The sequence below is a fragment of the Leifsonia sp. TF02-11 genome (assembly GCF_017565305.1).
Lineage (GTDB): Bacteria > Actinomycetota > Actinomycetes > Actinomycetales > Microbacteriaceae > Leifsonia.
This window is the reverse complement of sequence record NZ_JAGEKP010000032.1, coordinates 1-57,671: the sequence shown is the minus strand read 5'-3', so window position 1 is coordinate 57,671 and position 57,671 is coordinate 1. Positions and strand designations below refer to the sequence as shown.

The following is a 57,671-nucleotide window of genomic DNA, read 5'->3' as shown; positions in this document are numbered from 1 at the left end:
GGGCCGAACTTCGGTACGAACAGGTTGGTCGAGAACTGTGCGGCGATCACCAGCATGACGATCATCGGCAGGAACGCGAGCCCGGTCTGGATGGGCGTGAACTTCAGCGTCGTCTCGAGGTAGTACGTGACGAACAGGAAGATGCCGAACATCCCGGAGCCGGCGATGAGGATGGAGCTGTAGGAGGCGCCGCGGTTGCGGTCCAGCACGATCGGCAGCGGCAGCAGCGGGTGGGTGGCCCGGCGCTGCCAGAGCACGAAGGCGATCAGGAGCACGCCGGATGCGGCGAGGAAGCCCCAGGTCAGCGGCGAGTCCCAGCCGTCGCTCTCGGCGTTGGAGAACCCGTAGACGAGCGAGAACAGGGCACCGGAGACCAGGATGGTGCCGGGGATGTCGAGCTTCGGGCGCGGCTCGGTGCGGTGGCCGGCCGTGACGAAGACCGTCGCGAGGATGATCGCGGCGATCGCGATGAAGACGTTGATGTAGAGGTTCCACCGCCAGTCGAACTGCTCGGTCAGCACGCCGCCGAGCAGGAGGCCGACGGCGCCGCCGGCACCGGCGATCGCGCCGAAGATGCCGAACGCGCGGGCGCGTTCCTTCGGGACGGTGAAGGTCGTCGTCAGTACGGCCAGGGCGGTGGGGGCGAGCAGCGCGCCGAACGCGCCCTGCAGGGCGCGGGCGCCCACGAGCATCCCGAACGTGCCGGCGGCGCCGCCCAGCGCGGAGGCGCCGGCGAAGCCGATCAGGCCGATGATGAAGGCGCGTTTGCGGCCGATGAGGTCGGAGATGCGACCGCCCAGCAGCAGGAGGCTGCCGAAGGCGAGCGAGTACGCGGTGACGATCCACTGGCGGTCGGCGTTGGAGAAGCCGAGGTCCTGCTGGGCCGAGGGGAGGGCGATGTTCACGACCGTCGAGTCGAGCACGACCATGAGCTGAGCCAGCGCGACGGTGACGAGCGTCCACCAGCGCCGCGAGTGCGGAACGGAGCCGCCTGCGGCCGCGGAGGCGACCGGGGAAACGGGAGAAGTCTGGGTCATGCGGGTCAGCATATACGAAACTCGGCAGTTTCGGATCTACTGAGTTCTAAAATTAACCTTAGAATGATCGAAGCGACATCACCAGAGCACATCACCGAACACAGAGGAACAGGGGGACAGCCGCAATGACGCAGCTCGACACCACCGGATCCGCTCCGAAACTCGGGCGCAAGCGCGACCACACGCGCGACGCCGACATCCTCGACGCCGCGCTCGAAGTCCTCGCCGAGACCGGCTACGACCGGATGACCATGGACATGGTCGCCGCGCGCGCCAAGGCGGGCAAGGCGACCGTGTACCGGCGCTGGGCATCCAAGGGCGAACTCGTCGTCGACGCCATCGCCTGCATGAAGAAGAACGACATCGACTTCGAGCACCTGCCCGACACCGGCACGCTGCGCGGCGACCTGGTCGCGATGATCAAACCGCACGCGATCGAAGACGGAGAACGCAAACTGCAGATCATGGCGGGCCTGACCTCCATGCTCGCCCGCGACCCCGACCTGGTCGACGCGGTGACGGCGGCGATCGTCGAGCCGCGCGCCTCCCTCAACCGGCTCTTCATGCGTCGGGCCATCGAGCGCGGCGAGATCCCGGCCGACACCGATGTCGAGACGCTCGCGATGCTCGTGCCGTCGATGACCGCCTACCGGGTGCTCATCCTCCAGCAGCCTGTCGACCGCGCGTACCTGCTGTCGCTCATCGACGGGGTGCTGCTGCCGGCCGTGGGGATCCGGCCGGGAGCCTGACCGGGCTCAGCGTCGGTCGAACCGCGCGCCCTCCGGCTTGGACGGCAGCAGGTAGAAGACCAGCACGATGATCCAGCCGACGACCGGAATGAAGCCGAGGAACCACATCGGGCCCGCCAGGTTGGCGTCGTGCAGCCGTCGCCAGCTGAGCGCCAGGCTGGGCACCAGGATCACCAGGTCCCAGACGATGTAGACAACGACCAGCACCCAGCCGAACGGGCCGAGGCCGCGACCGCCGTTGCCGATCGTGCCCAGCGTCTGCAGCAGGATGCCGTAGACCGCCCCGATAATGACGGCGAACAGGAACCACCACCAGAACTCGCTGCGGCTGGCCCGCCCGGTGAAGTCGGCGTACTTCTTGAAGAACCGGCGGATGGCGTCGCCGAACGTGGCGCCGTAGAGAGGCTGGTCGAGCGGCGCGGAGGCCGGGGACTGCGGAGCGGTCATGGCGTGGTCCTTTCGAGCGGTGCGGTGCGGTGCGTCGAGCGGGAACGGCCACAGTCAACTCCCCCTGCGATAGCCCCCACGAGCATTGTGACGCGGCGTGTCGCGCCGCGGAAGCCACGAGATTCGTGACGAATGTCGACATTCGTGGCACGAATCACGAGATTCGTGACGAATCGTCGCCCGTCATCGACTCCGCGTCAGGATCAGGTGCGCCACCATCGCCGTCCAGCCGGTCTGGTGGGAGGCGCCGAGGCCCTGGCCGGTGTCACCGTCGAAGTACTCGTAGAAGAAGATGTTGTCCTTCCAGCGCGGGTCGGCCGAGAGCAGCGGGTAGCGGGCGTCGGCCGGTCGCCGCCCGTCCGGGCCGGGGAGGAACAGCGAGATCAGCCTGCGGGAGAGGTCGTCCGCCGCCTCCCCGGGGGTCAGCGCGTTGCCCGAGCCGAGCGGGTCCTCGATGCGCACACCGGTCTCGCCGTGCGACTCGTAGTGCTGCAGCGCGGCGATCAGGAGGGCGTTGAGCGGGAACCAGACCGGCCCGCGCCAGTTCGAGTTGCCGCCGAACAGCGGGGAGGTCGACTCGGCCGGCTCGTAGTCGACCGACGCCTCGACGCCGCCGACCTCCACCGTGAACGGGTGCTCGCGGTGGTAGGCGGAGACGCCGCGGATCCCGTGGTCGCTGAGCAACCCCGCGGTGTCGAAGACCTGCTTCAGGATCCGCGTCAACCGCTCCGGCGAGACCATCGCCAGCAGGTAGACCTGCTGGTCGCCGAAGCGTCTGCGATGGAACGACGCCCCGAGCTCTGGATGCTTCGCCAGATACCGGTTCAGCACCTGCCGGAACTCCGGGATGGTCCGCACGCCCGGCTCGTCGTACGCGAGGGAGGCGACGACGGGCACGAGACCGACCAGCGAGCGCACCTTGAGCGGCACCTCCCTGCCGTCGGCCAGGTGGAGCAGGTCGTAGAAGTAGGCGTCCTCGTCGTCCCACATCCCCGAGCTGTTGGCCGAGCCCGCGATGCGCAGGAACTGCTCGCCGAACTTCACGGCGACGTCCTCGTAGACGTCGTTGCGGCGCGCCAGCCGCAGGGCGATCTCGAGGAGGTCGAGGGCGTAGTTCGCCATCCAGCCGGTCGAGTCGGCCTGCTCCAGCGTCCCGACCTCCGGCGGCAGCGTCGACCGGTTGAGCGGCGCGATGTTGTCGAGGCCCATGAAGCCGCCCTCGAACAGGTCGTCCTCGTCCTTGTCCTTGCTGTTCGTCCACCAGGTGTAGTTGATCAGCAGCTTGTGGAGGATGCGGGCGAGGAAGTCGTAGTCGGTGCCGCCGTCGATGAGGAACACCTGGATCGCCGCCCACGCGTGCGTCGGCGGGTTGACGTCGGAGAAGTTCCACTCGTACGCGGGCAGCTGCCCGTTGGGGTGCATGTACCACTCGCGCAAGAGCAGGATCAGCTGTGCTTTGGCGAACGCGGGGTCGATGTGCGCCATCGTCACGCAGTGGAAGGCGAGATCCCACGCGGCGAACCACGGGTATTCCCAGGGGTCTGGCATCAGGATCACGTCGTCGGCGTCGAAGTGCCGCCACTGCCCGTTGCGCACGCTGCCGCGTCCGGGAGGCGGGGGAGGACTCCCCGGGTCGCCGTCGAGCCACTTGTCCACGTTGAAGTGGAAGTACTGCTTCGACCAGAGCAGCCCGGCGAACGCCTGGCGCAGCACGCGGGCCTCGTCCGGGTCGGTCGGGGCGTTCGGGAGGGCCGCGTAGAACGCGTCGGCCTCCGCTGCGCGCTGCTGGACGACGGCGTCGAAGCCGGGCCCGAGCTCCTGCGCCTCGAGGCCCGCGGGCGCCGCTTCGGTGCCGGTCAGCCGCACTCGGATCACGCGCGTCTCGCCCGGACCGAGCTCGACCGTGTAGTGGAGGGCCGCCTTGGTGCCGGTGTGGTCGGGGTTCACGGTCGCCGCCCCGTCGATCACATGGTCGTTGATCCCGTCCTTCGGGAACGCGGGGGACTCGTCGGCGGTCGCGCCGAACAGCCGCGCGGTGTTCGTCTCGTTGTCGCAGAAGAGTGCCTCCGGCGCGCCCTCGCCGCGCAGGGCCAGCGTTCCCGACGGCCCGGATCCGACGATGCGCTCGCCGTCGAGGCGCAGCGACGGCTTCTCGACGTCGTAACCCCACGACCAGGTGTTGCGGAACCAGAGAGTCGGCAGCACGTGCAGCGTCGCGGGATCGGGTCCGGCGTTCTCGATCGTGATGCGCATCAGGAGGTCGTGCGGGCCGTCCTTGGCGTAGTCGACGGTCACCACCCAGTACCGGCCGTCGTCGAACACGCCGGTGTCGACGAGCTCGTACTCGGGCTCGAGCCTGCTGCGGGCCGCGTTCGTGGCGATCAGGTCGGCGTAGGGGTACTCGGCCTGGGGATAGTGGTACCGCCAGGTGTTCCAGGTATGGGTCGGCGTGCCGTCGAGGTACCACCAGTACTCCTTGACGTCCTCCCCGTGGTTCCCCTGCGGGCCCGCGAGGCCGAACATCCGCTCCTTGAGGATCGGGTCGCGCCCGTTCCACAGCGAGAGCCCGAGGCACCAGGTCTGCTTGAGGTCCGAGAAGGCGGCCATGCCGTCCTCGTTCCACCGGAAGGCGCGGCTCCTGGCGTGGTCGTGCGGGAAGAACTCCCACGCGTCGCCGTCGGCGCTGTAGTCCTCGCGGACGGTGCCCCAGGCGCGCTCGGCGACGTATGGCCCCCAGTCGCGCCAGCCGGCCGAGCCGTCCTCCGCTCGCGCAATGCGTTCGTTCTCGGCTCCGTCTGCGACGTCTGCGACCTGCGGCATGGATTCATTCTGGTGCCGGGTCGCCGCGGTGGAAGATCACCTGTGCGCCGAGTGTCGCGTTTCGCGATCGGAGACGCCACCTTTCGGCGCACATCTCGGGCTCCCATGCTGCTCTGACGTCATCCCTGCGGATGACGGGTTCGCATAGTTGGAGGGATGGATCGGCTTCCGGTATCCCACATTCTGAGGGAATGCATGACACCAGCGTGCGTCGATTCGCGAGCACCGGGGGCCGATGATGACGTGGACCTCCGAACTCGTCGTCGACGACGAAGCGATCCGCTCGAACGCCGCCTACTTCGCCGCCGCGACGGGAGGCCGCCTGATGGCGGTGCTCAAAGCCGACGCGTTCGGTCACGGCGCGATCGCGCAGTCCGTGCTGGCGGCGGGAGCCACCTCCATCGGGGTGACCTCCATCGACGAGGCGCTCGCGCTGCGGGCGGCGGGAGTCCGCGCGCCGATCCTGAGCTGGCTCAACCCGGTCGACGCCGACTTCGCGGCGGCGGTCGCAGGCGACATCGATCTCGCGGTCCAGAGCGTGCGGCTGTTGCACGCGGTCGGCCGCGCGGCGGCGCTGCTCGGACGGCGTGCGCGCGTCCACCTGCACATCGACGTCGGCATGGCGCGTGACGGCGCCCCCGCCTCCGAATGGTCGGCGCTCTGCGGCGTCGCGCGCGAGCTGGAGGCGCTCGGCAGTATCCGCGTCGTCGGGGTGATGGGCCACATGTCGTGCGCCGACCGGCCCGACCACCCGCAGAACCGGCGTGAGCGGCTGGTCTTCATCAACGCGATGCGGACGGCGCAGCGCCGCGGCCTGGCGCCCTCCGTCGCCCACCTGGCCGCGACGGCCGCGACCGTGACCGGCGTCGGCTCGGGGTTCGGGCTGCACCGCATCGGCGCCGGGCTGTTCGGGATCGACCCGTCCGGCACCTCCGACCGGCTGCGCCCTGCGCTCTCGCTGACGACGACCGTCGTCGGCTCCAGGGAGGTCGCGGCGGGGACAGGGATCGGTTACGGGCTGGAGCACGTCGCCGATCGGCGCACGAACCTCGCGCTGCTGCCCGTCGGCTACGGCGACGGCCTGCCGCGGGCGGCGTCGGAGCGTGCCGAGGTGCTGGTGCGCGGCCGCCGCCGGCCCGTCGTCGGCCGGTTCTCGATGGACATGCTGGTCGTGGACACCGGCGACGACCTCCTCGCGGCGGGGGAGTCGGTCACGGTGTTCGGCCCGGGCGACCACGGCGAGCCGACGGTCGCCGAATGGGCCGGCTGGTCGGGGACGATCGAGCACGAGATCGTCACGCGGATCGGCAGCCGCGTCGCGCGCATCCACCGGTCGACGGCGCCGGGTGCGTCGGCCTCGCCGGGTGCGTCGGCCGCGTCGGCAGCGACGATCGGCGAGGTGGCTCATGCGTGATTCGACCATCCGCCGTGTCGCGGTGATCGGCGGCGGCGCAAACGAGGAGCACGACGTGTCGCTCGCGTCGGCCGCCGCCGTCGTGCGCGCGGTCCGCGCCCTCGGGCTGACCGCCGTCGCGCTCACCGTCGACCGGCGAGGCGGCTGGCACCTCCACGACGGCCCGATCCATCCCGCTCAGGCGGTCTCCAGCCTGGTGTCGTGCGATGCGGCGTTCCCCGTGCTGCACGGCGTGGACGGCGAGGACGGCGCCGTCGCCGGACTGCTGACCCTGACCGGCGTGCCGTTCGTCGGCTCCCCGGTGCGCGCAGGCGCGCTGGGCATGGACAAGTGGGTCACGAAGCTCGTCGCGGAGTCGCTCGGCATCCGCACCGCTCCCGCCGTGCTCGTCGACGACCGGTTCGACGCCTCGCAGCTACCGCTGGAGCCGCCGTTCGTGGTGAAGCCGACGTTCGGCGGGTCGAGCAACGGGGTCACCGTGGTCAGGGAGTCCGAGGAGCTCGCCGCCGCGATCGGCACCGCGCGGGCGGCGGGCGGCTCGGCGCTGATCGAGGCGTTCGTCTCCGGACGCGAAGTGGACATCGCCCTGTTCCGCGACCGCGACGGCGTCGTGCGCGCCGGTTCGACCCTCGAGATCGCCGTGGCCGACGGGGCGGTCTTCGACCGCGAGCAGAAGTACGACGGTTCGGCGTCGTTCACGCTGCCGGCGCGCGTGTCCGCCGACGAGCACGCGGCCATCGAGGCGGCGGCCCGCGCCCTCTACGACGCGCTCGGCTGCGCGGGAGTCGCCCGCTTCGACTTCTTCGTCACCGCGGAGGGCGTCGTGCTGAACGAAGTGAACACGACGCCCGGTTTCACCGAGCAGTCCCAGGTGCCGCGGATGTTCGCCGCGACGGGTCTCGACTACCCCGCCCTCGTCGCGGCGCTGCTCGACGCGGCGCTGCCCGCAGCGGCGCCCGCCCCGCCCGACATTCGTGACGAATCCCGACATTCGTGGCACGAATCGCGACATTCGTGACGAATCCCGATCCTCCCGACTCTCGCGGTCGATCGTGACATTCGTGACGAATCGCGACATTCGTGGCACGAATCGCGACATTCGTGACGAATCGCGGGCACGCGACTGTCAGAGATCGAGCACGAGCCGCTCGCCGATGCACCGGGAGACGCAGGCCATCATGGTGTCCCCGGCGAGCCGTTCCTCCAGACCGAGCACCGAGTCGCGGTGCTCGGGAGTCCCGGCGAGCACGCGGACCTCGCAGGTGCCGCAGGTGCCCTCCCGACAGGTCGAGAGCACGTTCGCGCCCGCACGGTTGACGGCGTCGAGGGCGGACTCGTCCGCCGCGACGCGCACGGTGGCGCCCGTGCGGCGCAGCTCGATGTCGAACGGGCGATTCGGGAGGGCCGAGACCGCGCGCGGCGCGAAACGCTCGACGACGACGCTGTCGGTGCGCCCGGCCCGGCGCGCCGACTCCTCGACGGCCAGCAGGAGCTCCTCCGGTCCGCACGCGTAGACGAGGCCGCCGGCGGGGAGGCGCCTCCACAGGTCGTCGACGTCGTAGCGACCGCGCTCGCCGCTGGGCCACAGGTACACGTTCGCGCCATAGCGCTCCTCGAGCTCGGCGGCGTACGCCATCGTCGCGAGCGATCGCCCCAGATAGAGCAGTCGCCAGCCGGCGCCTGCCGCCTCGGCCTCCGCGACCATCGGCAGCAGCGGCGTGATGCCGATCCCACCGGCGAGGAACAGCGAGAACGGAGCCGGCCGCAGCGCGAAGTGGTTGCGTGGACCGCGGATCAGCAGCCGGTCGCCGACCGCGACCCGCTCGTGCGCGGCCAGGGAACCGCCGCGTCCCGCGGCCTCCCGCAGCACGGCCACCCGGTACCCGGCCTCGGCGGGGTCGCCCGCGAGCGAGTACTGGCGCACCAGGCCGTCCGGCAGTTCCAGGTCGATGTGCGCACCGGGCCGCCATGATGGGAGGCTGCCGCCGTCGGCGACGAGAGTGAGTTCGACGACACCCGGGACCACCTCGCGACGGTCGCTCACCACCACGGGCAGCGAATCGGGAGCCGGCGACTCCGGTGCCGCTGCGCTCGCGGACGCCGAGACGCGCGGGCGTGCGGTCGGCGCCGTCGGCGTCCAGGCGAGCGGCAGCGAGACGAGCCCTCGGCCCTCGGAGACGACCGTGTGCCGCAGCCCCTCCTCCGGGACCGCGAGCCGGAGGTCGGGCAGGCGCTCGTGGAGCACGCCGAGTTCCACACGCAGCAGCAGGCGAGCGAGCGGAGCGCCGAGGCAGGCGTGCACGCCCTGCCCGAACCCGAGGTGCGGCGATTCCCAGGTGCGGTCGACATCGATCCGCCCCGGGTCGTCGAAGCGACCGGGGTCACGGGAGCCGGCGGCGTAGGCGAGGAAGACGTCCTCGCCGGCACGCAGACCGACCCCGCCCAACTCGGTGTCGCGGGTGACGAGCCGCTTCATCCCGGTGATGGCGGACTCGAACCGGAACACCTCCTCCAGTGCGCGCGCCCGGGAGGCGTCGTCGCGCTGCACGCGTGCATACAGTTCCGGGTCGGCCAGGAAGTGGGCGAGCGCCATGCAGATCAGGTTGGACGACGTCTCATGGCCGGCGAGCATCAGCCCGGGGAACATCGACAGCATCTCGAAGTCGGTCAGCTCGACGGCGCCGCTGTCGCGCTGGTCCCAGATGTGGCTGATGAGGTCGTCCTGGCGGTCATGGCGGCGCAGCTCCATCAGCTCACGGAGGTGATCGTGGAGGTCGAGCAGTTTGGCGGCCTTCTCGTCCGGCGTACCCGGGTGGTAGAGGTCCCTGGGGCCGAGGAAGAAGCCGAGCGCCTCGCCGACCCACTCCGCGCGATCCGGGTCGAGCCCGACGATCCGGCTGACGACCCGCAGCGGCAACGGGAGGGCGAAGACCGTCTTGAGATCGGCCTCCCCGCGCCCGGCGAATCCGTCGACGAGCCGGTGCGCCTCCTCGCGGATCCACGGCTCGAACCGTGCGAGCCTGCGAGGCATGAAGAAGGTGTTGACGCTCGATCGCAGCCGGTCGTGGTCGGGGTTGTCGACGCCGAGCAGCGTTCCGCGGCTCGGCACGCGCCCCTCGAACTGTTCGCGCCACGGCGGCGGGACGGTGCCGACCGCCGGCTGCGACGAGAAGGTCCCCGGGTCGTGGAGGGCGGCGACGATGTCGTCGTAGCGCGTGAAGACGCGGGCGCCGCCGAAGGTCTCGGCGGGCGGGGCGCCGCCCTCGCGCCGCGTCGCGTCGAGGTCGGCGAAGAGCCGCTCGGGATCGCTGAAAGGGCACGCCGGCGGCGTGGGGGAGATGGTCATCCTCTGCTCCAGTGCTGGGCCGCGACACCGCTGGAGGCATGCACAAGCGGGACGCGTGAGTCCTCGTGCTCGCCCGGCGCGCTGAGGGCGCCGAGGGGGATTATTCGCTGCCGGCCGTGGTGCCGGGCGCCCTCACCCCGCCTGTGTAGACGACGACGCTACACAGCCTCGGCGCTTATGTCAATAATCGACCGAAGTGAATTGTAATTGCTTTACATTTTGCTCGATCGCCCCTACAGTCGTCGCAACTCGATGAGGAGCGGACATGAACGAACGTGGGATCACCGGGGCGCCGATCGTCGTCCTGGGCGGCGGGCCGGCCGGAATGGCCAGCGCGCTCTCGCTGCACACCGCCGGACACCCGGTGATCATCCTGGAGCGGTACCCGGAGGCTCGCCCGGCCGGCAACATCCTGAATCTGTGGCCGCCGCCCATCAAGGCGCTCCGGGCGATGGGAGTCGACACCACCGAACTCGGAGCGCCGTGCCACACGACCTTCCGCAGCGCGAGCGGCCACGTGCGCGCCGACATCCGGATCCCCGAGCGGGTGCGCGAGGAGTTCGGCGGCGGGTTCATCGGGATGCTCCGCCCCGACCTGTACGAGCGGATGCTCGCCGCGCTGCCGGAGGGCATGCTGCGCACGAATCAGGAGGTGGTGGAGATCGACGACACCGGCGACCACGGTGTGCGCCTGGCCCTGCGCGACGGCGAGACGCTCCAGGCGCCCGTCCTCGTCGGCGCCGACGGCATCGACTCGCTGGTGCGACGCCGGCTCTGGGGCCCGAGCGAGAAGCGCGACCACCGTCTCCACATCATCGGCGGGTACACGTTCGAACCCGTTCCGACGGCGGAGGTGGGGGAGGCGGTGCTGACCCATGACCGCCGGGTGCAGGGGAGCTACACGTCGATCCGGCGGGGCGACCAGGAGGGATTCCAGTGGTGGGTGCTCGAGGCGTGGGACCCGCGCCGAGAGCCGCCGACCGACCTGCACGCGCACGCCCTCGCGCTCGCGCAGCGTTTCGGCGGCGCGCTCGAAGCGCTCGTCAGGGCGACCCCCGCCGATCACCTCCAGCGCTGGCCGATCCGTGACCGCACGCCCCTGAAGCGCTGGTCGAAAGGCCGGGTCACCCTCGCCGGCGATGCCGCGCACGCCACCTCGCCCTATGCGGCCTACGGCGCGGGCATGTCGATCTGCGACGGCTACTTCCTCGGCCAGGCCCTCGCCGGCGTCGACCTCGCGGATCGCTCTGCGGTCGAGGCCGCGCTGGTGCGCTACGAGACGCCGCGCATCCCGCACACCACCGCGCAGGTGCAGCAGGCGTACATCCTCGGGCGGGCCTTCCACCATGCGCCGCGCGTCGTGCGCCCCGTGCGGGACTTCGTGCTCGACCACACGCCGATCCTCCAGAAGCAGGTCGGCGAGAAGAGTCCGGGGGAGATCATCGCGCAGCTCGACGAGATGGGAGCGGGGATCGTCTCCCCTGCGGCGCCCTGACCGGGGCGAGGGCGTGCGCGAGGATGGAGGCATGACCGCCGAGTTCGCCGAGCGAGAGCCCCTTCAAGCGAGGAGCCGCGAGAGCTGGGAGCGCGTGCTCCGCACCGCCGCGGAGCTCTTCGAGGCCGGAGGCTGGGAGGCGCTGTCGATCTCCGAGGTCTGCCGGCGCACGGGGGTCTCCGCACCCTCGATCTACGCCCGGGTGGACGGCAGGGCCGGGCTCTTCGCCGCGGTCTACGAGCTCGGGCTCAGGCAGATGCGGGAGACCGAGGACGAACTCTTCGAGAGCGGCGCGACCATCGACGGCGTGACTGACGCCGCCGGTCGCGCCGTGGCTGTGATCACGCGGCTGTTCGACGCGCACGCCGCCTTCCTGAGGGCGGTGATCTCGCGGTCGGTCGACGATCCGGAGCTCCTCGGCGCCGGCGCGGCGGAGTCCCGCCGGTTCGTCGCGCGCCTCGGTGGTGCGCTCGCGGTGCCGAACGGGCACGAGGTGGCGCGCGTGCTGTACTCCGAGTGCGTGCTGCGCACGATGTACGGCGCGCACTTCCTGGTCGACGACGAGGACTTCGCGGCCTACCAGCACCGCCTCCACCGCCTCGCGACGGCGCTGAGCGCGGCCGGAGATTCGTGACGAATGTCGACATTCGTGGCACGAATCTCGATATTCGTGACGAATCGCCTGAGTACTTAGGTTGAAAACAGGCGGAAGATTGTCTTAGAATCACCATGACGTCGGGGCCGCAGGCCCGTTCCTCACCGTGACGTTGCGGCGAGGGCACAAACCGTCGCGTCGATCACCCGATCGTTCGGGTCTCGCGTATGCCGCTCTCGCCACTGAGGTTCCGCCTCCTCGTCACCTCCCTCCTCGTCGTGTCCTTCCTCGGCGCCCTCGACAACACCGTGGTCAGCACCGCGATCGCCACGGTCGCCGGCCAGCTCGGCGCGCTCGAGCACATGAGCTGGATCGTCGTGGGCTACACGCTCGCCAGCACCGTCCTGCTGCCGGTGCTCGGCAAGCTCGGCGACCGGATCGGACCCCGCGCGGTCTTCCTGGCCTCCGTCGTCGTGTTCATCGTCACGTCCGTCGCCTGCGGCTTCGCGAACGGCATCGTCTGGCTGATCGTCGCGCGCATCGTGCAGGGGATGAGCTCGGCCGGCCTGCAGCTGATGTCGCAGACGATCATCGCCGAGACGACGACCCCGCGGCAGCGGCCGAAGTTCATGGCGATCGTCGGCGCGGCCTTCCCGGTCGCGATTCTCATCGGGCCCGTGCTCGGCGGCATCATCACCGACAACTGGGGCTGGCCGTGGGTGTTCTGGATCAACGCGCCCGTCGGCGTCGTCGCGCTGGCACTCGCGATCGTCGCGGTGCCGCACATCGAGCCGGGGCGAGGCGGGAGGTTCGACGTCGGGGGTGCGATCGCCCTCACCGTCGGACTGGTCGCCCTGGTGCTCGCCGTCACCGGAGTGGGCGATCGCTCGCAGGCGCTCGCCACGGTCGTCGCGTTCGTCGTCGCCGCCGTGGCGTTCGCCGTCTTCTTCGTCGTCGAGCTGCGGGTGGAGGAGCCGCTGGTGCCGCTCGGCCACTTCCGTGACCGCACGGTCGCCACCGGAACCGTGATCTCCGCGATCGTCGGCATCGGGCTGTTCTCGATCACCTCCTACCTGCCCACGTACTTCCAGATGGCGTACCGCACCAGCGCTACGGTCTCCGGGCTCGTCCCGATCGCGACGGTCTTCGGGATGCTGGTCAGCAATCTCGTCACCGGCTGGCTGGTGAGCCGCACCGGCCACTACCGCGTCTATCCGCTCGTCGGCACCGCGCTCGGCGCCGCCGGGCTCGGCGCCATGGCCCTGCTTCCCGTCGGTGCGCCGCTCTGGGCTCCCACGATCGCGATGGCGGTCGTGGGGCTCGGCACCGGCGCCTTCATGAGCCTGATCGTCGCGGTCGTGCAGAGCGCGGTGCCGCGCACCGAGACCGGTGCGATCACCGCGAGCGTCAACCTCGTCCGCCAGGTCGGTGCGACCGTCGCCACCGCCCTCATCGGCGGCATCATCGGCGCGACCGTCGTCGCGCTCCTGCCCGCGGGACTCGACCCCGCGACGCTGACCCCTGCCGTCGTTCACACCCAGAGCGCGGCCGTGCAGCAGCAGATCGCGCAGGTCTATCAGGGCGTCTTCGTCCCCGTCTTCGTCGCGCTCGCCGCGACCTACCTCGTCGGGGTGGTCGCGTCGATCCTGCTGCCGAACAGCCGCCTGTCCGACGATCCCGGCCCGCTGCGCGCGGCCGCGACCGAGTCCATCCCCGCCGCCTGAGCGCTGACCCGCCCGAGCCTGACCCGCAGGAGAGCATCATGATCACCCACACCATCGCCGTCGTCGGCAGCGGCCCCGTCGGTTCCGCCTATGCCCGGCTGCTGCTGGAGGCCGTTCCCGATGCGCGCGTGGTGATGCTGGAGGCCGGCCCGCAGCTGACCCCCATCGCCGGCGAGAACGTCCGCAACATCCCCGACCCCGACGAGAAGGAGCGGGCGCGCGAACGGTCGCAGGGTCCGCAGGCCGGCGTGTTCCGCGAATCGCTCGGCATCCCGTCGGCGGTGGTGGAGGGCATGTTCACCGCACGCGGGGGTACGCACCTGCTCGACTACGGCGGCGAGGGTTCTGCGCATGCGCCGACGTTCCCGGCCGCCGCGGCTTCCACCAACGTGGGCGGCATGGGCGCGCACTGGACGTGCGCGACGCCGAGCCCGTCGTTCAGCGAGCGCATCCCGTTCATCGCCGACGCCGAGTGGGAGGAGCTGATCGCCGAGGCTTCGCGGCTGCTGCACGTGCAGACCGCTGCGTTCGCCGACTCCGAGATCGGGTCGGCCATCCGGTCGCTGCTGGCAGAGGAGTTCGCGGGCGAGTTGCCCGAAGGCTTCGGCCCTGGCACCCTGCCGGTGTCCGGCGACCCGCAGCCCGACGGCACGATGCGCTGGGCGGGCGCGGATGTGGTGCTCGGGCCGCTGCTCGACCCCGAGAGCCCGCTGGCCGAGCGCTTCGAGCTGCGCGACCTCTCACTGGTGCGCCGCATCGACCACGCCGACGGCCGGGTCACCGGCGTCACCGTCGAAGACCTCCGCAGTCACGAGATCTATCCGGTGGAGGCCGACCTCGTCGTCGTCGCCGCCGACGCCTTCCGCTCCCCGCAGCTGCTGTGGGCGTCGGGCATCCGGCCGCGGGCGCTCGGCCACTACCTCACCGAGCATCCTGTGGTCATCTCGACCGTCGCCCTCGACGCCGCGAGCATGAGCCGGTTCGCGACGGAGGAGGAGCTCGACCGCGAGCTCGCCCGCCGTGCGACGAACCCGGCCGACCCGGTCGCGGCCGTGAACCGCATCCCGTTCTCGGAGCCGGACCACCCCTTCTCGCTGCAGGTGATGTACGCGGAGAGCCCGCCCTTCCAGCTCGACCCGGAGCATCCGGCGGCCGGCAACCGATGGGGCTACGTCAACATGGGCTACGGCATGCGCAAGCGACCGCGCTTCGACGACGCCGTCACCTTCGACGACGACGAGCTCGACTATCGCGGCTTCCCGAACTTCACGATCAGCTACGCGCTCACGGATGATGAGCAGGCGGAGATCGCCGCGGCCACCGAGCGGCTGCGCCGCGCCGGGAACGCGCTCGGCACCTTCGTCGCCGAGCCGCGGCTGCTCCCGAACGGCTCCAGCCTGCACTACCAGGGCACCATGCGGCTCGGCGCGGAGGACGACGGCACCTCGGTGGCCGACCCGTACTCGCGGGTGTGGGGCTACGACGACCTCCTCGTCGGCGGCAACGCGCTCATCCCGACGGCGACCACGATGAACCCCACGCTGATGAGCGTCGCGATCGCCGTGCGCGGCGCACGCGAGGCTGCGCGCCGACTGACCGCGGTGGCCGAGGCCGCCGGACGAACGAACTGAAGGGAAGGACGACATGCTCGAGGAACAGCTCATCCAGGCTGCCGGGTTCCGCAACGTCGGGCCGGAGGACGCCCCCACGGGGTTCCAGCTGCGGGTGCGGAGCCCGTACTACCGCGGCCTCTGGGGCAACCTGATCGAGAAGCCGACGGTGACCGTCGACGGCGAGGAGTTCGCCGGCGACGACATCGTCTGGACGTTGCCGGCCGGTCCGTCCGGCGCGACGGACTACACCTTCGACGAACTGCAGCGATCGCCCGACGCGCGCTGGCCGATGGACGCGCCGGCCGTGCTCACCGTGCCCAAGCCCGGCGGACTGGCCCGCGGCATCCACGACGTGACGCTCGAACTGCGGCTGCGCATGTCGTACATCCCCGAAGAGCTCCAGCCCTCGATCTGGACCACGACCCGGAAGGCGGTGATCGTCCGATGAGCGCGCTTCCGTTCGGTTTGGGCGTCTCCCTGTACAGCTACACCGAGGACATCGGCGTCACGATGACGGTCGAGGACTGCATCGAGGACGTCGCGGACCTCGGCGCCACCGGGCTCGAACTCCTCGGCGAGGGCCACATCGCGGACTACCCGAATCCCTCCAGCGCGTGGATCGACGCGTGGTTCGCCCGCAACGAGCGTCTCGGGCTCACCCCGACCCTCTACGGATCGTGGATCGACACCCGGCGGTTCCCCGGCCGGACGATGACGGCGGCCGAGGGGGCCGCCCAGCTCGAACTCGACCTGCGGCTGGCCGGCAGGCTCGGCTTCTCGTTCGTGCGGCCGAAGATCGGCGTGATCTCCGGCGACCTCCGGGTCGACCCGATCTGGCAGGAGGCCGTGGAGCGCAACCTCGAGCTGGCGGAGCAGCTCGGCATCGTCATCTGCCCCGAGATCCACTGGCCGACCGTCATCAAGTCCCCGGTGGTCGAGGAGTACCTGGAGTTCAAGGAGCGCACCGGCACCTCGCAGTTCGGCCTCCTGATCGACACCGGCGTCTTCGACGTGCAGCGCTATCAGCGGCGCGGCGGAACAGCCGCCTTCCGCATGGGCGACGGGGGAGCGATGCCGCCGGACGTGCCGTTCGTGCCGGTCTCGGATCTGCGCGATGTCATGGAGCACACCGTCTATTTCCAGGCCAAGTTCTACGAGGTGGACGACGACCTCGTCGACCACTACATCCCGTGGCGGGAGATCGTCGACGTCGTCGTCGACTCCGGCTACACCGGCTGGCTGTCGAGCGAGTACGAGGGCCACCACGAGCCCTACCGCGCGTCCGACCAGCTGCGCCGGCAGCACGCCCTCATCCGATCCATCGCCGCCGAGCGTGCGGGGGCCTCCGCCGGTGGCGCCCCGGCGCTCGCAGACAGGAACTGACATGCCCAACGGACTCATCGACGACGCGAGCCTGCGCGTCCATCCGGAGGGCGTCGCCCTCGCCCTCACCATCCCCTGGTACCGCAGCCTCTGGCTGTCGTCGGTCACGACCCTGCGTCTCACCGTCGACGGCGTCGAGGTTCCGGAGGAGGATCTCGCCTTCGAGCTCGACGGCGTGCGCTACTCGATCGCCGACCTCCCGCAGCAGAGCGACGTGCTCTGGTACCTGCAGTCGCACCCGCTGCTGATCGTGCGGCGCGACATCGCTGTCGCGCTCGGCGAGACGCACGAGGTCGAGCTGCACGGCGAGCTGCGGCTGCCGTACATGCAGATCAGGCCGGGGGAGGACGGCGGCCCCGGCCTGTACGTGCCGAACGTCGTGCACCAGCGGCTGACGCTGACCGCGACCGATCACGACGTGCCGCCACCGGTGCTCGTGACCGATGTGCCGCCGGCTCCGGAGGCGACCGAAGCGGACCCGTTCCGGCTCGGGCTGACGCTGTACTCGGCCAGTGCGGAGTTCCGCGCCGGCTGGTTCGACTTCGACGGCCTCCTGGATCGCGTGGCCGAGCTCGGCATCGGCCCGGGCATCGAGATCGTGGCCTCACAGGTGCTGCCGACCTACCCGGTCGTCTCCGACGCGTTCGTCGCGACGTGGCGGAAGGCCTTCGACCGGCACGGCTTCGACGCCAGCTCGTTCGGCGCGAACCTCGACATGGGTAAGCGCCGCGACCGCGACATGACGCCCGACGAGGAGTTCGAGGTCAGCGAGCTGCTGTTCCGCGGAGCGGCGAAGCTGGGGTTCCCGCTGGTGCGCATCCAGTCGGCCAAGCCGGAGCTGATGCGTCGCCTCCTGCCCGTCGCGGAAGAACTCGACCTGAAGCTCGCGTACGAGATCCACGCGCCGATGGGGCCGAACTCGCCGGAGATCGTGAAGGTGCGCGATGTCTACGCCGAGCTCGACTCGCCGCTGCTCGGTTTCGTCGCCGACTTCTCCTCGACCATGCACAGCATGTCGCCGACGCTGCTGCGCGCCGTGCGCCGTGCCGGCCTGGGCGACGAGGAGGTGCAGCGGCTGCAGGAGATCTGGTCGACCGACGCGTCGATGCGCGAGCGCCAGCAGGAGTTCATCGGCTACCTCGACAGCCGCGGCTTCGACCCGGGCCGCCTGGGCGCCTTCGCCCACCTGGCCTTCAACATGCACGGTCATGTCGACCCGCGCGAGTGGGCGGACATCATGCCGCAGATCCAGCACGTGCACGCCAAGTTCTACGACATCGACGACGACGGCCAGGAGCCCGCGATCGACTACCCCGAGCTCGTGCGGGTGTTCGTCGAGGGCGGCTACCGCGGCTACTGGTCGAGCGAGTGGGAGGGGCACGCGTTCGCCGAGCTGGGGGAGGTCGACCCGCTCCTGCTCGTGCGCAGGCAGCACGATCTGATCCGGGCGAGCATGCGGTCGCTCGCGACGGCCGGGCGGTAGGGACTCATGACGGACACGCAGCCAGACCTCCGCACCGTGCCGTTGCCGGAGGCGCTGGCGTGGCTTCGTGAGCACGGCGAGCCGGCGGACCCTCGGCCCGACATCGACACGGCATCGCTGCGGAGGCGGTTCCCGCGCTTGGCGCACGTTCGAACACGCGACCTCGCCGTCGAAGCGCCGAGCGGCCGGCAACCGGCCCGGCTGTACCGCGACGACACGGTCGCGCACGCGGGCGCGGCACTGGTGTGGGTGCACGGAGGCGCCTTCATCGGCGGCCACCTCGACATGCCGGAGTCGAACTGGGTGGCACTGGAGCTCGCGGCGCGCGGCATCCCCGTGCTCGCGATCGACTACGTGAAGTGCCTCGGCGACGTGCACTTCCCTGCGCCGTCGGACGACGTGCTCGCCGGGTGGAGGTACGCCAGGGCGAACAGCGCGGAGCTGCTGGGCGCCGAGCCGGGTGCGCTGCTGCTCGGCGGAGCGAGCGCAGGCGGCAACCTCGCAGCGGGCGCGGCGGCGCGCCTCCGCGACGCGGGGGAGGCGCTGCCCGCCGGGCTGGTGCTCGTCTATCCCGCGCTCGACCCGGACGGCGCGCATCCCGGTACGGCCGTCGATCCGGACTCGCCGTTCACGCAGCTGTCGCTGAACTTCGCAGGGTCGCCAGAGGCCCTGCACGATCCGCACGCGTTCCCGGGGCTGGGCTCGGTCGGCGGGTTCCCGCCGACCCTCGTGGTCGTCTGCGAGCAGGACGGCCTGCGTCCGTCGGGCGAGGCCTTCGCCGCCCGGCTCGCGGTCGCCGGGCGCGACAGCACCCTCCACGTCGAACCCGACGCCGATCACGCCCACATCGACGAGCCGTCGCACCCCGGCGCGGCGCGCACGCTCGCCGCCGTCGTGGAGTGGGTCGGCGACCGCTGGTGAGCAACCCACGTCGCTTACGTGCCCTTCGGCGGAAGGCAGAAGCGCGCTAGGTGTGCTCGCCGGCGGCGACGATGCGGCCGGCCTCCTCGAAGAGGCCGCGCATCCAGGTGTGCTCGGGGTCGTGCGTGTGCACGGGGTGCCACCACAGCGCGTTGACGATCGGCGTCGGAGCGAACGGGAGGCCGACCACGCGCACGGCACCGGCGCGCTGGGCGAGCGGCACGAGCGCTCGGTGGATGATGCCCACGCGCCGGGTGCCCGCGATGAAGTGCGGGATGGCGAGAAAGCTCTCGACGACCACCTCCACGTTGGGCTCGATGCCGAGCTGCTGGACCTGCCGCTCTGCGGAGGTGAAGGCCGAGCGCGACTGGTAGTTCATCACCCAGGGCAGTTTCGACATCTCCTCGCGCGACAGCGAATCACCGACCTCGTCGTTGTCCTCGGCGACGATCGCGACCCAGTCGTCCTGCCAGAGGTCGGCGAACGGCAGCTCGGTGAGGAAGCCGTGCGGGATGACCATGCCGTCCACCGAGCGCAGCCGGTTCGTCGCGTCCTCGACCACGGTCGGGTTGTGCAGCATGAACCGGAAGTGCACGCCGGGAGCCTGCGCGGCGGCCAGCTCGGACACGGTGCGGCCGATGGTCGTGAAGCCGTAGTCGGACCCGTAGATCGAGAACTGGCGCACCGACTCGGAGGGATCCCAGGTGGCCTGGCTCTCGAACACCCGGCGGGCGGCGTCCAGTGCGATCGTGGTGTGGTCGGCCAGCCGGAGCGCCAACGGCGTCAGCTCGTAGGTGTTGCCGCGGCGGGCCAGGATCGGGTCGCCGAAGTGGATGCGCAGCCGCGACAGCGAGGCGCTCAGAGCGGGCTGGCTGAGGCGCAGCCGCTCGGCCGCGCGCGTCACGCTGCGCTCGGTGAGCAGGGCGTCGAGCGCGATCAAGAGGTTCAGATCGAGCCGCGACATCAACGGGTAATCGGTCACGACGATGTGATCCTTTCCTCCTCGGGCCGGCGATTTTCACTATATCGACGCCGGTCTCGGCGGGGTGTGCCGCTCAGCGTATCGATCGCGTATCGACCCAGCTTATGTCTGGGATAAGCAGAACTACCGTTGTTTATCTGCTTTACCGCTGCGACACTCGAAACTGCCCCCATGAGGACGGCGACACAGCCGCCGCTCTCATCGACAACGAAGTCTTGGAAGAGGTCAATCCGATGAAGCACACCCGCAGGAGCCGCACAGCCCGGCTCGCCTGGCTCGCCATCCCCGCCGCAACGGGCCTCCTGCTCGCAGGCTGCTCCGGCTCGGGGAACTCCTCCGGCACGGAGCCGCAGACCATCACCTTCGCCTACGGCGCGACCAACGACCAGGACAAGGCGGCCTACGACAGCCTGGCCACGTCGTTCATGGCCGAGAACAAGGGCGTCACCGTGACGACCCAGAACCTCCCCGTGCAGAGCTACCCGACGACGATCGCCACCCGCGTACAGGGTGGCAACGCTCCGGACACGTTCTACGCGGAGGGCGGCACCGGCCAGTCCAACTCGATCCTCCCGTGGGCCAAGTCCGGGCTGGTGCTACCGCTCGACGACCCGTCGATCGCGTCGAACCTCCCCGACTCCGCGAAGAGCCTCTACACCTACAACGGCAAGATCTACGGCGTCCCGCTCGGCACACAGCTGAACGGCGTCATCTACAACGACGAGCTCGCCCAGTCCATCGGCGTGTAGATCGACGCGACGACCAGCCTCGACGACATCATCGCGCAGTGCGGCACGGCCCGTGCGGCCGGCAAGACGGTCTTCGGTCTGGCCGGATCGACCTACCAGAACAACGGCATCCTCGCCGTCGCGCTCGCGACCTCCACGGTCTACGGCCCGAACAAGAACTGGAACGCGGACCGCGCCAAGAACAAGGTGACCTTCGCCGGCACCAAGGGCTGGACGACCGCGCTGGAGTCCATCAAGAAGATGTACGACGCGGGCTGCTTCCAGGACGGCGCCACCAGCGCAGGCTTCGACGCCCTGACCAACGGCGCGTCCTCCGGCAAGATCCTCGGCTTCTTCGCCCCGAGCGCAGCGGCCCAGCAGATCATGCAGGCCGCCGGCGGTCACGTGAAGCTCATCGCCCTCCCCGTCGGGGCGCCACAGGGCACCAAGACCTACCTGTCGCTGAGTGCCGACCAGGGCGTCACCGCGAGCGCAAAGACCAAGAGCCCGAAGCTCGCGACGAAGTTCCTGAGCTACATCGTCTCGGACAAGGGACAGCAGGAGTACTCCAAGCAGGTCGGCACCATCCCGGTGAATGTCAGCAACGACTCCTCTCTTCTGCCGCAGTACGCCGGCATCAAGGACGAGATCGCGAAGAACGACACCCGGGGCTACGCACCCACCGAGTGGCCGAACGCCAAGGTCTACACCGACCTCGGCAACGGCGTGCAGGGCATCCTGACCGGTCAGATGACCGTCAAGCAGGTGCTGCAGCAGCTGGACACCGACTGGGGTTGATCCGGCGACCCGGGCGGCCGACCCTTCGCCGGGCCGGCCGCCCGAACCCGGTTGTGAAAGGAACGAATCGATGACGACGCAGTCAGAGGTGCGGACGATGAGCACGAAGACCCCGACCACGAAGAGTGGGGCCACCACGCGCGGGGCCACGGCCCCGGTGGCGTCGCCCCAGCGTGCGCCCCGCACCAAGCCCTACCGGGTGAAGCTCGGCAGCTGGTGGTGGGCGCTTCCCGCCCTCGTGCTGATGCTGATCGTGATCTACGCCACCACGATCGCGGGAGGGTTCTTCGCCTTCACGAACTGGTCGGGCCTCGGCCCGTTCGACTTCGTCGGCCTGCAGAACTTCGTCAAGATCTTCCAGACACCCGAACTGATCGGGTCGCTGTGGAACACCCTCATCCTGGCCTTCGGATTCCTGGTCTTCACCAACATCTTCGGCTTGTTGTTCGCCCTGGCGCTGAACCGCTCGCTCAAGTCGCGCTACGTCCTCCGAACCCTGATCTTCATGCCCGTGGTCGTCAGCCCGATCGCGGTCTCGTACATCTGGAAGTTCATCTTCGACTACAACGGCCCGCTCAACCAGGCGATGACCGCCGTTGGCCTCCCCAAGCAGAACTGGCTGGCCAGCCCGACGCTCGCCATCTGGTGCGTGCTGATCGTGATGGTCTGGCAGAACATCGGCTTCGTCATGGTCATCTACCTGGCTGGCCTCGCGACCGTCCCGATCGAGATGGAGGAGGCGGCGGCGCTCGACGGCGCCAGCACCTTCAAGCGGTTCCGCTACGTCGTCCTCCCGCAGATCCAGCCGTCGGTCGCCATCGCGACGACGTTGACGCTCATCCAGGGCCTCCGGGTCTTCGACCAGGTGGTGGCGCTCACCGGGGGAGGCCCGGCCGGCGCCACCCAGACGCTCGCCTTGGAGGTCTACCAGACGGCGTTCACCTATCAGCAGTTCGGCTTCGGCGCGGCACTCGCTCTGATCCTGAGCCTGCTCATCCTGGTCTTCTCCCTCGCGCAGCAGTACGCGACGCGCGACCGCTCGCTCAAGGAGGCGTGAGCCGTGTTCCGCTACACCAAGAAGACCCTCGCGATCGAGGTCATCGTGCTCATCGCGACGGCGATCATGCTGCTCCCGTTCTGGATCCTGCTCGTCGGGTCGTTCAAGACGCTGCCCGACATCCTGAGTTCCGCCGCGGTCGCGCCCCCGACGAGCCCGACCTTCGACAACTTCATCCAGCTGCTCTCGCCGGCCTCCGCATCGTCGGGCAACATCTGGGCGGGCCTGGCGTCGAGCGTGATCATCACGGCGGGCAGCATCCTGCTGCTGGTCGGCCTCGGTTCGGTTGCCGCGTACGGCATCGCCCGCTCGACCAGCAGGTGGAGCCGCCGCTCGTTCTACCTGTTCCTGGTGGCGATCATCCTGCCGACCCAGCTCGGCACCCTGCCGCTCTACATCGGCGCCCGCGACGTCGGCCTGGTGGGCAACCCGTGGGGCATGATCCTCATCTACACGGGGATGCTGCTGCCGCTGTCGGTCTTCCTGTACGCGAACTTCTTCCGCAACCTGACGCCCGAGTACGAGGAGGCCGCGATCATCGACGGCGCGAACCGCTACCAGGTGTTCCGCAAGGTCGTCTTCCCGCTGATGTCGCCGGCGACCGGCACGGTGGCGATCCTCGCCGGGCTGATCGTCTGGAACGACTTCTTCACCTCGCTGATCTTCCTGAACGGTACGGCCTGGCAGACCCTGCCCGTGGTCATGTACAGCTACGTCGGCTCGCTGGTGTCGCAGTGGAACCTGATCTTCGCGGTCGTCATCGTCTCGATGATCCCGATCCTCGCGTTCTACGCCTTCGCGCAGAAGAAGTTCATCCAGGGCTACGCCGGCGGGCTCAAGGGCTGACCTCCGATGACCGACGCTGCCCGTTCCGCCCCCGACCTCGGGAACGGGACCTTCCTCAACCCCGTGCTGCCCGGTGACCGGCCAGACCCTGCGGTCCTGCGGGTGGGTGAGCTGTATTATCTGACGCACTCGTCGTTCGACGCGTCGCCCGGGCTGGCGATCTGGCGCTCGCCCGACCTCGTCAACTGGACCTTCGTGACCTGCGCGCTCGCGGAGCCGCTCAGCACGGTGTTCGCTCCGGACTTCGTCGAGCACGACGGACGCTTCTACCTCTACATCCCGTTCATCCCGAGCGCGTGGTCGGAGGCCATCACCGAGCCGCAGATCTGGGTGATCCACGCCGACAGCCCGGAGGGGCCGTGGAGCGAGCCGGTGTTCACGGGGGTGACCGGGGCGATCGACCCGGGCCACGTCGTGGGGGAGGACGGCGAGCGCTACCTGTTCGTCAACGGCATCCGCCGCTGCCGGCTGAGCCCGGACGGCCTCCACGCTGTCACAGCGCTCGAGCAGGTGTACGACGGCTGGCGGTACCCCGACGACTGGATCACCGAAGCGTACGCGCTGGAAGGGCCGAAGCTGTTCCGGCGCGGCGACTGGTTCTACCTGGTCAGTGCGGTCGGCGGCACCGGAGGGCCGGCGACCGGCCATATGGTCATCGTCGCCCGGGCGCGCTCGGTGCACGGCCCGTGGCAGAACGCGCCGGGCAACCCGATCGCTCGCACCTGGTCGGCGGACGAGGCCTGGTGGTCGCGCGGCCACGCGACCATCCTGGACGCGCCGGACGGCAGCTGGTGGATGGTGTCGCACGGCTACGCTAACGGCTATCGCACCCTCGGCCGGCAGGCGCTGCTCGAACCGATCGTCTGGACGGAGGACGGCTGGCCGGTGGCGTCGGCCGCCGACCTGGGCGCGCCGTTGCGGAAGCCGGCCGGCGCCTCCTCGCCGATCGCGGTCCCTGCGCCCTCCGACGACTTCTCGAACACCGCGTGGGGCGAACGCTGGACCTTCGACAACCCTGGAATCGACGAGCGCTCCCGCACGCGCTTCCACGACGGACTCACCGTGCGCGGCGCGGGCACATCGCCCGCGGACTCGTCGCCGCTCACGACGTGGGCGATGGACGACGCCTACGAGATCGAGGTCGTGCTGGAGGTGTGCGACGCCGCGCTCGGGGGCCTGCTCCTCTACTTCAACGACCGGATGTTCTTCGGGATGGGCTGGGACGGCTCGGCGATGCAGAGCTACGCCGGCGGTATCCGGACGCACTGGCGCGAGCCCGCCGAGCCGGGTGCTTCCATCGAGCTGCGTCTCCGGAACAACCGGCACGTCGTGACCGGTTGGCACCGGCGGCCTGGCGAGGCGTGGGTGCGCCACGGTGTGCGGTACGAGACCTCCGGCGTCCACTCGGCGACGCTGAACGACCTCAAGAGCCTCCGGCCGGCGCTGTTCGCCGCCGGTGACGGCGATGTCGTGTTCCGGCGCTTCCAGTACCGTCCGCTCGACGGGGAGGTGCAGCGATGACCCTCGAACGCTTGCGCGATGCGGTGACCGGCGTCGTCCCGAACGCGATCATGCCCCTGTTCTGGCAGAAGGGCGGACCGGTCGAGGTCGTGCGCGAGGAGCTGGAGCGCATCGCGGACGCCTGGATCGGCGCCGTCATCCTGGAGGCACGACCGCACCCCGAGTTCCTCGGCGAAGGCTGGTGGCGCGACGTGGATGCCGTGCTCGAGATCGCCCGCCGCCGCGGACTCACGGTGTGGTTCTTCGACGACGACATCTTCCCGACGGGCCACGCCGGCGGCGCCGTGGAGGCGGCACCGGCCGAGCTGCGCCGGCATTTCCTCACCGAGCGGCACACCGACGCCGTCGGTCCGGCACGCGGCGCCTCCTTCATCGTCGAGCGGCGGAAGTTCTGGGGTCCGGAGGCCGCGCAGCAGCCGGGCGCGCTGCTGCGCGTGCTCGCCTACCCGCGCGCCGAGGACTCCGACGAGCTCGTCGGCGACCCCGTCGACCTGACCGAACGCATCGTCGACGGCGTGCTGCACTGGGACATCCCGGACGGCTGGTGGCGGGTCTTCTTCCTCTCGGTCGGCGAAGGTGGCGGCAGCGAGCCGCACGCGCGGCACATCGACTACCTGAACGCCGACTCCACGCGGCTGCTCATCGACACGGTCTACGAGCGCATCCACGAGCGCTACGCCGACGAGTTCGGGACCACGATCGGCGGGTTCTTCAGCGACGAGCCAGGGCTCTACAACGACCCCGACACCTTCGACTTCGACTCGCGGCTCGGCAAGGCGGTGCCGCTGCCGTGGAACGACGCGGTCGCCGCGCGCCTGTCCGAGCGTCTCGGCCGTGACGCGACCCCACTGCTGCCGCTGCTGTGGATGCCGGCCGGCGGACGCGAGCGCGAGCTGCGCTACGCCTACATGGACACGGTCTCGCAGTTGTACTCCGAGAACTTCGGACGCCGGCTCGGCGACTGGTGCCGCGCGCACGGTGTCGAGCACATCGGGCACGTCATCGAGGACAACGGCTCCCACGCACGGCTCGGCCCGGGCGCCGGGCACTACTTCCGCGCGATGGCCGGCCAGGACATGGCGGGCGTGGACATCATCGGCGGCCAGGTCGTGCCCGGCTTCTCGCGAGGACCGTTCGGCAACCTCAGCGGGGCCGCCGACGGCGAGTTCTTCCACTTCGGGCTTGCCAAGCTGGCGTCGTCCGCCGCGCACCTCGATCCCCTGAAACAGGGCAGGGCGATGTGCGAGACGATCGGCGCGTACGGCTGGTACGCGGGGCTGCGGCTGTTCACCTGGCTGACGAACCACCTCCTCGTGCGGGGCGTCACGCACATCGTGCCGCACGCTTTCTCGCCCGCGCCGTTCCCCGACCCGGACTGCCCTCCGCACTTCTACGCGCGCGGCAACAACCCGCAGTACCCGCATCAGCGCCTGCTGAGCGCCTACACGAATCGGCTGAGCCACCTGCTGCAGGGCGGCGCGCATGTCGCCCCGTTCGCCGTGCTCTACCACGCGGAGGCCGAATGGCTCGGCGACGCGATGCCGTCCGAGCGGCCGCTTCGGCTGCTGATGGAGGCGCAGCTCGACGCCGACATCGTGCCGGCCGATGCCCTCCCCGCTGCCGGTGCGGACGCGTCGCGGCTGTCGCTCGGCGGCGAGACCTACGACGCGCTCATCGTGCCGGGCAGCGCCTTCCTTCCCGCGCACGTTGCGCGAGAGCTGCTGCGGCTCGACGACGCGGGGGTTCCCGTCGTGTTCGTGGGTTCGGTTCCGGAGGTGGCTGCTTCCGGCGGCGATGCGAACGCCCTCCGGGTGCGGTTCCGTCAGGTGTCGCAGAGGCGGCTGGTCGATGCGGTCTCCGCGATGACGGACCGCGCGGTGCGGCTCGACCGCCCGGCGGCGTCGCTGCGGGTGCTGCGCCGCGATCTGGGCGACGCGGATGTGCTGATGCTCGTGAACGAGTCGGTGCAGGAGGCCGTCCGTGCGACGGCGCTGCTTCCGCGGCAGGGCGAGGTCGTCGCGTACGACGCCATGACCGGCGCGCTGACCGCGGTTCCCGGGATGGCCGACGACGGGTCGACCTCCGTCGTCCTCGATCTCGGCCCGGGTGAATCGCTGGTGCTGATCGTCGGCGGGCCGTCGGCGTGGGAGGGGCTGCCGGTCCGATCGGCGTCCGCGCGCGACTCCGCGGAAGTGCTGGCGCCGACGTGGTCGGTGTCCGTCGCGACGGCAGGGGAGGCCGTGTTCTCGGACTGGGGCGAGCTCACCGGTCTCCGCCCGCTCAGCGACCCCGACCTCCTGCCGCGGTTCAGCGGCACGGCGCGATACACGGCGTCGTTCGAGACGGAGACGGAGACGGAGGCGGAGGCTGCCTCGCACGTCCTCGATCTCGGCCAGGTCTTCGAGATCGCCGGCGTGCGCCTGAACGGCGTCGACCTCGGCACCCGCATCGCGCCTCCCTACGTCTTCGAGATTCCGGCGGGGGTGCTGGCCGGGAGCAACACGCTCGAGATCGACGTGACCAACACCCTCGCCAAGGCCCAGCCCGACTTCTTCTCGGCGTTCGCGCAGCAGGAGCCGAGCGGGCTGCTCGGGCCCGTGACGCTGTCTCGGACGGAGTCGTCATGAGCGACAACCGCGCTGCGTTCGAGCACTTCTGCGACCTCTTCTACACGCAGAAGCGCGTCGCCGACGCCTTCGCCGCCCTCGTCGCCGACGACTACCGGCAGCACAACCCGAACATCGCCGACGGCGCCGCCGCCGCGGTGGAGGCGTTGACGCCGAAGTTCGACGGCAGCCCGGACGCACGGTTCGCGATCCAGCGGATCCTCGTCGACGGCGACCACGCGATGGTGCACGTCAAGGCTTCGCGACCCGGCGCCGCCGACGCCGCGGTCGCGGACATCTACCGATTCGAGAGCGGCCGGATCGTCGAGCACTGGGACGTGCTGCAGCAGGTCCCCGTGCATGCCGCCCACGACCATCCGATGTTCTGAACAGGAGAACCCATGTACGAGCTCGCACCCAACATCGAGTTGCTCTTCACCGAGGCCGGCGACTACCACGATCGCGTCCGTGCCGCCGCAGCGGCCGGCTTCGGTGCCGTCGAGATGTGGGGACCGACCGGCATCGACGCCCCCGCGACGCCGAAGGACCTCCCTGCACTGAAGGCCGCGCTGGAGGAGACCGGCACGAAGCTCACCGCCCAGCTCTCGGAGCCGCGCACCCAGTTCATGATCCCGCCGTGGGACCACTCGGAGTTCTACCGCAAGCTCGACGAGGGCGTCGCCATCGCGCAGGACCTCGGCTGCCCGCGCATCGTAGTCGGCAGCGGCACGGGCTTCGGAGGCTGGAAGCGGCAGGTGCAGCTCGACAAGCTCGTCGAGATCTATCAGAAGGCGATCGCGCAGATCGACGGTTCGGGCATCACGCTCGCGTTGGAGCCGGTCAACGTGCGCGTCGACCACCCCGGTTCGCTGCTCGATCGCACGGCAGAGGCCGTCTACGTCGCGCGCGGCGTCGACTCCCCGTTCTTCGGCGTGCTCTACGACATCTACCACTCGGCCGTCGAAGGCGAGGACATGGCCGCGGAGCTGGCAAACGCGGGCGGCCTGATCGCCTACGTGCAGCTCGCCGACGCCCCCGGCCGCGGCGAACCGGGCTCCGGCGAGCTCGACTGGGCGGGCCGCCTCGGCATGCTGCGGGCCTCCGGCTACGACGGGCCGATCGGGCTCGAGTACTACCCGACGCAGGAGTCGGCGGCCTCGGTCGCGCTCATCCGCGAGCTGGCGGCCGCAGCATGAGCCGGTATCCCGAGGTGGTCGACGTCGTCATCGTGGGTAGCGGCCCGACGGGCGCCGCCTACGCGCGCATCCTCAGCGAGGAGGCGCCCGGCTCGACGATCGCGCTGTTCGAGGTCGGCCCGACGGTGTCGAGCCCGCCGGGAGCCCACGTCAAGAACATCGAGGACCCCATCGCGCGCGCCGACGCCCAGGAGCGCTCGGAGGGGCCGGGCGCCGGCTCCGAGACCGTGAGTTCGCCGGGTGCCGTGACCGCCGGCCTGCGCCGCGGACGCCCCGGCACCTACCTCCTCGACGAGGGCTACCAGGAGCCGGGGGAGGACGGCATGCCCGTCGCCGCGTTCTCCAGCAACGTCGGCGGGATGGGCGCGCACTGGACCGGCGCCTGCCCGCGGCCGGGCGACAGCGAGCGCATCGCGTTCCTGCCCGACCTGGACGACCTCCTCGACGAGGCCGATCGGCTGCTCGGCGTCACGACCGACGCCTTCGACGGGGCGCCGTTCACGGCGCTCGTCCGCGATCGGCTCGCCGCCGCGGTGGACGACGGGCGGCCCGCCGCCCGGCGCGTGCAGCGGATGCCCCTTGCGGTGCACCGCCGGGACGACGGCCGGCTGGTCTGGTCGGGCTCCGACGTGGTGTTCGGCGACGAGACCCGCGCCAACGCGCACTTCACGCTGTACGACGAGTCGCTGGTCACCCGGGTGCTGCTCGCTGACGGCCGCGCCGTCGGCGTGGAGGTGCGCGACCGGCGCACGGGCGATCTCCACACCGTGCGTGCGCGCTTCGTCGTGGTCGCCGCGGACGCCCTGCGCACGCCGCAAGTGCTCTGGGCGTCCGGCATCCGTCCGACTGCGCTGGGCCGCATGCTCAACGATCAGACGCAGGTCGTGTACGCCACCCGCATCCGCGATGCCGCGGAGGTCGCGGCCGCCGAGCGCGGAGCGGAGGGTGCGACCGGCGGCAGCGTCGGCGCCGACGAGATCATCGACGGCGCGATCAGCGAGCGCAGCGGCGTGAGCTGGGTGCCGTTCACCGACGCGGTGCCGTTCCACGGTCAGGTCATGCAGCTCGACGCCTCGCCGATCCCGCTCGCGGACGACGATCCGGTCGTGCCCGGCTCGATCGTCGGGCTCGGCCTGTTCTGCGCCAAGGACCTGCAGTGGGACGACCGGGTGGCGTTCGCCGACGACGAGCTCGACTGGTACGGGATGCCCGCCATGCGCATCCACTACACGCTCACCGACCGCGACCGCGCGGTGGTCGAGCGTGCGCAGGCCGAGATCGTCGAGCTGGCGAAAGCGGTCGGCGACCCGATCGGCGACCGGCCGTTCACCATGCCGCTCGGCGCCTCCCTGCACTACCAGGGCAGCGTGCGGATGGGGGAGACCGACGACGGCCGCAGCGTGTGCAGCCCGGACAGCGAGGTGTGGGAGGCGCCGGGCGTCTTCGTCGCCGGCAACGGCGTCATCCCGACGGCGACGGCGTGCAACCCGACGCTGACCTCCGTCGCGCTGGCCGTGAAGGGCGCTCGCCGCATCGCGCGCGAACTGACAGGCGCCGGATCCTTGCTTATGCAGCAAACCAACATTAGTGTGTAGAAACACGGAAAAAGTAGTCAAGGAGGACTCGTGATCCCCGATCGCATCATCGAGCAGGGAACGCTCAGGACCACCGGCACGCGTGCCGCGGTGGACGTGCGCATCCCTTGGTACCGTGCACTCCCGGCGTCCTGCATCGCAGGCGCCACGCTGTCCGTGGACGGCGTGCCCGCTCCGGCCGAGACGCTCCGCTGGGAGCTCAACGGCCGCGAGCGCACCTTCGCAGAGATGAAGGACGACACCGAGGAGTGGTGGTTCCCGCTCGACTCCGCCGTGCTCTCGGGCGAGATCCCGGTCGCCGCGGACGGCGAGCACGAGGTGTCCGTCGACCTCACGGTCTACATCCCGTACATCATCATCGGCGACGACGAGGTGCTCCACATCGAGGAGCACGACAGCAAGACCATGAAGGCGGTGGCGGCATGAGCGACTCGACCACGCGTCTCGGATCCCCGATCCAGGGCGTGACCCTCTACAGCTTCACCCGGGCGTTCCACGGCCGCGAGTACGACCTCGAAGGACTGATCCGCAAGGTCGCCGCCGACGGCTACGGACCAGGGCTCGAGATCATCGGCTTCTCCAGCTTCCGCGGCTTCCCCGCGATCGACGACCGGTTCGCCGGGAGGTTTCGCGAGCTGATCGACGAGCTCGGCCTCGTCACCACGTCGCTGGCGATCAACGCCGACATCGGCATCCACCGCGACCGGCTCCTGAACCAGGACGAGCTCATCGAATACATGCGTCGCCAGATCGAGGCGGCTGCGAAGCTCGGGTTCCCGATCGCGCGCGTGCAGATCTCGATCACACCCGACTCGATGGCCGCGCTCGCTCCGATCGCCGAGCAGTACGGCGTGACGCTGGCCCTGGAGGTGCACGCCGACCAATACGCGTCGCACCCGCGCATCCTCGCGCTGCGGGACCGCTACGAGGAGGTCGGGTCGCCGTTCCTCGGCTTCACCGCCGACTGGGGCGCCACCACCGCCGGGTTCGCGCCCTCACTGATCGAGGCGTACCGCCGCCGCGGCGCCACCGACGAGCTGCTCGGCCAGGTCGTCGACCTCTGGAACGAGTTCTACGAGGCCGGGCCTCCCGCCGACCAGGCCGACCACGGTCAGCGCTTCGGCCGGTTCATCGGCCTGGCCGCGCAGAACGGCCGGCCCGATCTCGGCATCGACTTCGCCATCAACGGCACCGGCCTGTTCGGCCCGGCGCGGGTGGACGACTGGCTCGAGATCATGCCGTGGATCAAGCACGTGCACGGCAAGTTCTTCGGCATCGACGAGAACCACGAGGAGCCCTCGGTGCCGGTGCGCGACCTCATCGCGCTGCTGGTGCGCAACGGCTACAACGGGGCGATCTCCAGCGAATACGAGGGCTGGCACTGGAACTACTGGCAGTCGCCCTTCGAGATCATCCGCGACGAGCAGGCCGTGCAGCGTTCGGCCGCTCAGAACACGGGGAGCCGGATGGTCACAGACGCCGCGGAGGCCCGCCGCCAGCTGGCGCAGTGGCTGCCGAGCACGGAAGGAGTGAGCGCATGAGCGCGGAGGACACCATCGGAGCCGGCATCGCCGGCACCGGAATCGAGCTGGGCACGACGCTCTACTCGATGACGAGCGAGTTCGCGGCCGGCCTCTACACGCCGGAGACCCTGATCGCGGCCGTCGCCGAGAACGGCATCGGCCCGGGCGTCGAGTTCAACATCGCCCAGTTGCTGCGCACCTACCCGGATGTCGACGCCGCGTTCGTGAAGCTCTGGTTCGACACCCTCGAGAAGTACGGCCTCCAGCCGAGCGCCGTCGGCACGAACCTCGACATGGGGCGCCGCAAAGACCGCGACATGACACCGGACGAAGAGCACGACTTCCTCGCCAGGCAACTCGAGACGGCGCACACCCTCGGCTTCAAACGGGTCGTCATCCGTTCGGCCGGCCGGGAACTGCTGCGCAGCCTCCTGCCGCTCGCCGAGAAGTACGACCAGCGGCTCGGCTACGAGATCCACGCGCCGCAGGGTCCCAACGACCCCAAGGTGCTCGGCATCCGCGAGCTCTACGACGAGCTCGGCAGTGACCGGCTCGGGTTCACCGCCGACTTCTCCTCGACCATGCACAGCCTGTCGCCGACGCTGCTCGCGCAACTGGCGAAGATGGGGATGGACGAGAAGCACTTCCCGGTCATGGACGAGATCTGGCACGAGCCGACGCCTATGCACGTGCGCAACCAGAAGTTCGAGGACTACCTCACCGGCGAAGGCGTCGACCCGGTCGGCTTCGGCCCGTTCACGCGGCTGGCGTTCAACATGCACGGGCTGGTGCCGCCGGAGGAGTGGCTGGACATCATGCCGCAGATCTTCCACGTGCATGCCAAGTTCTATGACATCGACGCCGAGGGTCAGGAACCCGCGATGGACATCCCGCGCATCGTGCGCCAGCTCGTCCAGGGCGGCTACCGCGGGTACCTCTCCAGCGAGTGGGAGGGCCACGCCTTCCAGGACCTCGGGGAGGCCGACCCGATCGACCTCGTGAAGAAGCAGCACGCGCTCATGCGGCGCACCATCGAAGACGCCGTCGCCGGCGTCCCGGCCTGATCGCGAAGGAGCACATCAGCCATGTCGGAAACCGCTGTATCGAACGCCATCGGCGAGACGACCGTCTCGGAGCTCGTCGCCGAAATCGCGCGCCTGCGCGAGGAGGTCGCCGCCGCACAGGGCCTCGCCCGTCGCGCCGCCGACCGCGGCGAGATCGAGAACCTGTTCAGCCGCTACATGTATCTGCACAACGCCTTCGAGGACGAGCAGATCATCCCGCTCTGGGTGAAGGAGGGCACGGAGGGGATCCGCGCCCGCTACACGAACGCCGGGCAGTACACGACCTGGGAGAGCGTCACGCGCTACCACCGGGGCCGTCCGTCGCCCGAGGGCAAGCTCATCCTCCACGCCACGACCACGCCGGTCATCGAGGTCGCCGGAGACGGAAAGACCGCGAAGGGTGTCTGGCTGATGGCCGGCACCGAGTCGGGCCTGACCGACCCGGAGGTGGCCAAGGCCTTCCCGGACATGTACTCGCCCGAACCGGTGCAGGGCAAAAAGGTCTGGGCGCACTGGGTCTGGTGCAAGTACGCCATCGACTTCCTGCGCCAGGACGGCGAGTGGAAGATCTGGAAGTTCCGCTGCTACGAGCTCGCCCGGGCGCCGTTCGAGGAGAACTGGGTCAGCTTCGGCGAGAAGAACCAGGGGGCCTTCGACCTCGACCTCATGTACTTCGGCGACGACGGCAAGCCGGTGTTCATGCCGCCGGCGGACGAGCCGGTCCCGAGTGAGAACCACCCGTACAGCCCGAACACGGTGCAGTCGCTCGAGCCGGTGCCCCCGGTCGCGCACGACACCTTCACCGACACGTTCAAGTAGGAGACGCTCATGGCAACGCACAACTCGCTGTTCTCGGAGAAGGACGTGCGGCGTACCGACGACGGCATCGCGGTCTCGATCCAGCTCCCCTGGTACCGGAGCCTGTGGCTCTCGGCGGTCGACGACGTCGCGGCGACCGTGAACGGCGTGGAGATCCCGCGCGACGACCTCCGCTTCGAGCTGAACGGCCGCAGCTACCGGATCGAGGAGCTGCCGGAGCAGTCCGAGACCCTGTGGTTCGTCGCCGACCGCCCGGACGTCGTGATCCCGCTGGGCCACGCGCCTGCGGCGGGCGAGAGACTCACCGTGGAGGTCGTCCTCACCATGCGCCTGCTCTACATGCAGATCATGCCGGGTGTCGACGGCGGCCCCGGCCGGTACGTGACCAACCGGGTGCCCGTCGAGCGCGAGCTGGTGCTGGCATGACGCTGCGTGTGGCCCTGATCGGCTACGGGTTCATGGGCGCTGCGCACTCGGTGGGCTGGCGGCAGGCTCCCCGCGTCTTCGACCTCCCTGACTCGGTCGAGCTGGCCGTGATCGTCGGACGGAACGAGGAGGCGGTGGCGAAGGCCGCCGCCCAGTGGGGCTGGGCCGAGCACGCCACCGACTGGCGCGAGGTGATCGCCCGCGACGACATCGACCTGGTCGACATCGTGACGCCGGGCGACTCGCACGCCGAGATCGCGATCGCGGCGCTGGAGGCCGGTAAGCACGTGCTCTGCGAGAAGCCGCTCGCCAACTCGGTCGAGGAGGCCGAGGCGATGGCGGCGGCTGCCGAGCGTGCCGCCGAGAAGGGGGTGCGCGCGATGGTGGGCTTCACCTACCGGCGCGTCCCGGCCGTCTCCCTGCTGCAGGACCTGATCTCCCGCGGGACGATCGGCGAGGTGCGGCAGGTGCGCGGGGCGTATCGGCAGGACTGGCTCGTCGACCCGTCCGTGCCGCTCGGCTGGCGGCTCCAGAAGGAGCACGCCGGTTCGGGAGCCCTGGGCGACATCGGCGCGCACATCGTCGACCTGACGCAGTTCGTGACAGGGAGCCCGGTGACCCGGGTCTCCGGGACGGTCGAGACGATCGTCGCGCAACGGCCCGTGCTCGGCGAGCGTTCCGGGTTCGCCGGCAGCTCCACCGGAGAGCTCGGCGACGTGACGGTCGACGACGCCGCGATCTTCACCGGACGGCTCGGCAACGGCGCACTGGTGTCGTTCGAGGCCACGCGCTTCGCCACCGGGCGCAAGAACGCCCTCACCATCGAGGTCTCCGGCTCTCAGGGAGCGCTGGCGTTCGACCTCGAACGCCTCAACGAACTGCGGTACTACGACCGCAACGCGCCCGCCGAACTGCAGGGGTTCACGACGATCCTGGTCACCGAGCCCGAGCATCCGTACGTCTCGGCGTGGTGGCCTCCTGGCCACATGCTCGGCTACGAGCACGGCTTCTCGCACCAGGTCGTCGACTTCGTCACGGCGATCGCCCACGGCACCGAGCTCGACCCCACCTTCGCCGACGGCCTCGCGGTGCAACGTGTGCTCGCCGCGGTGGAGGCCAGCTCGGCGAACGACTCGGCGTGGGTCGCTGTCGAGGCCGCAGAACCCGCGCGCGTGTAGGAGGACGAACATGACCAGACCGATCACCTTGTTCACCGGCCAGTGGGCCGATCTCCCGTTCGAGGAGGTGGCCCGGCTCGCCGGCGAGTGGGGCTACGACGGCCTCGAGATCGCCTGCTGGGGCGACCACCTCGACGTCTCGCGGTGGGACGACGCCGACTATGTGCAGTCGCGGAAGGACATCCTGGAGCGCAACGGCCTGCGCGTGTGGACGATCTCCAACCACCTCGCCGGCCAGGCCGTCTGCGACGACCCGATCGACGAGCGGCACCGCGACATCCTGAACGACCGGGTCTGGGGCGACGGCGACCCGGAAGGCGTGCGGCAGCGCGCTGCCGAGGAGCTGAAGCTCACCGCCCGGATGGCCGCGGCGCTCGGCGTGACGACCGTCACGGGCTTCACCGGCTCCTCGATCTGGAAGGCCGTGGCGATGTTCCCACCGGCCTCCGATGCGTGGATCGCCGCCGGCTACCAGGACTTCGCCGATCGCTTCCATCCGATCCTCGACGTGTTCGAGGAGGTCGGTGTGCGGTTCGCGTTGGAGGTGCACCCCTCCGAGATCGCCTACGACTACTGGACGGCGAAGGCCGCGCTGGAGGCGATCGGCCACCGGAAGAGCTTCGGCATCAACTTCGACCCGTCGCACTTCATGTGGCAGCAGCTGGACCCGGTGGCGTTCGTGCTCGACTTCGCCGACCATATCTTCCACGTGCACGTGAAGGAGTCGATCACCAACCTCGACGGCCGCAACGGGGTGCTCGGCTCGCACCTGCCGTGGGCGAACCCGCGCCGTGGCTGGACGTTCGTGTCCACTGCGCACGGCGAGGTGCCGTGGGAACCGATCTTCCGCGCGCTCAACTTCATCGGCTACACCGGCCCGACGTCCGTGGAGTGGGAGGACGCCGGCATGGACCGCCTCCATGGCGCCCCGGAGGCCATCGCCTTCGTGCGCGAGCTCAACGCCATCACCCCGCCCGACGCGTCCTTCGACGCCGCCTTCTCGACGAAACAGGACTGACATCGTGCCGTCGGAGCTGAGGATCGGCATCCTGGGTGCCGGTGGTATCGCGGAGCGGGCGATGGTGGAACCGTCGCGCGACGTGGCGGGGGCGAGCGTCGTCGCCATCGGGGCGCGCGATCCGGAACGCGCGAGAGCGTTCGCCGAGCGACTGCACCTGCCGAAGCACGGCGACTACGAGACGATCCTGTCCGACCCCGACATCGACCTCGTGTACCTGGCGCTGCCGCCGATCACCCACGCCGAGTGGGCGGTCCGCGCGCTGAACGCCGGGAAGCACGTCTTGTGCGAGAAGCCACTGTCGGTCAACGGCACGACCGCCGCCCTGATCGGCGAAACCGCCCAGGCGACGGGCCGGCGTGCTTTCGTCGGCTTCCACTACCGGCTCCACTCGTTCACGCGACAGCTGCTCGATGTCATCGCATCGGGCGTGCTCGGCGACATCCAGAGCGTCCACATCGACTTCAGCATCCCGCACTTCGTCGTCAAGCCGGGAAACATCCGGCTCGACGGAGACCTGGGCGGCGGGGCGGTGATGGATGTGGGTTGCTACGCGGTCGACCTCCTTCGCGCCGCGTGGGGGGAGCCGGTGGTCGAGCAGGCCACCGCGGTGCTCTACGACGGCGACCAGCGGATCGACCTGCAGACCGACGCGGTACTGCGGCTGCCGTCGGGAGCGCGGGCCGACGTCCGCGCTTCGTTCCTCGGCGACGACGAGGGCGCCATGTCGCTGCGCATCGCCGGCTCGGCTGCCCACCTGGAGGCCACGAGCGTCATCGTGCCGCAGTGGGGAGCGAAGCTCCGCGTCAGCGCGGGCGACGACATCCTCGTGGAGGAGAGCGCCGTCGACGGGGAGAACAGCTACGCGCGTCAGCTGGAACACCTCGTCGCCGTTCTCGGCGACGGATCCTCCAGCATCCTCGACGCCGAGCGCGGCGCGGGCACGATGCGCACGGTCGACGACATCTACCGGGCCGCCGGGCTGGAGCCACGGTGACACGGGCCGAGATGGTCGACCTCGCGGACCTCTGGGACGTGGAGGAGTTCCGGGTCGCTGCGGAGCGCGTGATGCCCGAAGCGTACCGGGAGTTCGTCAACAACGCGGGCATGGAGCGGACGCTGCACGACGACATCGCCGCCTGGAGCAGCATCCGTCTCCGGCCCCGTGCACTCACCGATGTCGGTGACGTCGACACGTCGGTCACCGTGCTCGGCGAACGCATCTCCCTGCCGATCATCACGGCACCGTTCGTGGGCTCCACGTTCGTCCAGCCGGAGGGGGAGGTCGCCACCGCGCGGGGCGCGGTTGCAGCCGGGACCATCACCACACTGAGCATGACAGGCGCGCGGACCCCGGAAGAGGTCGGGGCGGTGGCGGCCGGGCGATACTGGCAGCAGCTGTACTGCTTCCGGGACCGCAGTGTCGTGCGCGACGTGGTCGAGCGCGCCGTCGCCGCCGGCGCTTCGGCTCTCTGCCTGACAGTGGACCTCCCCGTGATGCCGTCCTTTCCGCGCCCGATGCGGGAGGCCATGCGCGCCCTGGAGCAGCAGTGGCGGGATGACGCCCACACGATGTATGTCGTCCGGGACTATCGCGACAAGCCGTTCGGCGCGACGTTCCCCGACCCGACCGCCTCGTGGGCGGATGTGGAGTGGTTGAAAGGACTGTCCGACCTGCCCCTCCTGCTGAAGGGGGTCATCCGGCCCGAGGACGCGATCCTCGCCCGAGACCACGGCGCCGCCGGCGTCATCGTGTCCAACCATGCCGGGCAGGGGCTGCGGTCCTCGCAGCCCGTGGCGCAGGCGCTCCCCGCCGTCATCGACGCCGTGGGTGACGAGATCGAGGTGTATGCCGACAGTGGCATCCGCTCCGGATTCGACGTCCTGCGGGCGCTCGGCCTCGGCGCGAGAGCCGTGCTCGTCGGTCGTCCGGCTCTGTGGGGGCTCACCGTCGGCGCCGCCGCCGGAGTGGAGCGGGTGCTGAGCATCCTTCGAGCGGAGCTGGCCGAGGGGATGGCGATCACCGGTGCCACGAGCGTGGCGGAGATCGACGACAGCATCCTCGAACCAGGACGGAGAATTCCATGACCGATGCCATCGATGTGCTCATCCTCTCCGGGCACATGACCCGCGAGCACGACAACGAGCACCGCAGCTTCCGCCAGCACAATGTCTGGCTCACGCAGCTGCTGGAGGACACCGGGCGCTACCGGGTGCGGGTCGTGGAGGACCCGCGCGGGCTGGGCGCGGCGATCATCGACAAGTACGACGTGGTGATCGTCGTCTTCGAGGGTCGCGACGGCTACCACGAGAAGGCGGTCGGGTTCGGGCCGGAGACCGACGCCGCGCTGCTGAAGTTCGTGCACCACGACGGCAAGGGCATCGTCTGGTTCCACGGGTCGGCCGCCCAGGAGGACGACTGGGGCTACCCGGACGAGTACAACACCCTGCGCGGATCGCGGCTGACCGTCGCGGGAGGCCTGCGGCCGCGTCCGTGGGGCGAGGCGCAGCTCGACACCGTCGAGCCGCGCCACCCGATCACGGACGGCATCAGCGCACGCTGGACCGTCACCGGGGACGACATCCTGACCGGCGTCGAGATCCTCGACGGCGCGCAGGTGCTGCTCACCACCTACGACGACCTGGAGTCGTACGAGAAGGCGCCGATCTGGCCGATGTCGCACTACCCGGTGGCGATCCCGGAGGAGGGTATCGCCTTCCTTCCCGGCATGAACACCGACCAGCCGATCGCGTGGATCAACGAGTACGGGGCCGGCCGCTCGTTCACCATCACGATCGGCCACGACATCGACACCTTCCGCCGCATCGAGTTCATCCGGATGTTCCCGCGCGGTGTCGAGTGGGCCGCCACCGGCGAGGTGACCCTGACCGGGCCCGACCGCAGGGGCGAGCGCCGCTTCCTCCCCTGGCCGTACTACAACCACGAGCGCTGAGCGCCGGGGGCCGCCCCCTCGAGGGTTCTACAGGGAGGCGCGCGCGAGGGCGAGGTGGGCGCGGGTCAGGTCCGTGGGGTCCGCGTCGAGCCACTCGTGGCCTCCCCATTCGCTGCAGAGCGTGCCGGCGAAGCCGAGAGCGGCCTCTCGCAGGAGTGCGCCGAGGTCGCGCAGCGGCTGCGAGACCCGCCCGTCGGCGTCGTCGAGGTCCCAGAACTTGAGGTGGAACGCGCCCACCAGCGGGAGGACGCCGCGGAGCGCGTCGACCGACGAGCGGCCGAAGCGAACCAGCAGGTCCATGTAGAGGGCGTGTGCGGCGGGAGGCACCGCGCCCGACCGGAGGTGGGCCACGACGGCGTCGAGCGTGACCGGCTCCAGCCAGGCGTCGGTCAGCCGATCGAGGAGGTCCTTCGGGATGTTCGGAGCGAGCGCCGCGAGGTAGGTGACGGGGAGCGCCGGCATCAGCATGCTGGTATCCACGAGCAGCCGTACGCGGGTGTCAGCGAGGGCGGCGATGTCGTCGATCGCGCGGGCGACGGGAGGGGAGTCCGGCGTCTGCTGCCCCTGCAGCTCCTCGTAGAGGGTCAGGTCGAGCTCGTGCAGCACGGGCTGCAGCCTCCCGAGCAGTGCCGCGCCTGCCTGCCCGATCGGCAGCCGCACGCCCTCCGCACCGAGATCGTGGGCGGTCTGCAGCTGGGGGAGAAGGAACGCGAACCGCTCGTCGTCGTCGCGCCTCCGCGTCGGGCTCAGCCACTCGTCGAGGCTCGCGCCGACGATGCCGACCCGTCCGCCCGCCGCGCTGATCCGGTCGCGCAGTGCTGCGGCCTCCTCTGTCGGTGTCGACGGAAACGATCTCCACAGCTGTCCCGGTTCGAGCTCGATCACCGATGCCGCCCCGGAGGCGACGATGCCGACCGCGATGTCGGTCGCCGCGCGCTCGGCGCGGATGACCTCCGGTGTCCAGTTGAAGGCGCTCGCCGCGAGGGTCCACGGAGTGTCGTGAACGACCTCCAAACGCCGCTCGGCCGCGAAGTCGAGCGTCAGCGGTCCGTCCGGGCCGCCAGGCAGGTAGGGGATGAGCAGCCGGAACGCCACCGCCACGGTGTGGGCGCCCGGCGCGAGCGGGCGACGGCCGCACAGCGGCAGGCGGTCCTGTACGAACCACCAGCCGTCGTCGTCGGGCACCTCGACGGCGCACTCCTCCCCGTCGAGGTGGAGCCGCACCGCCGACACGCTCGACAACGGCAGCGACCGGATCCACGGCAGGCTCACCCGCACGGTGAACCCGTCGGTGGTCGAGGTCAGGGCGTCGTCACCCAGTATCGGCAGGCCCATGGCGCCCCTTCGTCCGCTTATGCCGGTAAGCTACATGCTTACGCCGAAAACCAGAAGAAGAGATTCGTCACGAATCCCGACATTCGTGCCACGAATCTCGAGATTCGTGACGAATCGCGGGGGTGGGATGACGTTAGGCCGCCGCCGGGCCTTTGATCCCCTCGATCGTCGGCCGACCGTCTGCGAACCAGCGCGGGAACGTCACGTCGAACAGCTCCTCGATCGCGAGCTCTGCGCCGCCGCGCAACGGCTCCCGTTCGTCGCCGATGGAGCGCACGATCGAGAGGTCGCGGGTGGCCAGCGGCAGGGACAGCTCGTAGACGCGCTGGCGCACCTCGGCGAGGAAGATCTCCCCGGCCGACGAGACCGCCCCGCCGACCACGATCACACCCGGATTGAACATGTTGACGAGCGCCGCGATCGACTCGCCGATCAGTCGGGCCGAGCGCTGGACCAGCGAGATCGCGAGGGCATCGCCGTCCTGGGCTGCGATCGCCACGGCCTCCGGGGTGATCGGCTCTCCGCGCTCGACGAGGCCGGCGAGGATCCCGGTCGCGCCTTCCGCGAGCGCGCGCTCGGCGTCCCGCATGATCGCCCAGCCGGACGCCTCGGCCTCCAGGCAGCCCACCTTGCCGCAGCGGCAGACAGCGGTGGAGTCGCGCACGCGCACGTGACCGATGTCGCCGGCGGCGCCGTTCGCCCCGCGGTGGATGCGGCCGTGCGAGACGAGGCCGGCGCCGATGCCGCTGCCGACCTTGCAGTAGATCAGGTCGACGTTGTCGTCGCGGCGGTGGCTGCGTTCGGTGAGCGCCAGCAGGTTGACGTCGTTGTCGACCCAGACCGGCGCGTCGAAGCGCTGCTCGAAGCGGCGGCGCACGTCGAATCCGTTCCAGCCGGGCATGATGGGCGGCGCGACCGGCGAGCCCGTCTCGAAGTCCACGGGGCCGGGAACTCCGACGGCGACCGCCCAGACCGGGCGCTCCTCGCCCGCGGCGAGGAGCTCGTCGATCATTCCGAGGGCCGTGTCGATCGTCTCGGCGGGCCCGCGGCCGATGTCCCACGCGCAGTGCGCCTCCGCGAGCACCGTGCCGTCGAGCGAGGCCAGGCCGACGCGGATGTGGAGGGCGCCGAGCGCACAGATCACGATCCGGCCCTGGTCCGCGCGGAAGCGGAGCGTCCGCGGTGCGCGGCCGCCGGAGGACGGACCGTACTCGCCGTCCTCCAGGAAGCCCATCTCGATCGCCGCATCGACACGCTGCGCCACGACGCCGCGGCCCAGGCCGGTCAGCCGGCCGATCTCGGGCCGGGTGTCGGCCTCTCCGGTGCGGACGAGGTTGACCACGCGCAGGAGGCTCATCACCTCGTCGGTCTGCGCGCCGAAACGGAGTGCGGAGTCCCTGGCCATGCTTGATTCTGACACAACCTCACCCTGCAAGTGCGTGAACAGGGTGCCACTTGCGCCCCAGAATCCGTTTCTTGGGCCGCACTGCGACCAAAGAAGCGCCGATGTCGACCTAGGAAATCAGTCTCATTGATCCCCGGCATAGCCGATACGCGGTTCCCTGATGCGGCCGTGCGCTCGAAAGTAGAGACCGGGCACTCACCTTCCGCCCGTCTGGAAAGGATCAAGGATGATCAAGCTTCTCTCCCACTTGTCCTATGTGGAGATCACGTCCCCCGATGTCGAGGCGTCCGTGAAGTTCTACGAGGAACAGGTCGGGCTGACGGTCGTCGACCGCATCGACGGCTCGGTGTACCTCCGCTGCTGGGGCGACTATTACGCGTACTCGGTCGTCGTCTCACCCGGCCCGGAGCCGACGCTCGCGACCATGGCGTGGCGCACGTCGAGCGAGGAGGCCCTCGAGGAGGCCGCCAAGCGCGTCGAGGCCGCCGGTGTCGAGGGCGAGTGGCTCGACGACGTGCCGGCCATCGGCCGCGCCTACCGTTTCACCGGCCCGTGGGGTCACTCGATGACGCTGCACTGGGATGTCACACGCCACCAGGCTCCCGGTCACGTCGCGTCGATCTACCCGGACCGCCCCGAGAAGCGCAGCAAGGTCGCCGGCGCCCCGCGCCAGCTCGACCACGTCACGATCGCGACCAGCGACGTCGACGGGTTCGCCGCCTGGTACAACGACGTGCTCGGCTTCCGCATCATGGCGCGCACCGTGCTCGACGAGGCGCCGATCTCGATCTTCTCGGTGCTCACCACCAACGAGAAGTCGCACGACCTCGGCGTCGTGCTCGACGGCTCCACGCGCGCCGGGCGCGTCAACCACTACGCGTTCTGGGTCGACACGTACGAGGAGCTCCTCATCGCGGCCGACGTGCTGATGGAGAACGGCGTGCCGATCGAGTACGGCCCCTCCATCCACGGCATCGGCGAGCAGACCTTCCTCTACTACCGCGAGCCCTCGACGCTCCGCATCGAGCTGAACACGGGCGGGTACCGGAACTATGTGCCCGACTGGCAGCCCAACACCTGGAAGCCCTCGCTCGGGTCGAACAACTTCTATCGCAACGGCGCCATGCCGATGTCGATGACCGAGTCGTTCCCGGCCGCCGACGGGCCGAGCGCCACCGAGGAGGGCGTGCCGGAGGAAATCAAGGAAGCGCTGCTCAACCCGTACGCCGTGCAGGGGCGCGGCTGACGATGGCCGCGCCGAGCGAAACTGCACCGAGCGAACGGCCGGCCGATCTGGACCGCCAGGACCCGGAGGCCGAGATCGGCGCGCGAGCGCAGGCGTACCGCAACTGGGGCCGCTGGGGCGAGGACGACGTGCTCGGCACGCTCAACCTCATCGACGCGGCCAAGCGGGCGGAGGCCGCCGCGCTCGTCCGCGAGGGGCTGGCGATCTCGCTGGCGCAGTCGTTCGACATGAACGGCCCGCAGAAGGGCTGGCGCCGGCGTACCAACCCAGTGCACACGATGCTCGACACCGGCACGGACGCCGAGCGCGGCACGCAGGGCTTCCCGCACGGTCTCGGGGGCGCCGACGACGTGATCGCGATGCCGTTGCAGTGCTCGACGCAGTGGGACGGCCTCGGTCACATCTTCGACCACGGCTACGCCTGGAACGGGCGCAGGGCCGGCGACGTCGTCACCAGTGACGGCGACCTGGTCACCGGCATCGAGCACGCTGCCGCAGCCATCGTGTCGCGCGGGGTGCTGCTGGATCTCGGCCGGCACCTCCGCCCGGAGTCCGGCGAGCTCGAGGACGGCTACGCCATCACCGCCGCGGACCTGCGCTCCTGCGTCGAGGCGCAGGGCGCGACCAGCGCGGTGCGCACCGGAGACATCGTCCTGGTGCGCACCGGCCAGCTCGCCCGGGTGCGGCGCGACGGCTGGGGAGAGTACGCGGGAGGCCCGGCCCCTGGACTCTCGCTGACCACCGCCGGCTGGCTGCACGACACCGGGATCGCCGCGATCGCGACCGACACCTGGGGCTTCGAAGTGCGGCCGAACGAATTCGACGTGCCCGCGTTCCAGCCGCTGCACCAGGTCGTCATCCCGAACCTCGGCCTCACCATCGGCGAGATGTGGGATCTGGAGGAGCTCGCGGACGCCTGTGCGCGACTCGGGAGATACGATTTCCTCCTCTCGGCCCCGCCGCTGCCGATCACGGCGGCCGTCGGGTCGCCGATCAACCCCCTCGCGCTGCTGTAGCGGGCCTCGCCTCGCCAGCAGCGCCGACAGAAGAGCACGCAGAAGAACAGAGAGGTTCTTGTATGACCGCCGTCACGAAGGTCGCGATCGCCGGAAGCGGTGTCGCGGGTCTGGCCACCGCCATCCAGCTCGCCAAGGCAGGAGTGGAGGTCGACGTCTTCGAGTCCAAGCCTGAGCTGAGCGCGCTCGGCTCCGGCATCACCCTGCAGGGCAACGCACTCCGCGCCTTCGCGGCACTCGGCGTCTGGGAGGACGTGCAGCGGAAGGGCTACTTCTTCGAGGGGCTGACGCTGCGGGCTCCGGGCCCGGACGCACCGGTCGTGGCCGAGCTGCCGGAGGTGAAGACGGGAGGCCCTGACTTTCCGGCCACGGGCGGCATGTACCGCCCCGACCTCGCGCGCATCCTGCTGGAGCACGCCGAGCGTGCGGGCGCGAACGTCCGGTTCGGCGCGAAGGTCACGGGAGTGACCGACACCGGGGCCGGCGTCGAGGTGGAGGTCGACGGCGAACCGGCCGGCAGCTACGACCTCCTGGTCGGCGCCGACGGCCTCAACTCGGCGGTCCGCGACCTGATCGGCATCGAGACCAGGCCGCAGCCGACCGGCATGGGCATCTGGCGCTCGTTCGTCTCCCGGCCGGCGTCCGTCGAGCACAGCGAGCTGTACTACGGCGGCCCGGTCTACATCGCGGGCTACACACCGACCGGCGACGACACCATGTACGCCTTCCTCGTCGAGCCCGCGCAGGAGCGCGTCGGAATCACCGACGAGGAGGCCGTCGCGCTGATGCTCGAGGAGTCCGCGGCCTACGGCGGCCCCTGGGACGACATCCGCGCCGACCTGAAGGCGGGCGCGCAGGTCAACTACACCTGGTTCACCCAGCACCTCGTGCCCGCGCCGTGGAACCGGGGGCGTTCCGTGGTGATCGGCGACGCAGCGCACAGCTGCCCGCCCACCATCGCGCAGGGCGCGGCGCAGGCGCTGGAGGATGCGGTCGTGCTGACCGAGCTGCTGCTCGCCGCCGACACGGTCGACGACGCCCTGTGGAACGAATTCCACGCACGTCGTGTTCCGCGCGCTCAGGCGGTGGTGGAGGCCTCTGTGCAGCTCGGCCAGTGGCAGATCGACCACGACAGGGAGGCCGACGCCGCCGGGCTGATCTTCGGCATCGCCCACAGGATGGCGGAGCCGGCATGAGGATCGCGCGGTGGACGGCCGACGGTTCCGTCATCGGCGAGGGGTTCGTGGTCGGCGACCGGGTGGTCCCGTTCCCCGACGGTCTGACCGTCGCCGACGTGCTCGCGCGCGGGCCCGCGGAGGCGCGGACGCTGTCGGCGCGCGTCGGTGGCGCCCAGGGTGTCGCACTCGCCGAGGTGCGGCTGCTCGCCCCGCTCGTCCCCGCATCGATCCGCGACTTCGTCGCCTTCGAGGAGCATGTGGAGGGCGTGAGCGCCTCCGTCGACGGCAGGAGCGAGGTCGTGCCCGAGTGGCACCAGGCGCCGACCTTCTACTTCACCAACCCGCACACGGTGCTGGGCCCCGGCGAGCCGCTTCGGCCTCCCGTCACCTCCCGGCTCGACTTCGAGCTGGAGGTCGCGGCCGTGATCGGGGGTCCCGGCGGCGCGAACCTGACCGCCGACGAGGCGACAGGGGTGATCTTCGGCTACACGATCATGAACGATTGGTCGGCCCGCGACCTCCAGTCGCGCGAGATGAAGGTGCGCCTCGGGCCGGCCAAGGGCAAGGACTTCGGGATGAGCCTGGGGCCGTGGATCGTGACCGCGGACGAGCTCGAGCCGTACCTCGACGACGAGGGCTTCCTCGCGATCGAGGCGGAGGTGTTCGTGAACGACGAGCGCATCGGGCACGATCTGGTGTCGAACATGGGCTGGCCGTTCCCGGAGCTGGTCGCCTACGCCTCCCGCAACTCGCGGGTCGTGGCCGGCGACGTGCTCGGCTCGGGCACGACCGGCAACGGCGGCTGCCTGGCCGAACTGTGGGGGAGGCGCGGCGAGCTCACCCCGCCCCCGCTCGCCGACGGCGACACCGTGCGCATGGTGGTCGAGGGCATCGGCGAGCTGATCGGCCCGGTCGGGCCGCCCGTCGTCGCTCCCGAGCTGCCGGCGGCGCGTGTGCGTCCGCGGGCGCGGAGCCGCCAGGAGCGGGTCGCGACGTGAGCACTGGCGCGGACGGACTGCTCGGCGGCCTCGACGGTGCGACCGTCGTCGTCACCGGCGCCGCGCGAGGCCAGGGCGCCGCGGAGGCGCGGTTGCTCGCGCGCTTCGGAGCGCGGGTCATCGCCACCGACGTCGTCGAGCCCGGCAGTGCGCTCGACGACGGCATCGTCTTCCGCCACCTCGACGTCTCCGACGAAGAGGCGTGGACGCGGCTCGCCGCCGAGCTCGCGGAGACGCTGGCCGGGGCCGCGCTCCGCGGCCTGATCAACAACGCCGGCGTCACGCACCGTGCGGGGATCGACCAGACCGGGCGGGCGGACTGGGATCGTGTCCTCGCGGTGAACCTCACCGGCCCGATGCTCGGGATGCGCGCACTGGCGCCGCTGATGGGCGAAGGCTCGTCGATCGTGAACGTGGGCTCGGTCGCCGGGCTGACCGGCCATTACACGGCCGCCTACACGGCCTCCAAGTGGGGCCTGCGCGGACTGTCGCGGGTGGCCGCCACCGAGTACGGGCCGCGCGGAATCCGGGTCAACACCATCCACCCCGGTTTCATCGAGACGGAAATGACCGCGAACGCCCCCGCCGCGATGCGGGAGGCTCAGCTCGAGCTGACGCCGCTGGAACGACTCGGCGAGGCGGAGGATGTCGCCGGCCTGGCTGCCTTCCTGATCTCGGACGCGTCCCGGTACATCTCCGGCGCCGACCTTCCCGTCGACGGAGGCTTCGCGGCCTCCGCCGGAGCCAAACACCTCGCCGACCGCATCGCGGCCGGCGCCACGATCACGACGACGTAAGGAGTCCTCCCGTGTTCATGTACTTCCCGACCAACTACGTCTGGAGCCTCGCCGTCGTCGCGACCCTCAACAACGGCGGCTACATCGACGAGGTCGACCGGGCGTGCAAGCCGGTGCTGCTCGCCTCCCAGAACGGCGACGACGCCGGCACGGCCGAGCTGTACGCCTCGTGGGAGGCCGTCGCCGACCGGCTCGTCGCCAAGGCCCGCGCCGATGAGGCGGCAGGACGCCGGATCGGCGCCGGGGAGACGTATTACCGGGCGTCGCTCTACACCTCACAGGCCGAGCGCCTGCAGTCACCGCGGTGGGAGGGCCGCAACGCGGCGTATCAGAAGTCGATCGACCTCCTGCTGAAGCATGTCGAGCTCAGCCGGGTCCCGCTGACCCGCGTCGAGGTGCCGTACGAGGACTCATCGCTGCCCGGCTACTTCTACCGGGCTCCCGGTGACGGCCCGCACCCCGTGGTCATCCAGTGGAACGGCCTCGACTCGACCAAGGAGATGATGTACTACTCCGGGTTCCCGGCGATGCTCGCCGAGCGCGGCATCTCCACTCTCATGATCGACACCCCCGGATCGGGCGAGGCCCTCCGCTTGCGCGGCCTCACCGCCCGCTACGACACCGAGGTCTGGGCGGCGGCCATCGTCGACTGGATCGAGGCGAACGCCGAGGAGCTCGGCGCCGATCCCGCCCGGATCGGCATCGTCGGCTGGTCGCTCGGCGGCTACTACGCCCCGCGGGCGGCCGCGTTCGAGAAGCGGCTCGCGCTGGCCGTGGCCTGGGGTGCGAACCACGACTGGGCCGCGGTTCAGGAGGCGCGGCGCAACCGCGAGGGCGAGAACCCGGTTCCGCACTACTGGGACCACGTGTTCTGGGTGTGGGGCGTGAACGACATGGACGAGTTCATCGCCAAGACGAGCTCGATGCACCTGAACGGCGTCGCCGAGCGCATCACCGCTCCGCTGCTCATCACGCACGGCGCCGGCGACCGGCAGATCCCGGTGCGCTACGCACACGAGACGTACGAGCAGGCGGTGAACAGTCCCCGCCGCGCGCTGCGGATCTTCGACGACCCGGAGGGCGGCACCGAGCACATCTCGATCGACAACATGCCGTACGTGGCTGGCATCATCGCCGACTGGGTCGCCGAGACGTTCGAGGCGCTGGTGCCCGCGCATCCGTGAGCCCCGAAGCCCGACATTCGTGACGAATCCCGACATTCGTGGCACGAATGTCGGGATTCGTCACGAATGTCACGCCGCGGTCGTCGCCGTGGCGGTGTCGTAACGGGTGAGGCTCGCCGGTCCCACCTGCTCGGACGAGAGCAGGGTCAGCAGCCGCCCCTCCGGAAAGAGCCTCCTGCCCGCTCCGACCGCCGTCGGGAACGTCAGCAGCCGGTATTCGTCGACCCGGCCGGCGGCCTCCAGCTGGGCGACGACGGCGCCACTCCCGATCACGACCACGTCGCGCTCCGGCAGCGTCTCGTCCAGCCAGGCGTCGAGGTCGGCGGCCTGACGGGTTCCCGACCACCGGGCGACGTCGAGCGGGCCGGTGCTCAGCACGGCCTTCGACGCCCGGTTCATTGCCTGCGAGAACGGATCGTCGCGCGCCGGCCACAGCGTGCTGAAGTGCTCCCAGGTGCGGCGCCCGAACAGCAGGACGCCCGTCTCCAGGATCTCGCCCAGCCGGAACTTGTCGCCGGCGACGCCCTGCGGACCGAACCGCATCGCCCAGCCGCCGAACGGCGTCCCGTCGCTCCCGTCCGGATCCTCCACGACCCCGTCCAGCGTGATGAACTGCACGACGATCAGCTTTCCCATGATGTCCTCCTCATCGTGACGCGCGAATCGGCGTCACCAGGAGATACGAACGGGAGGGCCCGAATTCATCGCACGGCGGCGAAGTCTGCGAACAGGCCGAACAGACGCGGGTCCTGGTACACGAGGATCTGCGCGATCGCCCCCGTCTCGTCGCCCTCGAACAGCTGGACGGTGTGCGGCTCGCGCGCCTCGCCGACGCCGCGGTAGAGCAGGAACCCCTGGCGGCCTCCCGCCGACACGGGCTCCGTCGACCACTGGGTGCCCCGCCACGCGAACAGGTGGGCCATGAAGGCCAGGTACGGCTCCGCCCCGACCGACCACTGCGGCACGGGCGGCATCTCGAACACGACGTCGTCGGCGACCAGGGAGGCCAAGGCCGGGACGTCGGCCCGCTCGATCGCCCGCGCATACCGCTCGACCGCGGCCGGGGCGAGCGGGTGCGGCCGGCGCACACCCTCGCTCACGGCGGCCCGCGCGCGTTGCAGGGCGGAGTTCGCCGACGCCACCGACACCTCCAGCACGGCCGCGGTCTCTGCGGCCGACAGCCCCATCACCTCGCGCAGCACGAACGCGCCGCGCTGCACAGGGGAGAGGGACTGCAGCATCGCGGTGACGGCGAACCGCACCTCTTCGCGACGCTCCGCGGCTCGTTCGACCTCCGACTCCGCCGCCCAGCCGGTGGGTGCGGGCAGCAGCCACGGCACGTCGAACGCGGGCACCAGCGGTGCGCCGACCTCGAGTCCCGGCTCGCGGAGGTCGCGCGGCAGTGGACGGCGCGGCGCCTCCCGAAGCCGATCGAGGCAGACGTTGCGGGCGATCCGGTAGCACCAGGTGGCGAGCGAGCCCTTGGCGGGATCGTACGAGTCGCGCGCCCGCCAGGCCCGCTCCAGTGCATCCTGCGCCGCGTCCTCCGCCTCGAACGGCGAGCCGAGCAGCTGGTAGCAGAACGCGGTGAGCGGGCGGCGCAGGCCGCCGAGCTCCTCCTCCAACCCCGTCACGCGCCGATCCTATGCGCTCGGATGTGCTCGCGCCTCTGCTGAAGGGCACGCAAACGCGCCTAAAACGCAGGGATCGGGGCATATACGTGCCCCTCGACGGAGGATCCTGCACCACGGCCCTCCGACGCGGCTAGGGTGTGCGGTGGCGGCGGGTGCGAGGAGGTGCGATGCGCGTCGTGGCATGGCTGAAGCGGCACGATCCCGATTTCGCCGCGCTGCGCCGGGCCGGGCGCGCGGCGATCGTCATGCCGCTGCTCTTCGCGTTCGGCGGGCTGGTGATCGGCAGTCCGGACGTGGCGACCTTCGCCGCGTTCGGGTCGTTCGCGATGCTGCTGCTCGTCGATTTCAGCGGGCCGCTGTTGGATCGCGTGCAGGCCCAGCTCGGGCTGGCCGCGGCCGGCGCCGTGCTGGTGTGCGTCGGCACGCTCCTGTCGAGACCTGTGTGGCTCTCCGCTGTCGCCATGGCGGTGGTCGCATTCGCGGTTCTCTTCGCCGGGTCGGTGAGCTCGGTGATGGCCTCGGCGAGCACGTCGCTGCTCCTGGCCTTCATCCTGCCGGTCACCCTCCCCGGCACCGTCGCGTCGCTCGGCCCGCGGCTGCTGGGCTGGGGGATCGCGTCCGTCGTCGCCGTCGTCGCCATCGTCGTGCTCTGGCCGGCCCCGACCCGCGAGCCGTTGCGCGGCCCCGCCGTCGACGCCTGCCGCGCGCTCGCCGCCCGGCTGCACGCGGAGGCGGCGGCGATGCTCCGCGCGGGCAACCCCGAACTGGCGGCCGAGCGCGATGCGGCGACCCGGGAGGCCGACGCGGCCGTCGCCGCGCTGCATCGGTCGTTCCTGAACACGCCGTACCGCCCCACCGGGCTCAGCACCTCGGCGCGCACGATCGTCCGGCTGGTCGACGAGCTGACCTGGCTGAACGCCGTCATCGAGCAGTTCGAGCACGTCCGCATCCCTGCGGCCGTGCCCGGAGGTGCGGTTCACGTCGCGGCCTTCGAGGTCAAGAGCGCAGCCGCCGCGGTCCTGGAACGCGGGGCGGACCTCCTGGGCCGGCACGGCGGCGACCCGGCGGAGCTCGAGGCGGCGCTCGACCTCCTGGGCGAGGCGCGCGGGGCTGTGGAGGCCGCGACGATGGCCCTTCCCGCCAGCGGCGCGACCGAGGAGGGCGGCCGCGCCGCCGACCGCTTCGTCGCCTCCCTCGACCCCGGCTTCCGGGCGCAGGAACTCGCCCAGGCGACCACCACCGTCGCCGTCAACATCGCGCTGACCGCGCGGGCGGAGCGCCGTTCGTGGTGGCAGCGGGTGACGGGCCGTCAGCCCGGAGACCTGGCCGGTCCGGTGGCGGTGGCGGCGGAGCGGGCGAGCGGCTTCGTCGGCTGGAACTCGGTCTGGCTGCGCAACAGCATCCGTGGCGCCGTCGCCCTCGGGCTCGCCGTGCTGCTGGCCAACCTGACCGGCGTGCAGCACTCGTTCTGGGTCGTGCTCGGCACCCTGTCCGTGCTGCGGTCGAACGCGCTGAGCACCGGCCAGACCGTGCTGCGCGGCGTGATCGGCACCGCGATCGGAGTGCTGCTCGGCGCCGCCGCGATGCTCGCCATCGGCGACAACCGGGTCGTCATCTGGGTGCTCCTGCCGATCGCCATCCTGGTGGCCGGCATCGCACCGGCCGCTATCTCGTTCGCCGCCGGCCAGGCCGCGTTCACGATCCTGCTCGTGCTGCTGTTCAATCTCATCGCACCATCGGGGTGGACGGTCGGGCTCATCCGGATCGAGGACATCGCTCTCGGCTGCGCGGTGAGCCTCCTCGTCGGGGCGCTGTTCTGGCCGCGCGGGGCCGCGGCGGCCTTGAGGCAGGCGCTCGCTCAGGCATACACCGAGAGCGTGGACTACCTGGCCGCGTCGGTCGCGTTCGGGCTGGGCCGCTGCGATGCCGCCGCGCACGACGGCCCGGAGCCCCGGGCGCAGGCGCTCCGCGCCGCGGCCGCCGCCCGACGGCTGGACGACGCCTTCCGCACCTACCTGGGGGAGCGCGGGAGCAAGCGCCGGCCCCTCGCCGAGGTCTCGGCCTCCGTCAGCGGCGTCGCGGGCGTGCGGTCTGCGAGCGACGCGATCCTCGACCTCTGGAGGGGACAGGAGACCGTCGATGCCGACCGGGCGGATGCCCACCGGGCGCTGGACGCCTCGGTCGCGCGGCTCGACGACTGGTACGCGCGCCTGGCGGCGAGGCTGCTCGAGCGGAAGGGGCCTCCGCCTCCCGAGCCGGCCGACGCCTCCGCGCGCTCGCGACTGGCCGACGCGGTCGAGCGCGACCTCGGCGACGCGCACGGGAACGTCAGCGCGACGGCGGTGCGGATCGTCTGGACGGGCGACTACCTCGACGTCGTCCGCCGCCTGGAGGCCGTCATCGTCGGGCCCGTCCACACCCTCGGCACCGACCTCCCCACGCCGTCGAGACGTGAGTAGTCGCGGGAATCCGCCGCCCGGATTCCGCGACTACTCACGTCTCGGCGCCGGTGGATCCGCTGTAGCCGCGCGGGGGACCCGGGGGTTACATTGTGCGCGTCAGGGGCCGGCGGTGGCCGCGCTCGGTGTGCGGGAGGTGGTCGCCGTGAGCACGACGAGACGGGTCCGTCCCGCGTTCGGCGGGCTGTCGGCGCCCGCGCAGCTGACGGTGGAGGGCGCGGGGATCGTCAGCGGCGCTGCGGTGTTCGTCGTCGTCGGAGCGGTGGCGCTGCTGCTGTTCTGGGGCCGCACCCTCCCGATCGCCGGCCCGGGCTCGGTCGGCCAGTTCGTCGCGATCGCCGGCGGGATCATCGGCTTCCTCGCCTACGTCGCCGGGAGGCTCTGGCGGCGAACGGGTCTGACGCCCTTCGAGACCGCCCGTCCGGCGGGCGGCGCCGTCGGCGCCGTGCACCGCGCGGGCGCCGTCGACATCTTCGACACCTTCGCCATCGCCCTCGCGCACGGCATCCTCGCCCTCCTGGGCTGGCTCGTGCTCGGGGCGGTGCTCGCGAACGGCTTCCAGGATGCGACCGTCTACCATTTCTCGGCGACCGTGCTCGCCGCTGCCGCGGCAGGGGTCACCGGCTACGCGGTGTTCCTCTCGGCCGCCCGGATGGACCTGATGCGGCTCTCGACGGTGCTCGCGGCGTTCGCCGTGGTCGGCATCCTGACCTCCATGCTGAGCGCGCCCGATCCGCACTGGTGGCAGCTGCACCTCAGCGCCCTCGGGATGTCGCAGAGCGTGTCGTCCCTCGCCTTCAACCTCACGCTCATCCTGGCCGGCGTCATCGTCACCGCCCTCGCACGGTACGCCACCGACACGCGCGGCATCACGGACCCTGCGCGGAGGGCGGCCGTGATGCGCGTCCGCGTCGGGCTCATCCTGATCGGCGTGCTGCTGGCGGGCGTCGGCGTCTTCACCCTGAACATCTCGGTGACGCTGCACAACGTCTCGGCCGTCGGGATGGTGCTGGTGTTCGCGCTGGTCGTGTTCTGGGTACGTCGCGCGCTGCCGGCCGCGCCGCGATCGTTCTTCGTGCTCGGCTACGTGTTCTTCGGCGCGATCGTGCTGATGCTGGTCTTCTTCGCGGTCGGCTACTACGTCTTGACGGCGGCCGAGCTGGTCGCCGGCGTGCTGGTGTTCAGCTGGCTCATCGTCTATCTCCGGGTGAGCGGTGCTGCTGCGGAGTCCGCGGAGAACATACACGTCGGCGAGGCGTAGTGCCCGCGTTCGACAGTGTGTACAGGAAACGGCGTCGCGTGCCCGCCTAGCATCCTCGTGACCCGATGGAGGAGTTGATAGCAATGGACAGCATCGAACGTGACGTCGTCATCGTCGGCGCTGGAGCCTCCGGCCTCACGGCCGCGACGGAGCTGAAGAAGGCCGGTCTGAGCGTGGCCGTCCTGGAGGCCAGGGACCGCGTCGGCGGCCGCCTCTGGACGAACGACATCGACGGCGCGACGCTGGAGATCGGCGGCCAGTGGGTGTCGCCCGACCAGGACGCGCTCATCGAGACCCTCGGCGAGCTGGGACTGGAGACCTACTCCCGCTACCGCGAGGGGATCAACATCTACCTCGGCGAGAACGGCGCACGGCGCACGTTCGAGGGCGAGATCTTCCCTGTCGCCCCTGCCACCGAGAAGGAGATCGTCGGGCTGATCGAGCGCCTCGACGCGCTGGTCGCCGAGATCGACCCCGACCGGCCGTGGGAGCACCCGCAGGCCAAGGAGCTCGACGAGATCTCGTTCCGCCGCTGGCTGGAGACGCAGACCGACGACGAGGAAGCCCGCCGCAACATCGGCATGTTCATCGCCGGTGCGATGCTCACCAAGCCGGCGCACGCCTTCTCGGCGCTGCAGGCCCTCCTGATGGCCGCCAGCGCGGGAAGCTTCAGCAACCTGGTCGACGCCGACTTCATCCTCGACAAGCGCGTCAAGGGCGGCCTCCAGCAGGTGCCGCTGCTGCTCGCCGAGCGGCTCGGGGACGACGTGCACCTGAACGCGCCGGTGCGCACGCTCCGCTGGGACGAGTCGGGCGTCACGGCTATTGCGGACGGTGTGGAGGTCCGCGCCCGGTTCGCGATCCTCGCCGTTCCTCCCGTGCTGATCAGCCGCATCTCCTACGACCCGCCGCTGCCGCGTCGCCAGCAGCAGCTGCACCAGCACCTGTCGATGGGCTTCGTGATCAAGGTGCACGCCGTCTACGAGACGCCGTTCTGGCGCGAGCAGGGCTACAGCGGCACGGCGTTCAGCCCGTACGAGCTCGTGCACGAGGCGTACGACAACAGCTATCACGGCGACCCGCGCGGAACGCTGGTCGGCTTCGTCTCCGACGAGGCCGCCGACGACGTGTTCCGGCTGTCGCCGGAGGAGCGCAAGGCGCGCATCCTCGAGTCGCTGTCGCACTACTACGGCGTCGAGGCCCTGAGCCCCGTCGTCTACTACGAGAGCGACTGGGGCAGCGAGGAGTGGACGCGCGGCGCCTACGCCGCCAGCTTCGACATGGGCGGCCTCGCCCGTTACGGCTCGGACCTCCGCACCCCGGTCGGCCCCATCCACTTCTCCTGCAGCGACATGGCGGGCAAGGGCTACCAGCACGTGGACGGCGCGATCCGCGTCGGCCGCGAGACCGCTGCAGCGATCGTCGCCGCCGTACAGCCGGCCCGGTAGGGCCCCAGAGACCGCGCGCGGCCAGTCGTGGATGGCCGCGCGCACCACTCCCGGTCGGCCGGGACGCGCACCGTCGTGGGATGCGCGTCCCTGCCGCCGGCGCACTTTTCGCGTGCCTCGGCTGCGAACGCCTCGTAATGCTTGTGTAGTCTCGCCGTGAGATGCGAAATGTCGCATGGGTCATGTATCGTCGTACCCACGAGCTGATGTCGAATCATCCGTCGGCTCGCTGGTAGACGGAGGCGCGAACGGGTACGCACCTCCTGTCGATCACCATGCTGCTCCTAGTGCAGCGCTTCGATGCCCCCAGCCGGTCGGGTTCCGCTGGGGGCATCACCCGTTCCCGCTGCGGCCCGCTGCGGCCCGCTGCGGCCCGCGCCCGCCGGCGCGCGCCGGCCCGCCGCGAACCGCCGCGAACCACCGCGCCATTCGTCACGAATCCCGACATTCGTGCCACGAATCTCGACATTCGTCACGAATGTCGCCACCCCCGCCACGAATCTGCCGCACGAACCTGCGCCCCCGGGCGCCGCAAGATTCGTCACGAATGTCGACATTCGTGGCACGAATGTGCCGATTCGTCACGAATGTCGAGCCGTAAGTGCCACCCCGTCGCCCCTTGGGGCGCAGCGCAGGGGATGCAAGATTCGTCACGAATGTCATGATTCGTGCCACGAAAGTGCGGATTCGTCACGAATGTCGAGCGCAAGTGCAACCCGGTCGCACCCTCGCGGCGAAGCGCGACGGTACAAGGTTCGTCATGAATGTCGGGATTCGTCACGAATGTCGAGACGGGAGCCCGCGCCCGCTCGGAGCGGAGCGCAGCGCGGAGCGAGCGCGCGGCGCGACTCAGAGTGCGGCGATCGTCCAGGAGGCGGTCGCGGACTGGCCGGAGGCAAGCACGATCAGGTCGGTGCCCGAGTTGTAGGCGTCGGGAGGACAGGTCATCGGCTCGACGGCGAGGCCCAGTCGGCTCAGCTCCGGCGTGTCGCGGTCGGCGGTGTGGATCTGCACCCACGGGCACGCCTCGTCCCATGTCATCGCGACACCGGTCCCCTCGGCCGAGCGCAGGGTGACCGTGGTGCGTCCGTCGGCGGCCGGCAACAGGCCGGTGAACGCGTGGTCGATGAACGTGTCGGCGACCCGGCGCGGCGCGCGGAAGTCGAAGACGCCTCCAGCCTCGACGGCCACGTCGGCGAGCCCGACCGGGATGAGCCGGTCCTCCGTCACGGTCAGTACGTCCGACGCGGGCAGCTCGAGCGTCCAGTCGTCGACCCTGCCGTCGCCGGCGACGAGGTACGGGTGCGGCCCGGTGCCCCACGGCGCCGGGGAGGGGCCGGAGTTCGTTCCGGTCACGGTGGTGTGCAGGCCGTCCTCGTCGAGCTCGAACACGACGGCGACCTCCACGCGGTGCGGGTAGCCCTCCTGTGCCTCGATGGTCGCCGCCAGCGTGACGCTGCTGGCCGTGCGGTCGACGGCCGTGAAGTCGAGCCAGGCCGCCAGACCGTGCAGCGCGTGGCCGCGGCCGGGTTCGGTGAGCGCGAGCTGCTGGTCCGCGCCGTCGAAGGTGTACCGCCCGTCGACGACCCGGTTCGGCCAGGGCGCGAGCGTCGCTCCGCGGAAGACCGGGCGCACGTCGTCGGCGTCGAACGGGACCACGAGGTGGCGCCCACGGTGCTGGAGGGTTCGGAGCGAGGCGCCGACCGACGCGATCGTCGCGTGATAGTCGCCGGCGGTCAGGCCGTGGTGGGTGCCGGAGAGCGGTGTGGTCATCCGCCCATTCTGGCCGCAACCACCCGACGGCCACGAATTCCGGCGATGAGCGCACGGAACAGCCGATGACCACGCAGGACCGGCGATGACCCACGAGAACCGGCGATGACCCACGAGAACTGGAGATGACCGCGGAGAACGGCGATGGGAGCCGAGGACTGCCGATGAGCGCGGAGGACGGCCGATGAGCGCTGAGAACTGCCGATGAGCGCCGAGAACTACTGATCGCCGCGGAGGCTCGCAGAGAACCGCCGAGGACCGCCGAGAAACTGCCGATGAGCGCTGAGAACTGCCGATGAGCGCCGAGAACTGCCGATCGCCGCGGAGGCTCGCAGAGAACCGCCGAGGACCGCCGAGAAACTGCCGCTGACCGCAGAGAAATCGTCGATGAGCGCCAAGAACTACCCATCGCCGCGGAGACCCGCCGAGAACTGCCGAGGACCGCCGAGAAACTCCCGCTGACCGCGGAGAAACCGCAGCTGACCGCCGAGAACCGCAGATCTCCACCGAGAAACCAGCCAACGACCACCGAGAACCGCCCCCAGACGCGCCCAAAACCGCCGAGCGTGCACGAACCCGGCTCCCCCCCCCCCCCCCCC

The 57,671-nt window shown here is 70.4% G+C and carries 47 protein-coding genes and 1 pseudogene (1 of these 48 running past the window's edge); 38 read left to right on the top strand and 10 right to left on the bottom strand.

The genetic code is table 11. The annotated features are described in order from the left end of the window. Nucleotides 1–1,037, bottom strand: partial view of an MFS transporter gene (locus JNB50_RS24250; RefSeq protein ID WP_243768935.1) — the 5' portion only. Its footprint begins 499 nt before the window's first position; the window shows 1,037 of its 1,536 coding nt (coding positions 1–1,037); the start codon lies at nt 1,035–1,037; its stop codon lies beyond the left edge, outside the window. Between the two features lie 125 nt (nt 1,038–1,162). Here JNB50_RS24250 and JNB50_RS24245 point away from each other — a divergent pair, with 125 nt between their 5' ends. Then, nucleotides 1,163–1,786 carry a TetR/AcrR family transcriptional regulator gene (locus tag JNB50_RS24245; protein ID WP_208042654.1) on the top strand — a complete coding sequence of 208 codons (624 nt, stop codon included), beginning with the start codon at nt 1,163–1,165 and terminating at the stop codon, nt 1,784–1,786. Between the two features lie 6 nt (nt 1,787–1,792). Here JNB50_RS24245 and JNB50_RS24240 read toward each other — a convergent pair whose 3' ends face one another. Together JNB50_RS24240 and JNB50_RS24235 are read right to left on the bottom strand one after the other, a co-directional pair. After that, nucleotides 1,793–2,233, bottom strand: coding sequence for a DUF805 domain-containing protein (locus JNB50_RS24240; RefSeq protein WP_208042653.1), 441 nt, complete (start codon nt 2,231–2,233; stop codon nt 1,793–1,795). 183 nt (nt 2,234–2,416) lie between these two features. Continuing rightward, nucleotides 2,417–5,053 (bottom strand): glucosidase, encoded by a 2,637-nt coding sequence (locus JNB50_RS24235; RefSeq protein ID WP_243768934.1) that lies wholly within the window; start codon nt 5,051–5,053, stop codon nt 2,417–2,419. Between the two features lie 235 nt (nt 5,054–5,288). Here JNB50_RS24235 and alr point away from each other — a divergent pair, with 235 nt between their 5' ends. Continuing rightward, nucleotides 5,289–6,467: an alanine racemase gene (gene alr, locus JNB50_RS24230; protein WP_243768933.1), complete on the top strand. Its 1,179-nt coding sequence runs from the start codon at nt 5,289–5,291 to the stop codon at nt 6,465–6,467. Continuing rightward, nucleotides 6,460–7,485, top strand: a complete 1,026-nt coding sequence (locus tag JNB50_RS24225; protein WP_208042652.1) for a D-alanine--D-alanine ligase — start codon at nt 6,460–6,462, stop codon at nt 7,483–7,485. Before alr ends, JNB50_RS24225 begins: the two co-directional genes overlap by 8 nt. A gap of 108 nt (nt 7,486–7,593) precedes the next feature. On the opposite strand, the gene JNB50_RS24220 is transcribed toward JNB50_RS24225, so the two are convergent. Continuing rightward, a complete protein-coding gene (locus tag JNB50_RS24220; protein WP_208042651.1) occupies nt 7,594–9,813 on the bottom strand; it encodes a cytochrome P450 in 2,220 nt (739 codons plus the stop codon). Between the two features lie 265 nt (nt 9,814–10,078). Here JNB50_RS24220 and JNB50_RS24215 point away from each other — a divergent pair, with 265 nt between their 5' ends. The 8 genes from JNB50_RS24215 (at nt 10,079) to JNB50_RS24185 (ending at nt 19,027) form a co-directional block, all read left to right on the top strand. Further along, nucleotides 10,079–11,308, top strand: coding sequence for an NAD(P)/FAD-dependent oxidoreductase (locus JNB50_RS24215; RefSeq protein ID WP_208042650.1), 1,230 nt, complete (start codon nt 10,079–10,081; stop codon nt 11,306–11,308). 31 nt (nt 11,309–11,339) lie between these two features. Continuing rightward, nucleotides 11,340–11,942, top strand: a complete 603-nt coding sequence (locus JNB50_RS24210; RefSeq protein WP_208042649.1) for a TetR/AcrR family transcriptional regulator — start codon at nt 11,340–11,342, stop codon at nt 11,940–11,942. Between the two features lie 188 nt (nt 11,943–12,130). After that, the gene (locus tag JNB50_RS24205) at nt 12,131–13,627 is read left to right on the top strand and encodes an MFS transporter (RefSeq protein ID WP_208042648.1); all 1,497 of its coding nucleotides are present in this window, start codon (nt 12,131–12,133) and stop codon (nt 13,625–13,627) included. Nucleotides 13,628–13,665: 38 nt separating this feature from the next. Beyond that, entirely contained in the window at nt 13,666–15,258 is a 1,593-nt protein-coding gene (locus JNB50_RS24200; RefSeq protein WP_208042647.1) for a GMC oxidoreductase, read from the top strand. Between the two features lie 13 nt (nt 15,259–15,271). Then, nucleotides 15,272–15,688 (top strand): DUF6379 domain-containing protein, encoded by a 417-nt coding sequence (locus JNB50_RS25350; RefSeq protein ID WP_243768932.1) that lies wholly within the window; start codon nt 15,272–15,274, stop codon nt 15,686–15,688. Beyond that, nucleotides 15,685–16,623: a sugar phosphate isomerase/epimerase gene (locus JNB50_RS24195; RefSeq protein ID WP_243768931.1), complete on the top strand. Its 939-nt coding sequence runs from the start codon at nt 15,685–15,687 to the stop codon at nt 16,621–16,623. Before JNB50_RS25350 ends, JNB50_RS24195 begins: the two co-directional genes overlap by 4 nt. Nucleotide 16,624: 1 nt before the next feature. Then, entirely contained in the window at nt 16,625–18,106 is a 1,482-nt protein-coding gene (locus tag JNB50_RS24190) for a DUF6379 domain-containing protein (RefSeq protein WP_208042646.1), read from the top strand. A gap of 6 nt (nt 18,107–18,112) precedes the next feature. Beyond that, nucleotides 18,113–19,027 carry an alpha/beta hydrolase gene (locus JNB50_RS24185; RefSeq protein WP_208042645.1) on the top strand — a complete coding sequence of 305 codons (915 nt, stop codon included), beginning with the start codon at nt 18,113–18,115 and terminating at the stop codon, nt 19,025–19,027. A 46-nt stretch (nt 19,028–19,073) separates the two neighbouring features. Here JNB50_RS24185 and JNB50_RS24180 read toward each other — a convergent pair whose 3' ends face one another. Then, complete coding sequence (locus JNB50_RS24180; RefSeq protein WP_208042644.1) at nt 19,074–20,009, bottom strand: LysR family transcriptional regulator; 936 nt, start codon at nt 20,007–20,009, stop codon at nt 19,074–19,076. A gap of 104 nt (nt 20,010–20,113) precedes the next feature. Between JNB50_RS24180 and JNB50_RS24170 the strand changes: the two are divergent. From JNB50_RS24170 to JNB50_RS24085, 18 genes and pseudogenes are all read left to right on the top strand, one after another. Next, nucleotides 20,114–21,535: pseudogene (locus JNB50_RS24170) on the top strand (ABC transporter substrate-binding protein). A 70-nt stretch (nt 21,536–21,605) separates the two neighbouring features. Continuing rightward, nucleotides 21,606–22,592 carry a carbohydrate ABC transporter permease gene (locus JNB50_RS24165; protein ID WP_243768930.1) on the top strand — a complete coding sequence of 329 codons (987 nt, stop codon included), beginning with the start codon at nt 21,606–21,608 and terminating at the stop codon, nt 22,590–22,592. Between the two features lie 3 nt (nt 22,593–22,595). Further along, nucleotides 22,596–23,438 carry a carbohydrate ABC transporter permease gene (locus JNB50_RS24160; protein WP_208042642.1) on the top strand — a complete coding sequence of 281 codons (843 nt, stop codon included), beginning with the start codon at nt 22,596–22,598 and terminating at the stop codon, nt 23,436–23,438. 6 nt (nt 23,439–23,444) lie between these two features. Then, nucleotides 23,445–24,959: a family 43 glycosylhydrolase gene (locus JNB50_RS24155; protein ID WP_208042641.1), complete on the top strand. Its 1,515-nt coding sequence runs from the start codon at nt 23,445–23,447 to the stop codon at nt 24,957–24,959. After that, complete coding sequence (locus tag JNB50_RS24150; RefSeq protein ID WP_208042640.1) at nt 24,956–27,586, top strand: glycosylhydrolase-like jelly roll fold domain-containing protein; 2,631 nt, start codon at nt 24,956–24,958, stop codon at nt 27,584–27,586. The genes JNB50_RS24155 and JNB50_RS24150 overlap by 4 nt, the downstream gene beginning before the upstream one ends. After that, nucleotides 27,583–27,954, top strand: coding sequence for a nuclear transport factor 2 family protein (locus JNB50_RS24145; protein WP_208042639.1), 372 nt, complete (start codon nt 27,583–27,585; stop codon nt 27,952–27,954). The genes JNB50_RS24150 and JNB50_RS24145 overlap by 4 nt, the downstream gene beginning before the upstream one ends. A 12-nt stretch (nt 27,955–27,966) precedes the next feature. After that, complete coding sequence (locus tag JNB50_RS24140; RefSeq protein ID WP_208042638.1) at nt 27,967–28,761, top strand: TIM barrel protein; 795 nt, start codon at nt 27,967–27,969, stop codon at nt 28,759–28,761. Then, complete coding sequence (locus JNB50_RS24135) at nt 28,758–30,356, top strand: GMC oxidoreductase (RefSeq protein ID WP_208042637.1); 1,599 nt, start codon at nt 28,758–28,760, stop codon at nt 30,354–30,356. Before JNB50_RS24140 ends, JNB50_RS24135 begins: the two co-directional genes overlap by 4 nt. A gap of 30 nt (nt 30,357–30,386) precedes the next feature. Beyond that, nucleotides 30,387–30,782 carry a DUF6379 domain-containing protein gene (locus tag JNB50_RS24130; RefSeq protein WP_208042636.1) on the top strand — a complete coding sequence of 132 codons (396 nt, stop codon included), beginning with the start codon at nt 30,387–30,389 and terminating at the stop codon, nt 30,780–30,782. Then, nucleotides 30,779–31,897 carry a sugar phosphate isomerase/epimerase gene (locus tag JNB50_RS24125; protein WP_208042635.1) on the top strand — a complete coding sequence of 373 codons (1,119 nt, stop codon included), beginning with the start codon at nt 30,779–30,781 and terminating at the stop codon, nt 31,895–31,897. Before JNB50_RS24130 ends, JNB50_RS24125 begins: the two co-directional genes overlap by 4 nt. A 14-nt stretch (nt 31,898–31,911) precedes the next feature. Beyond that, on the top strand, nt 31,912–32,943 hold the full coding sequence (locus JNB50_RS24120) for a sugar phosphate isomerase/epimerase (RefSeq protein WP_208042664.1): 1,032 nt from the start codon (nt 31,912–31,914) through the stop codon (nt 32,941–32,943). A 21-nt stretch (nt 32,944–32,964) separates the two neighbouring features. Beyond that, nucleotides 32,965–33,762 carry a nuclear transport factor 2 family protein gene (locus JNB50_RS24115; RefSeq protein ID WP_208042634.1) on the top strand — a complete coding sequence of 266 codons (798 nt, stop codon included), beginning with the start codon at nt 32,965–32,967 and terminating at the stop codon, nt 33,760–33,762. A 9-nt stretch (nt 33,763–33,771) separates the two neighbouring features. After that, entirely contained in the window at nt 33,772–34,188 is a 417-nt protein-coding gene (locus tag JNB50_RS24110; RefSeq protein ID WP_208042633.1) for a DUF6379 domain-containing protein, read from the top strand. Next, a complete protein-coding gene (locus JNB50_RS24105) occupies nt 34,185–35,366 on the top strand; it encodes a Gfo/Idh/MocA family protein (RefSeq protein WP_208042632.1) in 1,182 nt (393 codons plus the stop codon). The genes JNB50_RS24110 and JNB50_RS24105 overlap by 4 nt, the downstream gene beginning before the upstream one ends. 10 nt (nt 35,367–35,376) lie before the next feature. Next, entirely contained in the window at nt 35,377–36,384 is a 1,008-nt protein-coding gene (locus tag JNB50_RS24100; protein ID WP_208042631.1) for a sugar phosphate isomerase/epimerase, read from the top strand. 4 nt (nt 36,385–36,388) lie between these two features. Then, entirely contained in the window at nt 36,389–37,381 is a 993-nt protein-coding gene (locus tag JNB50_RS24095) for a Gfo/Idh/MocA family oxidoreductase (RefSeq protein WP_307794862.1), read from the top strand. Further along, nucleotides 37,378–38,472 carry an alpha-hydroxy acid oxidase gene (locus JNB50_RS24090; protein ID WP_208042629.1) on the top strand — a complete coding sequence of 365 codons (1,095 nt, stop codon included), beginning with the start codon at nt 37,378–37,380 and terminating at the stop codon, nt 38,470–38,472. Before JNB50_RS24095 ends, JNB50_RS24090 begins: the two co-directional genes overlap by 4 nt. Next, nucleotides 38,469–39,338, top strand: coding sequence for a ThuA domain-containing protein (locus JNB50_RS24085; RefSeq protein WP_208042628.1), 870 nt, complete (start codon nt 38,469–38,471; stop codon nt 39,336–39,338). Before JNB50_RS24090 ends, JNB50_RS24085 begins: the two co-directional genes overlap by 4 nt. Before the next feature lie 27 nt (nt 39,339–39,365). On the opposite strand, the gene JNB50_RS24080 is transcribed toward JNB50_RS24085, so the two are convergent. After that, nucleotides 39,366–40,673 (bottom strand): restriction endonuclease subunit R, encoded by a 1,308-nt coding sequence (locus tag JNB50_RS24080; protein WP_243768928.1) that lies wholly within the window; start codon nt 40,671–40,673, stop codon nt 39,366–39,368. A 133-nt stretch (nt 40,674–40,806) separates the two neighbouring features. Then, complete coding sequence (locus JNB50_RS24075; RefSeq protein WP_208042627.1) at nt 40,807–42,078, bottom strand: ROK family protein; 1,272 nt, start codon at nt 42,076–42,078, stop codon at nt 40,807–40,809. Between the two features lie 226 nt (nt 42,079–42,304). On the opposite strand from JNB50_RS24075, the gene JNB50_RS24070 reads away from it, so the two are divergent. The 6 genes from JNB50_RS24070 (at nt 42,305) to JNB50_RS24045 (ending at nt 48,497) form a co-directional block, all read left to right on the top strand. Then, nucleotides 42,305–43,324, top strand: a complete 1,020-nt coding sequence (locus JNB50_RS24070) for a VOC family protein (RefSeq protein WP_208042626.1) — start codon at nt 42,305–42,307, stop codon at nt 43,322–43,324. 2 nt (nt 43,325–43,326) lie between these two features. Then, nucleotides 43,327–44,340: a cyclase family protein gene (locus JNB50_RS24065; RefSeq protein WP_208042625.1), complete on the top strand. Its 1,014-nt coding sequence runs from the start codon at nt 43,327–43,329 to the stop codon at nt 44,338–44,340. 62 nt (nt 44,341–44,402) lie between these two features. Continuing rightward, nucleotides 44,403–45,536 (top strand): FAD-dependent monooxygenase, encoded by a 1,134-nt coding sequence (locus tag JNB50_RS24060; protein ID WP_208042624.1) that lies wholly within the window; start codon nt 44,403–44,405, stop codon nt 45,534–45,536. Continuing rightward, on the top strand, nt 45,533–46,516 hold the full coding sequence (locus JNB50_RS24055) for a fumarylacetoacetate hydrolase family protein (RefSeq protein ID WP_208042623.1): 984 nt from the start codon (nt 45,533–45,535) through the stop codon (nt 46,514–46,516). Before JNB50_RS24060 ends, JNB50_RS24055 begins: the two co-directional genes overlap by 4 nt. Then, nucleotides 46,513–47,313 carry an SDR family NAD(P)-dependent oxidoreductase gene (locus JNB50_RS24050; RefSeq protein WP_307794861.1) on the top strand — a complete coding sequence of 267 codons (801 nt, stop codon included), beginning with the start codon at nt 46,513–46,515 and terminating at the stop codon, nt 47,311–47,313. Before JNB50_RS24055 ends, JNB50_RS24050 begins: the two co-directional genes overlap by 4 nt. Nucleotides 47,314–47,330: 17 nt before the next feature. Then, nucleotides 47,331–48,497: a S9 family peptidase gene (locus JNB50_RS24045; protein WP_243768938.1), complete on the top strand. Its 1,167-nt coding sequence runs from the start codon at nt 47,331–47,333 to the stop codon at nt 48,495–48,497. A 69-nt stretch (nt 48,498–48,566) separates the two neighbouring features. Here the strand turns inward: JNB50_RS24045 and JNB50_RS24040 are convergent, their stop codons facing one another. After that, on the bottom strand, nt 48,567–49,133 hold the full coding sequence (locus tag JNB50_RS24040) for a dihydrofolate reductase family protein (RefSeq protein ID WP_208042621.1): 567 nt from the start codon (nt 49,131–49,133) through the stop codon (nt 48,567–48,569). Nucleotides 49,134–49,198: 65 nt separating this feature from the next. After that, a complete protein-coding gene (locus tag JNB50_RS24035) occupies nt 49,199–50,131 on the bottom strand; it encodes an RNA polymerase subunit sigma-70 (RefSeq protein WP_208042620.1) in 933 nt (310 codons plus the stop codon). Nucleotides 50,132–50,298: 167 nt separating this feature from the next. Here JNB50_RS24035 and JNB50_RS24030 point away from each other — a divergent pair, with 167 nt between their 5' ends. The 3 genes from JNB50_RS24030 to JNB50_RS24020 all read left to right on the top strand — a co-directional run bounded on the left by JNB50_RS24030 (nt 50,299) and on the right by JNB50_RS24020 (nt 55,299). Continuing rightward, nucleotides 50,299–52,590, top strand: coding sequence for an FUSC family protein (locus tag JNB50_RS24030; protein WP_208042619.1), 2,292 nt, complete (start codon nt 50,299–50,301; stop codon nt 52,588–52,590). A gap of 145 nt (nt 52,591–52,735) precedes the next feature. After that, nucleotides 52,736–53,851 carry a hypothetical protein gene (locus JNB50_RS24025; RefSeq protein WP_307794860.1) on the top strand — a complete coding sequence of 372 codons (1,116 nt, stop codon included), beginning with the start codon at nt 52,736–52,738 and terminating at the stop codon, nt 53,849–53,851. 83 nt (nt 53,852–53,934) lie between these two features. Further along, a complete protein-coding gene (locus tag JNB50_RS24020) occupies nt 53,935–55,299 on the top strand; it encodes an NAD(P)/FAD-dependent oxidoreductase (RefSeq protein ID WP_208042618.1) in 1,365 nt (454 codons plus the stop codon). Nucleotides 55,300–56,148: 849 nt separating this feature from the next. Here JNB50_RS24020 and JNB50_RS24015 read toward each other — a convergent pair. After that, nucleotides 56,149–57,072: an aldose 1-epimerase family protein gene (locus JNB50_RS24015; protein WP_208042617.1), complete on the bottom strand. Its 924-nt coding sequence runs from the start codon at nt 57,070–57,072 to the stop codon at nt 56,149–56,151. Between the last annotated feature and the right edge of the window lie 599 nt (nt 57,073–57,671).

Bases quoted from the DNA above. Each gene is read 5' to 3' on its own strand.
- JNB50_RS24080 (WP_243768928.1), bottom strand. From the start codon at position 40,673: ATGGGCCTGCCGATACTGGGTGACGACGCCCTGACCTCGACCACCGAC.
- JNB50_RS24200 (WP_208042647.1), top strand. From the start codon at position 13,666: ATGATCACCCACACCATCGCCGTCGTCGGCAGCGGCCCCGTCGGTTCC.
- JNB50_RS24235 (WP_243768934.1), bottom strand. From the start codon at position 5,053: ATGCCGCAGGTCGCAGACGTCGCAGACGGAGCCGAGAACGAACGCATT.
- JNB50_RS24150 (WP_208042640.1), top strand. From the start codon at position 24,956: ATGACCCTCGAACGCTTGCGCGATGCGGTGACCGGCGTCGTCCCGAAC.
- JNB50_RS24135 (WP_208042637.1), top strand. From the start codon at position 28,758: ATGAGCCGGTATCCCGAGGTGGTCGACGTCGTCATCGTGGGTAGCGGC.
- JNB50_RS24145 (WP_208042639.1), top strand. From the start codon at position 27,583: ATGAGCGACAACCGCGCTGCGTTCGAGCACTTCTGCGACCTCTTCTAC.
- JNB50_RS24110 (WP_208042633.1), top strand. From the start codon at position 33,772: ATGGCAACGCACAACTCGCTGTTCTCGGAGAAGGACGTGCGGCGTACC.
- alr (WP_243768933.1), top strand. From the start codon at position 5,289: ATGATGACGTGGACCTCCGAACTCGTCGTCGACGACGAAGCGATCCGC.
- JNB50_RS24190 (WP_208042646.1), top strand. From the start codon at position 16,625: ATGCCCAACGGACTCATCGACGACGCGAGCCTGCGCGTCCATCCGGAG.
- JNB50_RS24125 (WP_208042635.1), top strand. From the start codon at position 30,779: ATGAGCGACTCGACCACGCGTCTCGGATCCCCGATCCAGGGCGTGACC.
- JNB50_RS24085 (WP_208042628.1), top strand. From the start codon at position 38,469: ATGACCGATGCCATCGATGTGCTCATCCTCTCCGGGCACATGACCCGC.
- JNB50_RS24155 (WP_208042641.1), top strand. From the start codon at position 23,445: ATGACCGACGCTGCCCGTTCCGCCCCCGACCTCGGGAACGGGACCTTC.
- JNB50_RS24185 (WP_208042645.1), top strand. From the start codon at position 18,113: ATGACGGACACGCAGCCAGACCTCCGCACCGTGCCGTTGCCGGAGGCG.
- JNB50_RS24060 (WP_208042624.1), top strand. From the start codon at position 44,403: ATGACCGCCGTCACGAAGGTCGCGATCGCCGGAAGCGGTGTCGCGGGT.
- JNB50_RS24195 (WP_243768931.1), top strand. From the start codon at position 15,685: ATGAGCGCGCTTCCGTTCGGTTTGGGCGTCTCCCTGTACAGCTACACC.
- JNB50_RS24105 (WP_208042632.1), top strand. From the start codon at position 34,185: ATGACGCTGCGTGTGGCCCTGATCGGCTACGGGTTCATGGGCGCTGCG.
- JNB50_RS24020 (WP_208042618.1), top strand. From the start codon at position 53,935: ATGGACAGCATCGAACGTGACGTCGTCATCGTCGGCGCTGGAGCCTCC.
- JNB50_RS25350 (WP_243768932.1), top strand. From the start codon at position 15,272: ATGCTCGAGGAACAGCTCATCCAGGCTGCCGGGTTCCGCAACGTCGGG.
- JNB50_RS24075 (WP_208042627.1), bottom strand. From the start codon at position 42,078: ATGGCCAGGGACTCCGCACTCCGTTTCGGCGCGCAGACCGACGAGGTG.
- JNB50_RS24140 (WP_208042638.1), top strand. From the start codon at position 27,967: ATGTACGAGCTCGCACCCAACATCGAGTTGCTCTTCACCGAGGCCGGC.
- JNB50_RS24065 (WP_208042625.1), top strand. From the start codon at position 43,327: ATGGCCGCGCCGAGCGAAACTGCACCGAGCGAACGGCCGGCCGATCTG.
- JNB50_RS24040 (WP_208042621.1), bottom strand. From the start codon at position 49,133: ATGGGAAAGCTGATCGTCGTGCAGTTCATCACGCTGGACGGGGTCGTG.
- JNB50_RS24210 (WP_208042649.1), top strand. From the start codon at position 11,340: ATGACCGCCGAGTTCGCCGAGCGAGAGCCCCTTCAAGCGAGGAGCCGC.
- JNB50_RS24205 (WP_208042648.1), top strand. From the start codon at position 12,131: ATGCCGCTCTCGCCACTGAGGTTCCGCCTCCTCGTCACCTCCCTCCTC.
- JNB50_RS24045 (WP_243768938.1), top strand. From the start codon at position 47,331: ATGTACTTCCCGACCAACTACGTCTGGAGCCTCGCCGTCGTCGCGACC.
- JNB50_RS24215 (WP_208042650.1), top strand. From the start codon at position 10,079: ATGAACGAACGTGGGATCACCGGGGCGCCGATCGTCGTCCTGGGCGGC.
- JNB50_RS24225 (WP_208042652.1), top strand. From the start codon at position 6,460: ATGCGTGATTCGACCATCCGCCGTGTCGCGGTGATCGGCGGCGGCGCA.
- JNB50_RS24070 (WP_208042626.1), top strand. From the start codon at position 42,305: ATGATCAAGCTTCTCTCCCACTTGTCCTATGTGGAGATCACGTCCCCC.
- JNB50_RS24015 (WP_208042617.1), bottom strand. From the start codon at position 57,072: ATGACCACACCGCTCTCCGGCACCCACCACGGCCTGACCGCCGGCGAC.
- JNB50_RS24220 (WP_208042651.1), bottom strand. From the start codon at position 9,813: ATGACCATCTCCCCCACGCCGCCGGCGTGCCCTTTCAGCGATCCCGAG.
- JNB50_RS24055 (WP_208042623.1), top strand. From the start codon at position 45,533: ATGAGGATCGCGCGGTGGACGGCCGACGGTTCCGTCATCGGCGAGGGG.
- JNB50_RS24165 (WP_243768930.1), top strand. From the start codon at position 21,606: ATGACGACGCAGTCAGAGGTGCGGACGATGAGCACGAAGACCCCGACC.
- JNB50_RS24245 (WP_208042654.1), top strand. From the start codon at position 1,163: ATGACGCAGCTCGACACCACCGGATCCGCTCCGAAACTCGGGCGCAAG.
- JNB50_RS24030 (WP_208042619.1), top strand. From the start codon at position 50,299: ATGCGCGTCGTGGCATGGCTGAAGCGGCACGATCCCGATTTCGCCGCG.
- JNB50_RS24115 (WP_208042634.1), top strand. From the start codon at position 32,965: ATGTCGGAAACCGCTGTATCGAACGCCATCGGCGAGACGACCGTCTCG.
- JNB50_RS24240 (WP_208042653.1), bottom strand. From the start codon at position 2,233: ATGACCGCTCCGCAGTCCCCGGCCTCCGCGCCGCTCGACCAGCCTCTC.
- JNB50_RS24100 (WP_208042631.1), top strand. From the start codon at position 35,377: ATGACCAGACCGATCACCTTGTTCACCGGCCAGTGGGCCGATCTCCCG.